Origin of the sequence: Metapseudomonas otitidis (assembly GCF_011397855.1) — a bacterium.
Taxonomy (GTDB): domain Bacteria; phylum Pseudomonadota; class Gammaproteobacteria; order Pseudomonadales; family Pseudomonadaceae; genus Metapseudomonas; species Metapseudomonas otitidis.
In genome coordinates, this window is record NZ_AP022642.1 from 2,617,740 (window position 1) to 2,673,730 (window position 55,991).

Genomic DNA, 55,991 nt, shown 5'->3' on the forward strand with positions numbered 1-55,991 from the left:
TCGTCCAGCAGGTGCCCGGCCTGCTCGGCCAGTTGCACGCTGTTGCTGGCCACGCCGCCGATCTCCTGGGCGGCCACCTGGCTGCGTTCGGCGAGCTTGCGCACCTCGGCGGCGACCACCGCGAAGCCCTTGCCGTGGTCCCCGGCGCGGGCGGCTTCGATGGCGGCGTTGAGGGCCAGCAGGTTGGTCTGGTAGGCGATGTCGTCGATGATGCCGATCTTGTTGGCGATCTGTTTCATCGCCTGAACCATCTCGCCCACCGCCTGGCCACCCTGCACGGCGTCGTTGGCGGCCTTGCCGGCGATGCCGTCGGTGATCTGCGCGCTCTCGGTGTTCTGCGCGATGGAGGCGGACATCTGCTCCACCGAGGCCGTGGTTTCCTCGACGCTGGCGGCCTGTTCGGTGGCGGCCTGGCTGAGGGACTGGGAGGTGGCACTGACTTCCTCGGAGGCCGAGGACAGCGAGTCGGCGGCGCTGCGCACGTCGCTGATGACGGTGCGCAGGCGCTCGGTCATGTGCTGCATGGAGGCCAGCAGGCGGCCGGTCTCGTCGCGGCTGTCCACCTCGATCTCGGTGGACAGGTCACCCTCGGCCAGGTTGTCGGCCACCGCCACCGCGCGATTCAGCGGGCGGGTGATGGAGCGGGTGACGAAGATGCCGATGGCGAAACCGAGCACCGCGGCGATGGCCATCAGGGTGATCAACTGGGTGCGCGAGCCGAGGTAGATCTCGGTGATGGCGTCGTTGGCTTCCTTGGCGCGGGCGTCCTTCTGGTCGACCAGGTCAGTGAGCAGCTTGTCGGCCGCATTGCCGTGCTGGCGCAGCTCGGGCATCAGCGCGGTCAGCTCGGTGGCCTCCGCCAGCGGCGCATTGCGGTTCAGGGCCAGCATGCGCCGCACCACATCCTCGTACTCGTTCAGGCTCGCCTCCATCTGCGCCAGCTTGGCGATGGACTGTTCGCTCTTGAAGCTGTCGCGGGCCTTGTCGAGGTTCTGGTGCAGGCTTTTCAGCGAGCTTTCCACCTGGTCAGCGGTGCGCTGGCGGTCGTCCTGGGTGGTGGCCAGCAGGTTGCTGCGCAAGTGACGGCCTGTGTAGATGAGGTCCATGTTGGCTTTCATCATGGTCTTCAGCGCGCCGACCTCGCCGAGGTACATCTTGTCAGTGAGGTCGTTGACCTTGGACAGGTTGACGATACCCAGCCCACCCACCGCGGCGGTGAGCAGCACCACCAGGGAGAAGCCGGCGATCAGCCGGACCCCGATTTTCATGTTGCGGACGAATTGCATGGTGAGGCTCTCCTACTGGCCCGCGAGATCGGGCCGTGCTGGTACGGGATTGGCGAGGGCGCGCGGTTCTGCGTCCGCGTTCTGTTGCAGGTGCTGGAGCAGGCTGGCGATGTCGAGGATCAGCGCCACCTGGCCGGAGCCGAGGATGGTGGAGCCGCTGATGCCCCGCAGGTGTTCGAAGAGCAGGCCGAGGGGCTTGATCACCGTCTGCAGCTCGCCGTGCAGCTCGTCGACGATCAGACCGGCCTGGCGCCGCCCGAGGCTGACCACCACGATGTTGCGGCGACCGTGGGGGCTGCTCGGCAGATCGAAGTGGGCGGCCAGGTCGATGCAGGGCAGCGGGCGGCCGCGCAGTTCGATGTGGCCGTAGGCACGGCGGCCGAGGCGCGTCTCGTCCAGCTCCAGGCACTCGGTGACCAGGTTCAGCGGCACCACGAAATGCTCGCCGCCCAGGCTCACCAGGAAGCCGTCGATGATGGCCAGGGTCAGCGGCAGGCGGATGCGGAAGACGCAGCCCTGGCCGGGCCGCGAGTCGATCTCGATGCTGCCGCGCAGGGCCTCGATGGCGCTGCGCACCACGTCCATGCCCACACCCCGGCCGGAGAGGTCGGAGACGTTATCGGCGGTGGAGAAGCCGGCGGCGAAGATCAGCCGCTGCACCTCGTGTTCCGGCGGGTTGGCCTGCGGGTCCAGCAGGCCGCGCTCGATGGCCTTCTCGCGGATACGCGCGGTGTTCAGCCCGCGCCCGTCGTCGCTGACCTCGATGACGATCATCCCGGACTCGTGGAAGGCGTTCAGGCCCAGGTGACCCTCGGCGCTCTTGCCGGCGGCCAGGCGCTGTTCGGCGGGTTCGATGCCGTGGTCGATGGCGTTGCGCACCAGGTGGGTAAGGGGATCGGCGAGCTTGTCGATCACCGTCTTGTCCAGCTCGGTATCGGCGCCGCTGATCTCCAGGCGAATGTCCTTGCCCAGTTGCTGGCTGACGTCGCGCACCACCCGGTGGAAGCGGTTGAAGGTGTCGCCGATCTCGATCATGCGCAGCTTCAGCGCTGCCTCGCGGATCTGCTCCACGCGCTGGTTCACCGTCTGGGCGCTCTCCTGGCACAGCGGGTTGCCATGCTCCTGGGCCTGCATGCGGGCGGCGGCGGCGCTGATCACCAGCTCGCCCACCAGGTTGATCAGTTCGTCGAGCTTGTGGGCTGCCACCTTCACCAAGGTGCTTTCGGTATTCGGCGCACGGCGCTCGCCGTCGCGGCGGCTCTTCTGCTGGCGGGCGAGGGCGGCGTCCACCGCCTGGGGCGCCACCAGGCCCTGTTCCACCAGCACCGCGCCCAGGGGCGGTTTCTCCGCCGGGGCGCTGGCCTGGACGGCGAGGCCCTGCTGCAGTTCGTGTTCGGTGAGCAGGCCGGCGGCGACGAGGATGCCGCCGATGCGCTCGTCGGCTTCCGGCAGGGCCTGGATCAGCCGCAGGCAATCGTCCAGGGTGCTGGCCGGCGGCAGCATGCGCAGGGTGCAGAAGTCGCGGATGAACTCGAAGACGTCCTCGATCTCGGCCTTGCTCGCCGGGGTGTCCAGGTCGATCTCCAGGCCCAGGTAGCAGGTTTCCGGGTCCATCTCGGCGAAGGGCGGCAGGCTGTCGTCGAGCACTTCCAGGCTGGTGACCGTGCCCAGGCGCCCCAGGTACTGGATGAACGACATCGGGTCGAAACCATTGCGCAGCAGGTCGCCGTCGAAGCGCAGCGACAGGTGCCAGGCGCCGCTGCCGCGCTCTTCCTGGGCGGCTGCCGGCGCTTCGTGCGTCTCGGGTGCGCTGGCCAGGGGCTCGCCCAGGTGCGCCGCCAGGGCGGCCAGCAGCTCGGCCTGGTGCGCTTCGTCCACCGGCAACTCGCCGGTCTCCGCGTCGATCAGGGCGATCATCGAGACGATCTCGTCGAGGCAGCGCAGCATCAGCGAGACCAGCGACGGCTCCAGGCGGCGCTGGCCGTCGCGCACCGCCATCAGCAGGTTTTCCAGGTGGTGGGTGAAGCTGGCCAGCGGGGTCAGGGAGAACAGCCCGGCCGAGCCCTTGAGGGTGTGCATGGCGCGGAACAGGCCGTTGATGGCTTCGGCGTCGTCGGGCTGCTGGTCCAGCTGCAGCAGGTATTCCTCGGCCTGCTGGCTGAGGTCGCGGGCTTCCTCGATGAACCCCTGCAGCAGCTGGCTCCACTGGTCTCCGTTGAGCATGGCGGTCTCCGCTCAGGCCGTGGGTGTGGCGGCGGCCGGGAGCAGGTGCTCCAGACGCAGCAGGGTGATGAGTTCCAGGGGGCCGCCCTGGATACCTTCCATGACCAGCATGGCGCCGTTGCCGAGCACCTGCCGGCGCAGCGCCAGCAGCAGTTGCAGGCCGGCGCTGTCGAGGTCCTCCAGGGCGTGCAGGTCCAGCCGCCAGGGCTGGTCGGCCGCCTGCTCGGCCAGCCGCGCGGTCAGCTCGGCGTGGGCGTCGGCCACCTCGTAGATGGTCAGGCTGCCCTCCAGTTCGAGGTGCCCCGGGGCTTTCACATGGACCGTGAGCATCTCAACCCACCAGCTTCTCGACGGCGGCCAGCAGCTGTTGCGGCTGGAACGGCTTGACGATCCAGGCGCGGGCGCCGGCGGCCTGGCCTTCGGCCTTCTTCGCCTGCTCGCTCTCGGTGGTGAGCATGACGATGGGGGTGAAGCGGTAGTCCTTGCTGTTCTTGATCTCCTTCACCAGGCTGATGCCGTCCAGGTTGGGCATGTTCACGTCGCTGATGATGAGGTTGATCTTCTGCCCGTTGAGCTTGGTCAGGGCGTCGCGGCCGTCGACGGCTTCGATGACCTGGTGGCCGGCGCCGCCCAGGGTCATCTTCACCAGCTGTCGCATCGAGGATGAGTCGTCGACGATGAGGATGGTCTTGCTCATGTGTGGCTCCCGGATCAGAAAAAGGTGACTTCGTTGTCGGCCGGCTTGGCGCGCCGGCCGGTGCGTTCTTCGTCGGTGGTGAACTGCCGGCGCAGCTCGGCCAGCCAGCGATGGGGCTCGCCGAGGATCGGGTCCTGGCTCTGCACGGCCTGGCGCAGGCGCTCGATGTCGTGCTGCAGGTGGTCGAGCATCTGGTCGGTGCGGTCCTGGAACTGCATGCCGACGATGATCTGCTGGATGTCGCCCTGGGTGGTGCGGGCGTCCTGCTGCAGGGCGATGGCGCTCTCAGCCAGCTCGTCGAGGTTGGCGCCCAGGTCCTTCATGATTTCCCCGGCCACCTGGTCCAGGTAGCGCAGGTTGTTTTCCTCGCTGTTGGACAGCTCGGCGGCGGCGTTGACCGTGCCGCGGATGGCCTGGTTGATCTCGCCGACCTTCTCCACCATGCGCTGGCCGGTCTCGGCGGAGAGGCTGGAGAGCTTGCGCACCTCGTCGGCCACCACCGAGAAGCCACGCCCGTAGTCACCGGCGCGAGCGGCCTCGATGGCGGCGTTGAGGGCCAGCAGGTTGGTCTGGCTGGCGATGTCCTGGACGTGCTTGGACATGCTCTGCAGCTCGGTGGCGTAGCTGTCCAGGTGGCCGATGGTGTTGAGCAGTTCGGTCTTGCGATCGGCGGATTTGTGGAAGGCGGTGGTGACCTCGTCCAGGCGCTGCTGGGCATGGCGCAGGTTGTCGGCGACGCCGGAGCCGCCCACCACGTTCTCCGAGCGTTGCAGCGTCTGGTCCAGGCGCTGGGCGAGGCTGGAGAAGTGCTGGAACAGCTGGCCGATGTTGCTGGACACCAGCTCGCGCACCTGGCCGAGGTTCTGCCCCCAGGCTGGCAGCACGCTGGTCAGCAGCGGCACGCAATCGGCCTGCACCGGCGCGCTCGGCAGGTCATCCAGCTGAGGGGCGCGAGTCGGCGGCGCACTGCGTGGACGCAAGGCAACGGCGGCGACCGCCGCCAGGGCCAGGCCGGCTCCGGTGACCCAGGGCTGGCCGAGTCCGAGGCCGGCGAAGCCGAGGAGGAGGGCGAGGCAGAGGAGGGAGTAGGCCAGCACGGGACACGTCCTGTGAGATGCGGATTGAGCGCAAAGATAGGTCGCGCCTGGGGGGCTCGATATAGGGATTCCCCCTAGGGCCCCTAGGGGTGCTGGCAGGGAGCGGGGCACCCGGTCGCGTACCGACGGGCGCCAGGGGAGGGGCCGTGGAGGTGCGGCGCTTCTGTGTCGGGTTGCGGATTTTGCCAAGCCGGTCAGGCGTTTGCGTTCACACGGCGCTTTGTAACGGCCCCGTGACCATCGACAATCCCTTTGTTACCCAGGGCCTTTCGGGGCGTGTTTAGACTGCTGGTCAGCGCAAGCACCGACTTGCATGACCAATAAGAACAACAAGGTATTGCCCATGAATGCTCTGTCTCGCCTGACTGCTGTCATCTCCCTCGCTTCGTTGTTCCCCCTGTCCGCCCTCGCCGGCGAAGTGGAAGTCCTGCACTGGTGGACCTCCGGCGGCGAAAAGCGCGCGGCCGACACCCTGAAGAAGCTCGTCGAAGAGAAAGGCCACACCTGGAAGGACTTCGCCGTCGCCGGTGGCGGTGGCGAGGCGGCCATGACGGTGCTGAAGACCCGCGCCGTGTCCGGCAACCCGCCCTCGGCGGCGCAGATCAAGGGCCCCGACATCCAGGAATGGGGCGAGCTGGGCCTGCTCACCGAGATGGACGAGGTGGCCGAGGAGGGCAAGTGGGACACGCTGCTGCCCAAGCAGGTGGCCAGCATCATGAAGTACGACGGCCACTACGTGGCGGTGCCGGTGAACGTGCACCGGGTCAACTGGCTGTGGATCAACCCCGAGGTGTTCAAGAAGGCCGGCGCCACGCCGCCCACCACCCTCGACGAGTTCTTCGCCGCCGCGGACAAGCTCAAGGCCGCCGGCTTCATCCCCGTCGCCCACGGCGGCCAGCCCTGGCAGGACGGCACCGTGTTCGAGGACCTGGTGTTCGCCATCCTCGGCCCCGAGGGCTACCACAAGGCCTTCGTCGAGCAGGACAAGGCGACCCTCACCGGCGAGCCCATGGTCCAGGCCTTCGCCGCGCTGAAGAAGCTGCGCGGCTACATCGACGCCGACGCCGCCGGCCGTGACTGGAACAGCGCCACTGGCCTGGTGATCAACGGCAAGGCCGGCATGCAGATCATGGGCGACTGGGCCAAGAGCGAGTGGACTGCCGCCGGCAAGGTGGCGGGCAAGGACTACCAGTGCCTGCCGTTCCCCGGCACCCAGGGCAGCTTCGCCTACAACATCGACTCCCTGGCCATGTTCAAGCTGAGCGATGCGGAGAACCGCAAGGCCCAGAACGACCTGGCGCGGACGGTGATGGAGCCGCAGTTCCAGCAGTTCTTCAACCAGGAGAAGGGCTCGATCCCGGTGCGCCTGGACCAGGACATGTCCAGCTTCGACGCCTGCGCCCAGCAGTCCATGAAGGACTTCAAGGCCGCCGCTGCCGGCAACGGCCTGCAGCCCAGCCTGTCCCACGGCATGGCCGCCTCCAGCTACGTGCAGGGCGCGGTGTTCGACGTGGTGACCAACTTCTTCAACGACCCCGCCGCCGACCCGAAGAAGGCCGCCCAGCAACTGGCTGCCGCGATCCAGGCCGTCCAGTAACCGCCGACTGACCCGCCCACGGCGCAGGCCCCGCTGCCTGCGCTGCAGGCCCGGCCGTGCCGAATTTCCCGCGCCTCAGCGCGCGCCACCTGCCAACCCGGAGCGACCCATGAGTTCGACCGCCGTCTTCGCCAAGGCCTCACCGCTGGATGCGCTACAGCGCTGGCTGCCCAAGCTGGTGCTGGCGCCGAGCATGCTCATCGTGCTGGTGGGCTTCTACGGCTACATCCTCTGGACCTTCGTCCTGTCCTTCACCAACTCGCGCTTCATGCCCAGCTACAACTGGGTGGGCCTGCAGCAGTACCAGCGCCTGTGGGACAACGACCGCTGGTGGGTGGCGAGCCAGAACCTGCTGGTGTACGGCGGGCTGTTCATCACCATCAGCCTGGTGATCGGCGTGTTCCTCGCCGTGCTGCTGGACCAGCGCATCCGCCGCGAAGGCTTCATCCGCACCGTCTACCTGTACCCCATGGCGCTGTCGATGATCGTCACCGGCACCGCCTGGAAGTGGCTGCTCAACCCCGGCCTGGGCCTGGACAAGCTGCTGCGCGACTGGGGCTGGGAAGGCTTCCGCCTCGACTGGCTGGTGGACCCGGAGCGGGTCGTCTACTGCCTGGTGATCGCCGCCGTGTGGCAATCCTCCGGCTTCGTCATGGCGCTGTTCCTCGCCGGCCTGCGCGGGGTCGACCAGTCGATCATCCGTGCCGCCCAGGTGGACGGCGCCAGCCTGCCGACCATCTACCTGCGCATCGTCCTGCCGAGCCTGCGCCCTGTGTTCTTCAGCGCGCTGATGATCCTCGCCCACATCGCCATCAAGAGCTTCGACCTGGTGGCGGCGATGACCGCCGGCGGCCCCGGCTACGCCTCCGACCTGCCGGCGATGTTCATGTACGCCCACACCTTCACCCGTGGGCAGATGGGCCTCGGTGCCGCCAGCGCCATGCTCATGCTCGGCGCCGTGCTGGCGATCATCGTGCCCTACCTGTATTCCGAACTGAGGAACAAGCGCCATGACTAGCCTGGCCGGAAAGTCCCCGCTCAGCGTCAGCCGCCTGGCCATCCATGCCACCCTGATCGTCGCCTGCGCCCTCTACCTGGTGCCGCTGGTGGTGATGCTGCTGACCAGCTTCAAGACCCCCGACGACATCCGCGCCGGCAACCTGCTGTCCCTGCCGGATGCCTTCACCCTGATCGGCTGGACCAAGGCCTGGGCCAGCGTCGGCGGCTATTTCTGGAACTCGGTGATGATCACCGTGCCGGCGGTGCTGATCTCCACGCTGCTCGGTGCGCTCAACGGCTACGTGCTGTCCATGTGGCGCTTCCGCGGTTCGCAGCTGTTCTTCGGTGCGCTGCTGTTCGGCTGCTTCCTGCCGTTCCAGGTGGTGCTGCTGCCGGCCTCCTTCACCCTCGGCAAGCTGGGGCTGGCCAACACCACCGGTGGCCTGGTGCTGGTGCACGTGGTGTACGGCCTGGCCTTCACCACGCTGTTCTTCCGCAACTTCTACGTGAGCATCCCCGATGCCCTGGTGCGGGCGGCGCGGCTCGACGGCGCGGGGTTCTTCACCATCTTCGGGCGCATCCTGCTGCCCATGTCGGTGCCGACCATCATGGTCTGCCTGATCTGGCAGTTCACCCAGATCTGGAACGACTTCCTCTTCGGCGTGGTGTTCGCCAGCGGCGACAGCCAGCCCATCACCGTGGCCCTCAACAACCTGGTGAACACCAGCACCGGGGCCAAGGAATACAACGTCGACATGGCCGCCGCGATGATCGCCGGCCTGCCGACCCTGCTCGTCTACGTATTCGCCGGCAAGTACTTCCTGCGCGGCCTCACGGCCGGTGCGGTGAAGGGCTGAAAAGCGGCTGCGCCCGTTCGCGGCGCTTCTGATTAGTGGAGATCGACATGGCAACCCTCGAACTGCGCAACGTGAACAAACGCTACGGCAGCGGCCTGGCGGACACCCTCCGGGACATCGAACTGTCCATCGACTCGGGGGAGTTCCTGATCCTCGTCGGCCCTTCGGGCTGCGGCAAATCCACCCTGATGAACTGCATCGCCGGGCTTGAAGCCATCAGCGGCGGCGCCATCCTCGTGGACGGCCAGGACATCAGCGGCATGAGCCCCAAGGACCGGGACATCGCCATGGTGTTCCAGTCCTACGCCCTGTACCCGACCATGAGCGTGCGCGAGAACATCGCCTTCGGCCTGAAGATCCGCAAGCTGCCGCCCGCCGAGATCGAGGCGGAGGTGAGCCGCGTGGCCAAGCTGCTGCAGATCGAGCACCTGCTGGAGCGCAAGCCCGGCCAGCTCTCCGGCGGCCAGCAGCAGCGGGTCGCCATGGGCCGGGCCCTGGCGCGGCGGCCGAAGATCTACCTGTTCGACGAGCCGCTCTCCAACCTCGACGCCAAGCTGCGGGTGGAGATGCGCACCGAGATCAAGCTGATGCACCAGCGGCTGAAGACCACCACCGTCTACGTCACCCACGACCAGATCGAGGCCATGACCCTGGGCGACAAGGTGGCGGTGATGAAGGACGGCGTCATCCAGCAGTTCGGCACTCCGCAGCAGATCTACAACGACCCGGCCAACCTCTTCGTCGCCGGCTTCATGGGCTCGCCGCCGATGAACTTCATCCCCCTGCGCCTGCAGCGCCGCGACGGCCAGCTGTGGGCGCTGCTGGACAGCGGCCAGGACCGCTGCGAGCTGCCCCTGGGCGAGCGCGGGGCGGGGTTTGAGGAGCGCGATGTGATCCTCGGGATACGCCCGGAACAGATCCTCGGCGCCGCACCGGACATCCGCAGCACCCCGGGCGTGCGGGTCGAGGTTGAAGTGGTCGAGCCCACCGGCCCGGACACCCTGGTGTTCACCAGCCTCAACCGCACCAAGGTCTGCTGCCGCCTCGGCCCGGATACCGTTCCTCGGCCAGGTGAAACCCTCACGCTGCATATCGATCCGAGCAAGGTGCTGCTGTTCGACGCCAACAGCGGCGAGCGGCTGCGCCCGGCAGGCCCTCCCAGCAGCCCCGGGCTGCCCGCCAACGTGGCGCAGCTGAAGGGGCGTTGAACCATGGCCCGGCGACGCCGGGCCATGGCAGGCAGGGTGCCTCGTCTCAGCCCTGCCGATCGCCCCGTGGTGGGCTGATGCCCACCCCGCGAGGGCACCAAGGGAACGTTCCATCGCTACACAACAATAAGAATGGAGTGGACATGAACACGAAGATCCGAGGTTTGTGGGTACTGCCCTGCACGCTGTTCGCCGCCTCCGGGCTGGCCCAGGCGGTCGAGTTCAGCGGGTACGTGCGCAGCGGCGCCGGCGGTTCCAGCGAAGGGGGCACGCAGTCCTGCTTCCAGTTGCCGGGGGCGCAGTCGAAGTACCGCCTGGGCAACGAGTGCGAGCAGTACATGGAGCTGGACCTGCGCCAGGACCTGCTCAAGCTGGACGACGGCTCGGTGGTCAGCATCGAGGGCATGGCGCAGCTGTACAACCAGTACGGGCACACGCCGAAGTTCACCGGTGACTACGGGTTCGCGCGGATGAACCAGATGTACGCCGAGTGGAGCAACATGCCCGCGCTCAACGGCGGTTCGTTCTGGGCGGGGCGCCGTTTCTACAAACGCAACGACATCCACATCTCCGACTTCTACTACTGGAACCAGAGCGCCACCGGCTTCGGCTTCGACGAAGTGGCCATCGGCGACCTGAAGTACAGCTACGTGTTCTCGCGCAAGGACAACTACGAGCAGAAGCCCTACATCAACCGCCACGACTTCAACGTCGGCGGCTTCCAGACCAACCCCGGCGGCGAGGTGGAGCTGGGCGTCAGCTATATCGACAAGCCCGACAGCACCGGCGCCCACAGCGGTTGGTCGGTCTCGGCGCAGCACAAGCAGCAGGCCTTCCTCGGCGGGGTCAACACCGTGGCCCTGCAATACGGGCGCGGCCCCGGCACGGCGCTGGGCTACACCGGCGACCCGACCCTGGACAACGCCAACAAGAGCTGGCGCCTGGTGGAGTTCTTCGACTGGCAGGTGACGCCGCATTTCGGCGGGCAGTTCGAGGTGGTCTACCAGAAGGACACCCGCCCGGATGGCGACGACCAGAACTGGCTGTCCATCGGCGTGCGCCCGGTCTACGCCTTCACCGACCAGTTCAAGCTGGTGACCGAGCTGGGCCGCGACCAGGTGGAGGCCCCCGGCGGCACCCGCAAGCTCACCAAGTTCACCGTGGCCCCCACCTGGTCGCCGTCCGGGCCTGGGTTCTCCCAGCGTCCGGAGTTCCGCCTCTACTACACCTACGCCAGTTGGAACGAGGCCGCCCAGCGCGCTGCCAGCGAGCTGGCCGCCGGCTCGGCGCTGTCCGACACCGGGGCCTTCGGCGATGCGCTGCACGGCTCCAACTTCGGCGTGCAGGTGGAGTACTGGTGGAAGTGACGGGAGCGGCCCGTGGCGGCTGCTGAGCGCGACGGGGTGCGCCGCGCAGGGCAGGCGGGGGAGGGCGGCGCGCACCCCCTCGACGCCCTGCTGCGGCCGGCCAGCGGGCAGCTGTTCCGCTGGTGCGAACACCAGGGGCGCGAGCTGCTGCTGGTGGAGCATCCCCGCTGCTCGGCGGTGTTCAGCCGCCAGGGTGGGCAGTTGCTGCATTACCAGCCGCGTGGCGAGCGTCCGCTGCTCTGGTGCGCCCGTCACTGGCCGCGCGTGGGCGCCATTCGCGGTGGCGTGCCGGTGTGTTGGCCCTGGTTCGGGCGCCATCCGGTGGAAAGCGGCTGGCCCCACCACGGCTGGGCGCGGCTCTCCGACTGGCGGCTGGTCGGCAAGGACGCCGACGCCCAGGGTGTGCGCCTGGATTGGCGCCTGCAGTTGCACGACTGGCAGGTGGAGTTGCGGGCCTGCCTGGGGGATGCCCTGAGCCTGGAACTGGTGACGACCCACCAAGACAGCGAGCCGTGCGTCCTCAGCCAGGCCCTGCACGCCTATTGGCGGGTGTCAGATGTGGCGCGGGTGGCGCTGCTCGGCCTGGATGGCGCCGACGGGCACGACCTGCTGGCCCGAGAGCCCTGTCGGCAAGCCGGCGAACTGCGGGTCACCGAGGGCGTGCACAGGCGCTTCCAGCGGGGCGGGACGCTGACCCTGCAGGACCCGGGCTGGCAACGGCGGCTGCGCATCGACGGTGGCGACAACCCCCACACCGTGGTCTGGCACCCCGGCAGCCGGCCGCTGCCCGAGGTGAGCTGGTCGGAGAGCCTGGGGTTCCTGTCGGTGCAGGCCGCCGCCTGCGGTGAACCGGGGCGGGGCCTGGCACCGGGGGACGAGGCCAGGTTGGCGCTGAAGGCCTGGATCGCGGGGTAGCCCGGGCATCGCCCGAGGTAATGGAAGGCACGCCGTAGGATGCGGGTGAGCGGTGCGAACCCCATCAGCATCCCGAGGCACGGGGTTACAGCCCAGGCCACCGTGCCACGCCCGTGATGGGCTTCGCGTAGCTCAGCCCATCCTACGAGGGCGGTACACGGGGTAGCCCGGGCTTCAGCCCGGGAACGGTTGGCGCGGATTTCCCGGACTGAAGTCCGGGCTACGTTCCTGAACCTGCCGAGGCACGGGTGTAGCCCATGCCACCGTGTCACGCCCGTGGTGCTACCGCCCGACCATCGGACCCGAATCAATCCCGCTCAGGCGGGTCTGCCCATCAAGAGCGTGGCACACGATGTAGCCCGGGCTTCAGCCCGGGACGAGGTGCGGAATGTCCGTCGTGCCCTATGGGGCGGGGCTCAGGCCGGCTCTTCGTCCGCCGGGTAGCGGCTGGCGTTGAGGCTTTCCTTGATCTTGCGCAGGTGCGGCTGGAAGTCGATGCCCCGGCGCAGGGTCACGCCGGTGGCGAGCACGTCGAGCACGGTGAGCTGGATGATCCGCGAGGTCATCGGCATGTAGATGTCGGTGTCCTCCGGCAACGGGATGTTGAGGCTGATGGTGCTGGCCTTGGCCAGCGGCGAGCCGGCGGCGGTGAGGCCGAGCACCGAGGCGCCGTTCTGCCGGGCCAGGCGCGCCACCTCCACCAGCTCGCGGGTGCGCCCGGTGTAGGAAATGATCACGAACAGGTCCCCGGTGTGGGCCACCGAGGCGAGCATGCGCTGCATCAGCACGTCGGAGTGGGCCGAGACGGCCAGGTTGAAGCGGAAGAACTTGTGCTGGGCATCCAGCGCCACCGAGGCCGAGGCGCCGAGGCCGAAGAAATGGATCTGCCGGGCCTGGATCATCAGGTCCACCGCGCGGCTGATCAGCTGCGGGTCGAGGCTCTGGCAGGCGCTGTCCAGGGAGGCGATGGCGCTGCCGAAGATCTTCCGCGTGTAGGCCTCGGGGCCGTCGTCGGCCGAAACCGACTGGCTGACGTAGGCCGCACCGCTGGCCAGGCTCTGGGCCAGCTGCATCTTCAGCTCCGGGTAGCCGTTGACGCCGAAGGAGCGGCAGAAGCGGTTCACCGTGGGCTCGCTGACCTGGGCGGCCTGGGCGAGGGCGGCGATGCTGAAGCGGGTGGCCTGCTGCGGGTCCTGCAGGATCACCTCGGCGACCTTGCGTTCGGCCTTGTTGAGTTCGTCGAGACGGCCCTGGATCTGCTCCAGGAGATTGCGCATGCGGTCCATGGGGTTCCTTAGCAGGGCCTGCGGAAACGGTGGCCTATCGTACTGAGGGCCACAGTCGCCAGCCAGAGGTAACAGGGGCGTGACTAAATGTTGTGTTTATTACTACATTTTTTCTTGTGTTGCGAATTCTGGCGGTGTAAATCTCTCTCAACCTTGTAGAAGAACAAAACATCATGGCTGCCATCACTGTAGAACCCTGCACCTTTGCCCTGTTCGGCGCCCTTGGCGACCTGGCCCTGCGCAAGCTGTTCCCGGCGCTCTACCAGCTGGACCGCGCGGGGCTGCTGCACCCGCGCACCCGCATCCTCGCCCTGGCCCGTGAAAGCGACGAGAACGGCGCCCGCCAGGCCGCCATCGCCGAGCACCTGGAACGCCACGTGCCCGAGCGCGAGATCGACCCCGACCAGGTGGCGCGCTTCATGGCGCGGCTGGAATACCTGTCGATGGACTTCTTCCTCCACGCCGAGGGCTACCGCGAGCTGGCCGAGCGGGTGGGGGTGGACGAGCCGCTGATCGCCTACTTCGCCACCCCGGCCTCGGTGTACGGCGCCATCTGCGAAGGCCTGGCCCAGGTGGGCCTGGTGCAGAACACTCGGGTGGTGCTGGAGAAACCCATCGGCCATGACCTGGAGTCCTCCCGGCGGATCAACGACGCCGTGGCGGTGCACTTCCCGGAGAGCCGCATCTACCGGATCGACCACTACCTGGGCAAGGAGACGGTGCAGAACCTGATCGCCCTGCGCTTCGCCAACAGCCTGTTCGAGACCCAGTGGAACCAGCACCACATCTCCCACGTGGAGATCACCGTGGCCGAGCAGGTGGGCATCGAAGGGCGCTGGGGCTATTTCGACGAGGCCGGCCAGCTGCGTGACATGGTGCAGAACCACCTGCTGCAGCTGCTCTGCCTGATCGCCATGGACCCGCCCAGCAACCTCTCCGCCGACAGCATCCGCGACGAGAAGGTCAAGGTGCTCAAGGCCCTGGCGCCCATCACCGCCGCCCAGGTGGCGCAGCAGGTGGTGCGCGGCCAGTACATCGCCGGCAGCAGCCAGGGCCGCGCGGTGCCGGGCTATCTGGAGGAAGAGAACGCCAACACCCACAGCGACACCGAGACCTTCGTCGCCCTGCGGGCCGACATCCGCAACTGGCGCTGGAGCGGCGTGCCCTTCTACCTGCGCACCGGCAAGCGCATGCCGCAGAAGCTGTCGCAGATCGTCATCCACTTCAAGGAACCACCGCACTACATCTTCGCCCCCGAGCAGCGGCCGCTGATCAGCAACCGGCTGATCATCCGCCTGCAACCGGACGAAGGCATCTCCCTGCAGGTGATGACCAAGGAGCAGGGCCTGGACAAGGGCATGCAGCTGCGCAGCGGCCCGCTGCAACTGAATTTCTCCGACACCTACCGCAGCGCGCGCATCCCCGATGCCTACGAGCGCCTGTTGCTGGAGGTGATGCAGGGCAACCAGAACCTCTTCGTGCGCAAGGACGAAATCGAATACGCCTGGCAGTGGTGCGACCAGCTCATCGAAGGCTGGAAGCAGCTGGGCGATGCCCCCAAACCCTATGCCGCCGGCACCTGGGGCCCGGTGGCTTCCATCGCACTGATCACTCGAGACGGAAGGAGCTGGTATGGCGATCTCTGACCTCCGATTCCCCCCGGCCGTGGAGCCGATAGCCCTGGTGGATGCCGCCGAACTGGCCGGGCACCTGGCCCAGCGCGTGGCCGAGGGCCTGCGCGAGGCCCTGGCCGCACGCGGCAGCGCCACCCTGGTGGTGTCCGGCGGGCGCAGCCCGGTGGCCTTCTTCGAGCGCCTGGCGCAAGCGCGGCTGGACTGGTCCGCCGTGACCGTCGGCCTGGCCGACGAGCGCTGGGTGCCGGTGAGCCACCCGGACAGCAACGAAGGGCTGGTGCAGCGCCACCTGCTCCAGGGCGAAGCCGCCAAGGCCCGCTTCGTCGGCCTCTACCAGGCCGCCGCCACCCAGGAGGAGGCCGCGCGCCTGGCCGACCAGGCCCTGGAAGCGCTGCCGCAGCCCATCGACGTGCTGGTGCTGGGCATGGGCGAAGACGGCCACACCGCCTCGCTGTTCCCCGGCAGCCCGAACCTGGCCGAGGCCCTGGACCCGGCCTGCCGCGCCCGGTGCCTGGCGACCCGCGCACCCAGCGTGCCCCACCAGCGCCTGACGCTGCCCCTGGCCCTGCTGCAAGGCAGCCGCCTGACCCTGCTGGCCCTGCAAGGGCGCGGCAAGCTGGACACCCTGGCCGCCGCGCTGCAGGGCGAGGACGTGGCGGCCATGCCGATCCGCGCCTTCCTGCGCCGGCCGCTGTCGATCTACTGGTGCCCCTGAGGCTCCATCCGTCTCAAGGGCTCACGCAACGGGAGTAATGCCATGACCACCATCCACAAGCCGCGAACCGCCGTTCGCCGCGTGCCGAGCATGGCCGAGAAGGTGGAGATGATCGACCGCCTCTGCGCCGAGGCGCGCATCCTGCCGGTCATCACCATCGAAGACGAAGCCCACGTCCTGCCGCTGGCCGACGCCCTGGCCGCCGGTGGCCTCAAGGTGCTGGAAGTGACCCTGCGCTCGGCCCATGGCCTGGGCGCCATCCGCCTGCTGCGGGCGCAACGCCCGGACCTGCTGGTGGGCGCCGGCACCGTGCTGGACGAAGCGATGCTGGCCGAGGCCGAGGCCGCCGGTGCCCAATTCCTCGTCAGCCCCGGCTGCACCGCCGAATTGCTCGATGCCGCGTTGCACAGCCCGCTGCCGCTGTTGCCGGGCGTGGGCAGCGCCTCCGAGATCATGCTCGGTCACGCCCGTGGCTACCGGCGCTTCAAGCTGTTCCCGGCGGAGATCTGTGGCGGCGTCGCCGCGCTCAAGGCCTTCGGCGGCCCGTTCCCGGCGGTGCGTTTCTGCCCCACCGGCGGCGTGCGGCCGGACAACCTGGTCCAGTACATGGCCCAACCCAACGTCATGTGCGTGGGCGGCAGCTGGATGCTGGACAGCGCCTGGCAGCGTGCCGGCGACTGGGACCGCATCACCCGCACCACCGCCGAAGCCCTGGCCCTGCTGGCCTGAACCCCTACCCGGAGCGCGCCATGTCCCTGTTCACCGCCGAGACCCTGTTCCCCCACGCCGACCAGATTCCCGAGGCCTGGCGCCTGGGCGAGCCCGTCGAGCAACGCGACTACCTGGTGGATGGCGAACTGCGCCATTGGGCCGGCCCCCTGGCCCCGGTGCGCAGCCCGGTCTACCTCAAGGGCCCGCAGGGCGAGGAGCAGGTGGTGCTCGGCAGCACCCCGCTGCTGGATGCCGAGGCCGCCCTGCAGGCGCTGGACGCCGCCGTGCGTGCCTACGACAAGGGGCAGGGCGCCTGGCCGACCCTGCGGGTGGCCGAGCGCATCGCCCACGTGGAACGCTTCCTGGCGCGCATGCGCGAGCAGCGCCAGGCGGTGGTGAAGCTGCTGATGTGGGAGATCGGCAAGAACCTCAAGGACTCCGAGAAGGAGTTCGACCGCACCTGCGACTACATCGTCGACACCATCGAGGCGCTCAAGGAGCTGGACCGCCGCTCCAGCCGCTTCGAGCTGGTGCAGGGCACCCTCGGGCAGATCCGCCGCGTCCCCCTCGGCGTGGCACTGTGCATGGGGCCGTACAACTACCCGCTGAACGAAACCTTCACCACGCTGATCCCGGCGCTGATCATGGGCAACACCGTGGTCTTCAAGCCGGCCAAGTTCGGCGTGCTGCTGATGCGCCCGCTGCTGGAGGCGTTCCGCGACAGCTTCCCGCCTGGCGTCATCAACATCATCTACGGCAAGGGCCGCGAGACCGTCAGCGCCATCATGGCCAGCGGCAAGGTGGACGTGTTCGCCTTCATCGGCACCCACTCCGGCGCCGCCGACCTGAAGAAGCTGCACCCGCGCCCGCACCGCCTGCGCGCCGCCCTCGGGCTGGACGCGAAGAACCCCGGCATCGTGCTGCCCCAGGTGGACCTGGACAACGCCGTGGAAGAGGCCGTCACCGGCGCGCTGTCGTTCAATGGCCAGCGCTGCACCGCACTGAAGATCCTCTTCGTCCACGAGGACGTGCTGGAACCCTTCCTGACCCGGTTCAGCGCGCGCCTGGCACGCCTGCGCCCCGGCATGCCCTGGGACGACGGCGTGGCCCTGACCCCGCTGCCGGAACCGGGCAAGGTGGACTACCTCGACGGCCTGCTGCGCGATGCCCTGGAGCAGGGCGCACAGGTGGTCAACGAAGGCGGCGGCCGGCGTCACCAGAGCTTCTTCTACCCCGCGCTGCTGTGCCCGGTGACCCCGGCCATGCGGGTCTACCACGAGGAGCAGTTCGGCCCGCTGGTGCCGGTGGTGCCCTACCGCGACCTGCAGACGGTGATCGACTACGTGCTGGATTCCGACTACGGCCAGCAACTGTCGATCTTCGGCAACGACCCCGCCGAAGTGGGGCGGCTGGTGGACACCTTCGCCAACCAGGTGGGGCGCATCAACATCAACGCCCAGTGCCAGCGCGGCCCGGACAGCTTCCCCTTCAACGGCCGCAAGAACTCCGCCGAAGGCACCCTGTCGGTGCATGACGCCCTGCGCACCTTCTCCATCCGCACCCTGGTGGCGACCCGCTTCAACGCGGACAACAAGGCGCTGGTCAGCCGCATCCTCGGCAACCGCGAATCCAGCTTCATCAGCACGGACTACATCTTCTGATGCGTCGCGGCGTGTTGCTGGCGGTGGCGCTGCTGCCGCTGCTGGCGTGGGGCGAGGAGCCGGGGTGCGGCGACTACCTGGCGGCTCTCGGCGTCAGCGCGCCCGGGTTGCAGTTCGACGGCTGCCGCCTGGAGGAGGGCGGCCAGCTGCGCCAGCGGGTGGCCGAGTACAGCATCCCCGGACGCGACGCCCGAGCGCTCGAAGCCCGGCTGGAACAGCGCTTCGGCATGCAGCCGCTGCGCTTCGTCTGCTGCGGCTGGGAGGCCCCGTCCGTCTACGCCCCCCATCCCGCCGGCCGGCCCTACGGCTACGAGATCGGCATGGGCTCCGGCGAAACCCTGGAAAAGGACTGGACCCGCATCGACCGCTTCCACGTCCGCGTCACCCTCTTCCTCGAAGAACCCTGACCGTCCGTAGCCTGGCTTCAGCCCAGGGTGCGGAGGTCGGGCGTTCCCGGACTGAAGTCCGGGCTACCCCGTGCTCGAACCCGCAGTCGTTTACCAGCACCCGTAGCCTGGGCTTCAGCCCAGGGCGTGGAGGTTGGGGCATTCCCCGGACTGAAGTCCGGGCGACCTGTCAGCCGTTACGCCGCACATGCAATTGCCGTGGGACGGCCGTGACGCCGGGCTGGTAGTCCCCGGCGATGGCTCGCAGGGCCTGGGCCAGGACGGCATCGGCGATCAGTTCGTGCTGCTGGCGCATGGCATTCACCGGCAGGGGCAGGAAGTCCAGCAACTGGGTGTCGCCGAAGGTGCCGACACGCAACGCCCGGGGCCAGGCGCCGCGTTCGCGCAGCACGTCCAGCACCCCGGCCAGCAGCACATAGGCGGTGGTCACCAGGGCGTCTGGCAGGTGGGCCTGTTCGTCCAGCAGGGACTCCATCATCTGGCGCCCGCATTCGCGGCTGAACTGCGCGCCCTGCATCACCCGCACCTCACCCGCGAACCCCTCCAGCGCCAGGCGGAAGCCCGCCTCCCGTTCGCGGCTGATGTTCAGCTCCGGACGCGCGCCCAGCAGCGCCACCTGGCGCAGGCCGGGCGCCAGCAGGCTGTGGGTGAGCTGCTGGCTGGCCGGGCGGTCGTCGCTGACCACCGAGCCGAAGCGCGCCGGGTCCAGCACCCGGTCGACACCGATCACCGGCAGCCCTTCGGCCAGCAGGTCGGCCAGGGTCGGGTCCTCGGGTGGCAGGCAACTGGCGACCACCAGCGCGTCGCAGCGGCGGGCGGCGAACAGCTCCAGCAACTGGCGCTCGCTGGCCGGGTCGTCGTCCGAGCTGGCGATCAGCACCTGGTAGCCCTGGGCTCGCGCCCGCTGCTCCAGCAGCTTGGCCAGGCGCGCATAGCTGGGGTTTTCCAGGTCCGGGAGGATGAACCCCAGGGTGCGCGTCTGCCCCCGGCGCAAGCCGGCGGCCTGGGGGTCGGGGCGGAAGCCGTGGGCCTCCACCACCGCCTGCACCCGCGCCACCGTGGCGGGGGAGATGCGCTTCTGCTCGGCCTTGCCGTTGACCACGTAGCTGGCAGTGGTGAGGGAGACGCCGGCCAGGCGGGCGATGTCGCTGAGTTTCACGTTCGGGGTCCTCACTGGGGCGCGGCGGGCGGATGCACATTTCGTCCGCCGGGCACTTCAAGCGGCGAAGGATATCGGTTACCGTGCCGCCCACGCTTAGTGAAACGATTCAGCAAGGCTCTTGTCCAGATGTTTCCACGTCCTGCCTGGCGTGGTCACGGACCGCACGCACCTGCCCGGCGTGACGGAAGGCAGCACCTAAGCTGATGCAGATGGCACAACGACAAGAGGGCCCCGAGGCCCGTTTGGAGGCACGCATGCTCGAACTGACCCCCGGACAGGTGTCCATGGGCCTGGCCGCGTCGGACAAAGCCGACGCCTTGCGCCAGGTGGCGCAGCGGCTGGTGGCGGACGGCCTGGCCGCCGACGGCTACCTGGCCGCGCTGGAGGCCCGCGAAGCGCAGGGCTCCACCTGCCTCGGCCAGGGCATCGCGATTCCCCACGGCACCCCCGAGACCCGCCACCTGGTGCACGCCACGGGCGTGCGCCTGCTGCATTTCCCCGGCGGCGTGGAGTGGGGCGATGGCCAGCGCGTGTACCTGGCCATCGGCATCGCCGCCAAGTCCGATGAGCACCTGCGCCTGCTGCAACTGCTGACCCGTGCTCTCGGCGAAGGCGAGTTGGGCGAGGCCCTGCGCGCGGCCGAGAGCCCCGAGGCCATCCTCCAGCTGCTCCAGGGCGCCCCCCGTGACCTGGCGCTGGACGACCAGTTGATCGCCCTCGGCAGCGAGGCCGAAGACCTCGACGAACTGGCCCTGCAAGGCGCCCGCCTGCTGCGCCGCGCCGGGTGCGTCGACAAGGGCTTTGCGGCGGCCCTGCTGCAGCGCGAGCCGCTGCCCCTGGGCGACGGCCTCTGGTGGCTGGACACCGACCAGGCCGTGGAGCGGCCAGGCCTGGCCTTCGTCGCCCCGGCGGCGGCCCTGCAGTACCAGGGCCAGCCCCTGGCCGGCCTGTTCTGCCTGGCGAGCCTGGGGGATGCCCACCAGGCGCTGCTGGAGCGCCTGTGCAGCCTGCTGGTGGAAGGGCGCGGTGGCGAGATCGTGCATGCCGTCTCCAGCCGTGCGCTGCTGGAAACCCTCGGCGGTGACTCCATCGCCGACTGGCCGAGCCTGCGCGTGCCCCTGGCCAACACCCACGGCCTGCATGCCCGCCCTGCCAAGGAGCTGGCCCAGGCGGCCAAGGCCTTTGCCGGGGAGATCCGCATCCGTGTCGCCGACAGCGGCCAGCCCGCCGTCAGCGCCCGCAGCCTGAGCAAACTGCTGGCGCTGGGCGTGCGCCGAGGGCAGGTGCTGGAGCTGCTGGCCGAACCGGCGATCGCCGACGAGGCCCTGCCGGCCCTGCGCGACGCCATCCTGGCCGGCCTCGGCGAAACCGTGGAGCCGCTGGACGCAGCGCGACCCGAGGCGCCCTCGGAAGCGCCTGAGGCGCCCGTCGCCGCGCCCACCGCACCGCAGCCCGGCGAGGTGCTGGCGGCCGTGTCGGCGTCCCCCGGCATCGCCATCGGCCCGGCCCATGTCCGCGTGGCGCGGGCCTTCGACTACCCGGCCCGGGGCGAGTCCCCGGCGCAGGAGCGCCAGCGCCTGGAGCAGGCCCTGGCCCAGGTGCGGGGCGAGATCGAGGCGCTGGTGGCGCGCAGCGAGGTCAAGGCCATCCGCGAGATCTTCGTTACCCATCTGGAAATGCTCGCCGACCCCTCCCTGGTGGAGGACGTGGACGCGCGCCTGGCCCGTGGCGAGAGTGCCGCCGCCGCCTGGAATGCGGTCATCGGCGAGGCGGCCCGCCAGCAGGAAGCCCTGCAGGATGCCTTGCTGGCCGAGCGTGCCGCCGACCTGCGCGACGTCGGCCGGCGCGTGCTGGCCCAGTTGTGCGGCGTGGAGGAGGTGCCCGAGCCCCGCGAGCCGTACGTGCTGGTGCTCGACGAAATGGCCCCATCGGACGTGGCCCGCCTGGACCGCGAGCGGGTCGCCGGCATCCTCACCGCCCGGGGTGGCGCCACCTCCCACAGCGCCATCGTCGCGCGGGCGCTGGGCATCCCGGCGCTGGTGGGCGCGGGCGCGCGGGTGCTGGCCCTGGCGCCGGGCGCCATGCTGCTGCTGGACGGCGGGCGAGGGCGCCTGGTGGTGGAACCCGAGGCGGCGCTGCTGGAGCGTGCCCGCCAGGAGCGCAGCGAACGCGAGCGCCTGCTGCGCGAGGCCGAGGCCCACAAGCTGGAGCCGGCGGTGACCCGCGACGGCCATGCAGTGGAGGTCTGCGCCAACCTGGGTGACGCCCAGGGCGCCGCGGCGGCCGTGGCCCAGGGGGCCGAGGGCATCGGCCTGCTGCGCACCGAATTCATCTTCATGGCCCACGCCCAGGCCCCCGACCTGGCCACCCAGGAGGCCGACTACCGCCGCGTGTTCGACGCCCTGGAGGGGCGCCCGCTGGTGGCGCGGACCCTCGACGTGGGCGGCGACAAGCCCTTGCCCTACTGGCCCATCCCCACCGAGGAGAACCCCTTCCTCGGCCTGCGCGGCGTGCGCCTGACCCTGCAGCGCCCGCAGGTGATGCGCACCCAGCTGCGCGCGCTGCTGCAGGCCGCCGAGGGCCGGCCGCTGCGCATCATGTTCCCCATGGTCGGCAGCGTCGGCGAGTGGCGCCAGGCGCGGGACATGGCCCGTGAGCTGCTGGGCGAGCTGCCCCATGCCGACGTGCAGCTGGGGATCATGGTGGAAGTGCCGTCCGCCGCCCTGCTGGCGCCGGTACTGGCCCGCGAGGTGGACTTCTTCAGCATCGGCACCAACGACCTGACCCAGTACGCCCTGGCCATCGACCGTGGCCACCCGACCCTGTCCGCCCAGGCCGATGGGCTGCACCCGGCGGTGCTGCAGCTGATCGACATGACCGTGCGCGCCGCCCATGCCCACGGCAAGTGGGTCGGCGTGTGTGGCGAACTGGCCTCCGATCCGCTGGCGGTGCCGCTGCTGGTGGGGCTGGGGGTGGACGAGCTGAGCGTGTCCGCGCGCAGCATTGCGGAAATCAAGGCGCGCATCCGCGCCATGAGCCAGGCGGCCGCCCAGGAGCTGGCCGCCGTGGCCCTGCAGGCCGAAAGCGCCGAAGCCGTGCGCGAACTGGCGGAGCGATTCTGATGGCACGCATCCTCACCCTGACCCTCAACCCCGCGCTGGACCTCACCCTGCGCCTGCGCCAGCTGGTGCCGGGCGCAGTGAACCGGGGCGATGCCCTGGTGGCCCATGCCGCCGGCAAGGGCCTCAACGTGGCCCAGGTGCTGGCCGACCTCGGCCACAGCCTGTCGGTGGCCGGTTTTCTCGGTGCCGACAACGCCCAGCCGTTCGAGGCGCTGTTCGCCCGGCGCGGCTTCCACGATGCCTTCGTCCGCGTCGACGGGGAGACCCGCAGCAACCTCAAGCTGGCCGAGGACGACGGCCGCATCACCGACATCAACGGCCCCGGCCCCGAGGTCGACGCGGCCGCCAGGGCCGCGCTGCTGGAGCGACTGGACAGCCTGGTGCCGGGCCACGACCTGGTGGTGGTGGCCGGCAGCCTGCCCCGGGGCGTGGACCCGGACTGGCTGCGGACGCTGCTGCAGCGCCTGCGCGGGCTGGGTGTCCGGGTGGCGCTGGACACCAGCGGCGCGGCGCTGCGTGCCGGGCTCGACTGCGCGCCCTGGCTGGTGAAGCCGAACCAGGAGGAGCTGGCGGACGCCTGCGGCCACCCCCTGGATGACGCCGCCGCCCAGGCCCTGGAGGCCCAGCGCCTGCACGCGATGGGCATCGAGCACCTGGTGCTGTCCCTCGGCGCCGACGGGGTGCGCTGGTTCAACCCGGGCGGTGTGCTGGCGTCCCGTCCGCCCAGGGTGCAGGTGGTGAGCACCGTCGGCGCCGGGGATTCGCTGCTGGCCGGCATGCTGCACGGCCTGCTCAGCGGCTGGTCGCCGCAGCAGACCCTGCGCCACGCCACCGCCATTGCCGCCCAGGCCGTCACCCAGATCGGTTTCGGCATTCACGACCGGGCCCAGCTGGCCGCGCTGGAAGGCGCCGTCACCCTGGTCGATGCCCCCGCACAGCACGAGGTCTCCCGATGAAACTCGCCCTAGTCACGGCGTGCCCCAACGGGGCCGTCACCAGCCTGATCAGCGCCCGCCTGCTGGACGCCGCCGCCCGCCGCCTGGGTTGGAGCACCTGCGTGGAGATGCCCGGCGGGGCGCCTCTGTCCGCCACCGAGCTGGCCGCCGCCGATTGGGTGCTGGTGGTGGCCACCGGCGAGGTGGACCTGTCGCGCTTCAGCGGCAAGCGGGTGTTCCTCTCCAGCCCGGTGGAGGCGCTGCAGGCACCCGAGCACTTCCTGCGCCGTGCCGAGGCCCGTGCGGCCCTGCGCGAGCCCTCCGAGGTCGGCGCCCGCGTCCAGCGCCCGCGCCTGGTGGCGGTGACCGCCTGTCCGACCGGGGTGGCGCACACCTTCATGGCTGCCGAGGCCCTCAAGCAGGCCGCCCAGCGCCTGGGCTACGACCTGCTGGTGGAAACCCAGGGGTCGGTGGGCGCCCGCGATCCGCTGCCGGCGGACGCCATCGCCCGCGCCGACGTGGTGCTGCTGGCCACCGACATCGAGGTGGACCTGGCGCGCTTCGCCGGCAAGCGGGTCTACCGCTGCGGCACCGGCGTGGCCCTCAAACAGGCCGAGGCGACCCTGGAGCGCGCCCTGGCCGAGGCCCGCGAGCTGCAGGCGGAGGCCTCCTCCGGCCCTGCACCGCGTGCGGCGGAGAAGGGCGGCGAGGCCAAGGGCCTGTACAAGCACCTGCTCACCGGCGTGTCCTTCATGCTGCCGATGGTGGTGGCGGGGGGCCTGCTGATCGCCCTGTCCTTCGTCTTCGGCATCGAGGCGTTCAAGGAGCAGGGCACCCTGGCCGCTGCGCTGATGCAGATCGGCGGCGACACCGCCTTCAAGCTGATGGTGCCGCTGCTGGCCGGCTACATCGCCTATTCCATCGCCGACCGGCCGGGCCTGGCGCCGGGGATGATCGGCGGCCTGCTGGCCGGCACCCTGGGGGCGGGCTTCATCGGCGGCATCGTCGCCGGCTTCATCGCCGGCTATTGCGCCCGCGCCATCAACCGCTGGCTGCACCTGCCGCAGAGCCTGGAGGCGCTGAAGCCGATCCTGATCATCCCGCTGCTGGCGAGCCTGGTGACCGGGCTGGTGATGATCTACGTGGTGGGCACGCCGGTGGCCGGCATGCTCGCCGCGCTGACCCGCTTCCTCGACGGCATGGGCGCCACCAACGCCATCCTCCTCGGCGTGCTGCTGGGCGGGATGATGTGCGTGGACCTGGGTGGGCCGATCAACAAGGCCGCCTACGCCTTCTCGGTGGGCCTGCTGGCCTCCCAGAGCTACGCACCGATGGCCGCCACCATGGCTGCCGGCATGGTGCCGCCCATCGGCCTGGGCCTGGCCTGCCTGCTGGCGCGGCGCAAGTTCGCCCAGAGCGAGCGGGAGGCGGGCAAGGCGGCGCTGGTGCTGGGGCTGTGCTTCATCTCCGAGGGGGCGATTCCCTTCGCGGCCAAGGACCCGCTGCGGGTCATCCCGGCCAGCATCGCCGGCGGTGCGCTCACCGGGGCGCTGTCCATGTACTTCGGCTGCAAGCTGATGGCGCCCCACGGCGGGCTGTTCGTGCTGCTCATCCCCAACGCCATCAACCACGTGCTGCCGTACCTGCTGGCCATCGTCGCCGGCAGCCTGCTCACCGCTGTGCTCTACGCCCTGCTCAAGCCCGCCGCCGCGCCGGACCTGGTGCTGGAGAAGGCAGGCGCCTGAGCCCGTCGCCCGCGCCGCTCAACCGGCGCGGGCGCGAATCCCGGCCAGCTCCACCTCGTCGGCCTGCAGCGCGTCAGGCAGGGTCTCGCGCAGGTAGGTCACCCAGGTCTTGATCTTCGCGTCCAGGTACTGGCGCGAGGGGTAGAGCGCGTAGATGTTCAGGCACTGCAGGCGGTAGTGGGGCAGCACCGGCACCAGGGAGCCGTCGCGCAGCCCGTCCATGGCCGAGTACAGCGGCAGGACGCCGATGCCCATGCCGGAGCGGATGGCCTCGGTCATGGCGTCGCCCACGTTCACCTGGAAGCTGGGGTTGCCGAGGGTGATCATCTGTTCGCCGTCGGGGCCGACGAAGTGCCAGCGGTCGAAGGGCATCACCGGGCTGATCAGTAGCAGGCATTCGTGCTGGGCCAGGTCCGCCGGGGTGCGTGGGGCGCCACGCTCGGCGATGTAGCCGGGGGAGGCGCAGAGGATGCTGTAGGTGGCGCCGATGCGCTGGGACACCAGCCCCGAGTCGGGCAGCTCGGTGGCGACCACGATGGCCACGTCCAGCCCTTCGTCCAGCAGGTCCGGCACCCGGTTGGCCAGGGTCAGGTCGAAGCTCACGTCGGGGTATTGCTGGCGGTAGCCGGCCATGGCGCGGATCACGTAGTGCTGGCCGATGCCGGTCATGGAATGCACCCGCAGCCGCCCGGCCGGGCGCGCATGGGCGTCGCCGGCCTCCGCTTCGGCTTCTTCCACGTAGGCGAGGATCTGCTGGCAGCGCAGCAGGTAGCGCTGGCCGGCCTCGGTCAGGGCGATGCGCCGGGTGGTGCGGTTGAGCAGGCGCGCCTTCAGGTGGCCTTCCAGGTGGGCCACGGCACGGGAGATGTTGGCGGTGGTGGTGCCCAGCTGCTGGGCGGCGGCGGTGAAGCTGCCGGTGTCGGCGACGCAGCTGAAGGCGCGCATGGTCTGCAGGGTGTCCATGGGGCGGCTCGGGGTGAGGGCTGGGGGCGCCATTATCACGCGGCCGGGCCGGCGGATTGTTACTGATCCGGTAATAGTCATTCACCGAATGCCCCGCTTATGCCGGTGCGGGCCGATCCCTAGAATCTGCTCCACCGGGCCCCCGTCGGTGCCTGCTCTCCGCTCCAATCCAGCCACACCATCCCAGGACACCCCACCGTGCCGCGTCGTCTCGCCAGAGGACTGAGGTCCGCCAGCGCCGTTGTCATTTTTTCAACAATGGCCGGTTGCCTTTCCACCCAGGGTATCGCCCCCTCCGAACAACGCCTGGCCCCTGACCACCTGCAGCTGGATGCCGCCATCGCCCAGGCCGGGCAGGATGCCGGCTGGCCCCGGCAGCGCTGGTGGCAGGCCTTCGGCGACCCGCAGCTGGACGCCTGGATCGACCAGGCCCTGGCCGGCAGCCCGAGCCTGGCCGAGGCCCGCGCGCGGGTGCGCATGGCCGCCTCCCTGGCCGGCGCCGCCGAGGCGGTGGAGTCGCCCCAGGTCGACGCCAAGGCGTCCCTCAGCCGCCACCGCTGGCCCACGGACTATTTCTACGGCCCGGGCGAGCTGGCCCGCACCACCACCTGGAACAACGATGCCGCCCTGGGGCTGAGCTACGCCTTCGACTTCTGGGGGCGCGAGTCCAGCATCGCCGAGCACTACCAGGACCTCGCCCGCATGAGCGCCGCCCAGGCGCGCATGGCCCAGCTGGAACTGGAGGGCAACGTGGTGCGCGCCTACGTGCAGCTGTCCCTGCAGTACGCCGAGCGGGACATCGCCCAGGCGCTGCTGGACCAGCAGCAGGCCATTCTCGACCTGGCCCGGCGGCGCCTGGGCGGGGGCCTCGGCACCCAGTTCGAGGTGAGCCAGGCCGAGGTGCCCCTGCCGGAGACCCGCCGCCGCCTGGAAGCGGTGGAGGAGGCCATCGCCCTCAGCCGCAACCAGCTGGCCGCCCTGGCCGGCAAGGGCCCGGGTGCGGCGGCCGCACTGCGCCGCCCGAGCCTGTCCCTGGCGGCCCAGCCGGGCCTGCCGGCGCGCCTGCCGGTGGAGCTGCTGGGGCACCGCCCGGACCTGGTGGCCAGCCGCTGGCAGGTGGCTGCCGAAGCCCGCGGGGTGGACGCGGCGGAGGCCGACTTCTACCCCAACGTCGACCTGGTGGCGAGCGTCGGCTACAACGCCGTGGGCGGCGGCATGCTGGAGTTCCTCCGGGGGCAGAAATTCAACTACGGCATCGGCCCGGCGCTGTCCTTGCCGATCTTCGACGGTGGCCGGCGCCGAGCCCTGCTGGGCGAAGCCTCGGCGTCCTACGACGCGGCCGTGGCGCGCTACAACGGCACCCTGGTGCAGGCCCTGCGGGACGTGTCCGACCAACTGATCCGCGTGCGCAGCCTGGCCCGCCAGCAGCAGCTGGCCGATGACTCGGTGGCCGCCGCGCAGCACACCTACGAACTGGCCACCCAGGCCTACCAGGGTGGGTTGACCGACTACCTCAACGTGCTCAACGCCCAGACCCGCCTGTTCCAGCAGCAGGAGGTGGCGCAGCAGGTCCACGCCGGTCGCCTGGCGGCCCACGCCGGCCTGGTGATCGCCCTCGGCGGCGGCCTGGGCGAGCCGGACCAGGCCCCGGACGATGCCCACCTGCTGCCCGAGCGGGTGCCGCTGCGCACCCCGGAGGCACGCTGATGGCCGCCTCCCACGGCGGCCTGCGCCTGCCGGATGCCGAGGCCTGGCGCCGGGCCTTCTTCGAGTGGGCGCGCAGCGACGGCGTCACCTGGGTCTACATCGGCAAGGTGCTGCTGGCGGCGCTGGTCACCCTGTGGCTGGCGATGCGCCTGGAGCTGCCGCAGCCGAGCACGGCGACCATCACGGTGTTCATCGTCATGCAGCCGCAGAGCGGCCAGGTGTTGGCGAAGGGCTTCTACCGCATCCTCGGCAGCCTGGTGGGGCTGACGGTGATGGTGGCGTTGATCGCGCTGTTCGCCCAGGAGCGGGTGCTGTTTTTGCTGGTGTCCTCGCTGTGGATCGGCCTGTGCACCGTGGGCGCGACCCGCTACCGCGACTTCCGCTCTTACGCCTGCGTGCTGGCCGGCTACACCGCCACCCTCATCGGCCTGCCCGCCACCACCCACCCGGAAGCGGCATTCATGCAGGCACTGTGGCGCATTCTGGAGATCGCCCTGGGCATCGGCTGCGCCAGCCTAGTGAGTGCGCTGATCCTCCCGCAGACCTCCAGCGCGGCCATGCGCAACGCCCTCTACCAGCGCTTCGGCGCCTTCGCCGCGTTCGTCCTGGAGCACCTGGACGGCGGCGACCGCCAGCGTTTCGAGGCGTCCAACGTGGCCTTCGCCAGCCAGGCGGTGGGGCTGGAGGCGCTGCGCAGCGCCACCGGCTTCGAGGACCCGCACATGCGCCTGCGCAGCGGCCGGCTGTCACGCCTGAACAGCGAGTTCATGGCCCTGACCACCCGCTACCACGCCCTGCATCAGCTGCTCGCACGGCTGCGGGCCCAGGGCGACGGCACGGTGCTGCAGGCCCTGGAGCCCTGCCTGGCCGGCGTGCGCGAGGTGCTCGGGCCCTGGCGCGAGCGCCCGCTCACCGACCAGGACGCCCTGGCCCTGGCCGAGCGCCTGGAAGACCGCCGCCAGCAGCTCAAGCAGCGCATCCGCGATGCCCGCGCCCGGCTGCTCGCCGCCGGTGCCGACGAGGCCCAGCGGCTGGACTTCGACACCGCCGCCGAACTGCTCTACCGCTTCGCCGATGAGCTGCAGGGCTACACCCGCACCCATGCATCCCTGGCGTCCCACCGCCACGAGCGGGAGAACTGGAAACCGTCCTTCGCCGCCAAGGCCAGCTCCCTGGCGGCGCTGGTGGCCGGGGCGCGCACCGCGCTGATGGTGCTGGTGTTCGGCCTGTTCTGGATCGAGACCGCCTGGCCCAGCGGCAGCAGCTTCGTGCTCAACGCCGCCGCCGTGGCGGCACTGGTGTCGGCGGCGCCCAATCCGGCGCGGATGGCGATGCAGATGGCCATGGGCACGGTGCTGGCGGCCATCCTCGGCTTCACCGTGACCTTCTTCGTGCTGCCGCACCTGGACGGCTTCCCGCTGCTGGCCCTGGCGGTGGCGCCGGTGTTCGCCTTCGGCGCCTTCCTCTCGGTGCGCCCGCAGTGGGCGGGCTACGGCCTGGGGCTGCTGGTGTTCTTCAGCTTCGGCGCGATCCCGGCCAACCTCACGGTCTACGACCCGGGGCGCATGCTCAACGAGTACCTGGCGCTGATCCTCGCCCAGGCCCTGGCGGCGGTGGTCACGGCGGTGATCCTGCCGCCCACCAGTGCCTGGCTCTGGCGGCGCCTGGAGCGCGACCTGCGCCAGCGCGTGGTGCTGGCCACCAGTGAGCGCGGCGAGCTGCTGCCGGCGGCGTTCGACAGCGGCACGCGGGACCTGCTCAACCAGGCCTACGGTGTCGCCAGCGGGCGGCCCGAGGTGCAGCGCGGCCTGCTGCGCTGGACCTTCCAGGTGCTGGAGGTGGGCCACGCGGTGCTGGAGCTGCGCCGCGAGCAGGCGCTGCTGCCGGCGGCGCCGTGCTACGCCGAGGACCAGCCCTGGCGCCAGGCCGTGCGGGCCATGGGCCGGGCCCTGGCGCGGCTGTTCATGAAGCCGGGGGCGGGCAACCTGGAGCGGGCCCGGCTGGCGGTGGAACAGGCCATCGACGCCGTGCGCGCCACCGAGGAGCCCGGCGGCGCCGACTTCGAGCAGTCCCGCCTGCGCCGTGTACTCAGCTACCTGCACTTCATCCGTACCTCCCTGCTGGACCCGCAGTCGCCCCTGCGCGGGTCCGCCCCTGCCGGAGCGCCTGCCCATGCTGCCTGACAGCCTGCCCCGCGAGATCGCCTTCCACGGCGTCTACATGCCGACCCTGACCCTGCTGTTCATCGCCACCGCGCTGGCCTGCTGGGCCCTGGACCGGGTGCTGGCCGCCGCCGGCCTGTACCGCTTCGCCTGGCACCCGGTGCTGTTCCGGGTGAGCCTGTTCGCCTGCCTGTTCGGCGGGCTTTCGTTGTTCGTCTACCGTTGATCGAGCCCACCATGACCCTCAAATCCGTCTTCAGCCTGCTGGCGACCCTTCTCGTCCTGCTCCTGGCCGTGTTCATCGGCCGCACCCTCTGGGTGAACTACATGGACAGCCCCTGGACCCGTGACGGCCGCGTGCGCGCCGACATCATCAACGTCGCGGCGGATGTGTCCGGCGTGGTGGTGGAGGTGCCGGTGGCCGACAACCAGCGGGTGAAGAAGGGCGACCTGCTGATGCGCATCGACCCCGAGCACTACCGCCTGGCAGTGAAGCAGGCCGAAGCCCAGGTGAACGCCCGCAAGGCGGTGCTGGACATGCGCCGGCTCAGCGCCCACCGCCGCGCGGCGATGGACGAGCAGGTGGTCTCCCGCGAGAGCCTGGACGACGCCAGCAACACCGCGCTGGCCGCCGAGGCGGACTACCAGCAGGCCCAGGCCAACCTGGAGGCGGCCCGGCTGAACCTGGCCCGTACCGACGTGCGCGCACCGGTGGACGGCTACGTGACCAACCTGACCGTGCACGCCGGCGACTACGCGCGCATCGGCGAGGCCAAGCTGGCGGTGGTGGACGAGGCGTCCTACTGGGTCTACGGCTACTTCGAGGAAACCAAGCTGCCGCACATCGCCGTGGGCGACCCGGCGGAGCTGCAGCTGATGAGCGGCGAGCGCCTGGAAGGGCACGTGCAGAGCATCGCCCGCGCCATCTACGACCGCGACAACCCCCAGAGCCGCGAGCTGGTGGCCGACGTGAACCCCACCTTCAACTGGGTGCGCCTGGCCCAGCGGGTACCGGTGCGCATCCACATCGACAAGGTGCCCGAGGGCGTGCTCCTCGCCGCCGGCATCACCGCCACGGTGATCGTGCACCCGGCCAATGGCGCAAACCCGTAGGGGCGAATTCATCCGCCCAGAGGCGTGGGCGTGGTCGGCCGTAGCCCGGGCTTCAGCCCGGGGAGGGCGGTAGCCAGTGCATCACTTGGGCATTTCACCGGGAATGTCGGCGTGGCCCTGGGTTTGAAGCCCAGGCTACGAGGGCTGCGACCGAGACGGAAAGGTAAGCAATTTGTGAGCGCACGCTGCACTGTTGCCTGACTCCGAATGGCGGGGCGGGGCCAGTGCCCCTTCAGGAGGTCGAGTGGAATCGTCGTGGAAGGGGTTGAGCGACATGGATGTCGCGAGAGCGCTGCCGGGCCATGGATGGCCCGTCAGCGCGGGCCCCTGGAACGGCGATGTAGCGAGGGGACCCGACGCAGTCGGGCCGGATGCAGGGGCAAGTTTTTTGGTTCCTTTTCAACGATTGGAAAAGGGACTCGCCTGGGAAGGCGAAACAGAAAACACCCGCAAAACTCGATAACTGGCTTGGCACTTCGCCGGGGGCATCGGTGCGGCCCTGGGCTGAAGCCCAGGCTACGGGGGCTCCTGGCCGCACGCCCGTGATCGGCTTCAGCCCGGGGAGAGGTGGTCGAGCCGGCGCATCACTCGTCCTCGTCTTCCACCAGCAGTTCCCTGGGCACTTCGCTGCGCAGCATCAGCTGGCATTGCTGGCTGTCGGGGTCGAAGAGGATGACCGCCTGCTTCTTCTCCAGGGCCTTGCGCACGCGGGCGACGCGGGTGTCGAGCGGGGTCTCGTCGCCGTTGTCGGTGCCGTCGCGGGTGACGAAGTCCTCGATCAGCCGGGTCAGGGTCTCGGGTTCCAGCAGGTGGTGGGGGATGAGCATGGGCGGGCCTCGTGGAGCGGGGGCGCGATCGTAGCACCTGCGGCCGTTCAGCTCTCGTCTTCCACGCGCTGGCGCGCCAGGTGGCGGTCCAGGGTGGTGTAGAGCTGGTGGGCATCGAGGGGCTTGCCGAGGAAGTCATCCATGCCGGCGGCGGCGCCGGCTTCGCGGTGTTCGTCGAAGATGTGCGCGGTGAGGGCGACGATGGGCACCGGGGCCAGGTGGCGGTTGCGCTCCAGCACGCGGATGCGGCGGGTGGCCTCGAAGCCGTCCATCTCCGGCATTTCGCAGTCCATCAGGATCAGCGAGATGCCCTGCGGGTCGCGCTCGTACTCGGCCACGGCGGCCACGCCGTTGGCCACGGTGCGCACCCGGTAGCCCTGGCGCTTGAGGAAGCCCTGGACCACCAGCTGGTTCACCGGGTTGTCCTCGGCCACCATCACGCAGGGCGCGCGGTCCGCCTCGGGGTGCTGCGGTGCCGGTGTGGGCGCCGGCGTGGCCGGTTGCTCGCGGTACAGGTCGAGCAGGGCCTGGCGCAGCGGCAGTACCGCCAGCGGCTGGGCCATGGCCAGCAGGTGCAGGCCCTCGCTGGGGGGCAGGTTCTGGCACTGTTCGGGCGGGCACAGCAGCAGCACGCGCTGGCCCTTGGCGAGGCTGGGTCGCAGGCTGTCGAGCCAATGGGTGACGCTGCCTGGCCAGGGCGCCATGAGCACCAGCAGCGGCGGCACGGCAAAGTCTTCCAGGTAGTCCCGCAGGCGCTCCGGGTCCTGGCAGCGCTCGGTGCGCATGCCCCAGCGGCCCAGCAGGCGGCCGAGGGTGTCCAGGCCGAGGCCGTCGAGGGAGGTGAGCAGGGCGGTGCGGCCGTTCAGCAAGGCCGGCAGCTCGTCGGTTTCCTCTAGGGCCTGCAGGGGCAGGTCGAAGGAGAACCGAGTGCCCTGGCCGGGGGTGCTCTGCACTTCGATGCGGCCGCCCATCATCTCCACCAGCTCCTTGCTGATGGCCAGGCCCAGGCCGCTGCCGCCGTAGCGGCGGGTGGTGCTGGAGTCACCCTGGGCGAAGGAGTCGAACAGGTGGGAGAGGGATTCGGTGCGGATGCCGATGCCGCTGTCGCTGATGGCGAACACCAGGCGCGGCTCACCCAGGCTGTTGTTGCGGCGGCTGACGTTGAGGGCGACGTGGCCTTCGGCGGTGAACTTGAGGGCGTTGCTCAGCAGGTTCATGAGGATCTGCTTGAGCCGCGTGGGGTCGCCCTGGACGCGCCGGGGCACGCCGTTCTCCAGGCTGACGTAGAGGCGCAGGCGCTTGTCCAGGGCCTGGGCGGTGAACAGGCTGAGGGCGTCGGAGACCAGTTGCTCCAGGTCGAACTCGATGTGCTCCAGGGTCAGCTTGCCGGACTCGATGCGGGCGTAGTCGAGGATGTCGTTGATCACGGCCATGAGCGCGGTCCCCGAGCTGGAGATGGTGTCGACGTAGAAGCGCTGGGTACGGTCCAGCGAGGTTTCCTTGAGCAGGTGCAGCATGCCCAGCACGCCGTTGAGCGGGGTGCGGATCTCGTGGCTCATCTTGGCCAGGAAGCGGCTCTTGGCGCGGCTCTCGACGTGGGCCTGCTCGGCGGCCTGGCGCGAGCGGTAGCCTTCTTCCTTGAGGGTGTTGATGCGGTCGGCGAGGCCGATGGAGAGGGTGATCAGCTCGATGGTGACGCCGATCTTCACTGCGGTGGCGCCGAAGATGCCCAGCACCTCCACGCCCAGGGAACCGGTGGTGGCCTGGATGAAGGCGAACAGCATGATCCCCCAGGCCAGGGTGTAGTAAGAGCCGTAGCGCACGCCGCGCCGCCAGACGTAGACGCCGGTGGCCAGCAGCAGCAGGGACACCGCCGAGACGGTGAGGCTGGCGAGGATGTTCCAGGCCGCCAGGCCCACCAGCGGGGCGGAGGCGAAGGCCAGCAGGGTGAGCAGCATGGCGCCGCGCAGGCAGTTGTCCAGGCGCGGGAAGTAGGCGCGGGCGTGGAGGAAGTGGCGGCTGAACTGCACGGCCGTGAGGCAGTGCAGGTACATGAGGATGTAGATGCTCACCGATTGCAGCGCGACGTGTTCGGGCAGCAGCTTGAACAGCATGCCGTCGAAGCAGGCGGCGAGCAGGCCGACGTTGAGGTTGTAGGCCAGGTACCAGAGGTAGGCGGACTCGCGCAGCGAGAGGTAGAGGAACAGGTTGTAGAAGAACATGGCGAACAGCACGCCGTAGAAGGCGCCGTTGAACCCCATGAAGTTCTCCTGGGCGGCGGCGCTGGCGCCGTAGGTGCTGAAGAACAGCGGCAGGAACAGCGTGCTGGTGCTCTCCACCCGCAGCAGCACGGTGCTGACCCCCGGCTGTACCTCCAGGGGGAACCAGAAGTTGCGCACCTGCACCGGGCGCTGGGCGAAGGCGAAGCTGTCGCCGGTTTCCTGCTCGCTGACGCGGCCGTCGGGGCCGTAGGCGTAGAGGCGGATGTGGTCCAGCAGCGGGTAGTTGACTTCCAGGTAGCCGGCCACCGGGTGGGGGCGGCTGTTGACCAGGCGGACCTTGAACCACCACACCGAGGCGTTCTTGCCCAGGTTGGCGTGCTCGCCGTGGACGGGGGTGAAGGCCTCGTCGGGCAGCTGGCGCACCCGCTCGGCGCCGAGGCTGTCGTCGGGGTCCTCGACATAGGCGGCGAAGGGGCTCAGGGACAGGCGTAGTTCATCACGGTCGAGGGGGGCGCCCTGCAGCGCCCAGACCGGTCCGATGACGCACAGGAGCAGAAGCGCCAGACAGAGGCGAGGCATCCGTTGACCTCGTAGTTGTTATCGCCTGTGGCCTGGCACTTTGCCCGTATGCGCGATGGCCTTCAAGCGTCGTTTTCGCCCTTGCCGAGGAGGCTGCCGACCGTCGGTACGCGAGTGTCGTTCTCCATCTGCGCACTGTGCTCCAGCTGGTGGCTGAACGGCTCCAGGGAGTGCTGGGCGGTGTTGGCGTCGCTGGCGAACACCGGCGGGCTCATGAGGTAGGCGCCGAGCAGGCGGGCCATGGCCTCCAGGCTGTCGATGTGGGTGCGCTCGTAGCCGTGGGTGGCATCGCAGCCGAAGGCCAGGAGGGCGGCACGGGTGTCGTGGCCGGCGGCGATCGCTGACTGCGCGTCGCTGTGGTAGTAGCGGAACAGGTCGCGACGAACTGCCACGGCGTTCTGCTCGGCCAGCTTCAGCAGGTGCCGGGAGAGGTGGTAGTCGTAGGGGCCGGAGGAGTCCTGCATGGCGACGCTGACAGCGTGTTCGCTGGAGTGCTGGCCGGGTGCGACGGGGGCGATGTCGATGCCGACGAATTCGCTGACGTCCCAGGGCAGGGCACCGGCGGACCCGGAGCCGATCTCCTCGGTGATGGTGAACAGCGGGTGGCAGTCGATGGGCGGCACCAGCCGCGCCTCGCGGATGCCCTTGAGGGCGGTGAGCAGGGCGGCGACGCCGGCCTTGTCGTCCAGGTGGCGGGCGCTGATGTGGCCGCTCTCGGTGAACTCCGGCAGCGGGTCGAAGGCGACGAAATCACCGATGGACACGCCCAGTGACTCGCAGTCGGCGCGGGTCGAGCTGTAGGCGTCCAGGCGCAGTTCCACGTGGTCCCAGCTGATGGGCATGCTGTCCACTTCGGTGTTGAAGGCGTGGCCGGAGGCCAGTAGCGGCAGCACGCTGCCGCGGATCACCCCGGTTTCGGTGAACACGCTGACGCGGCTGCCCTCGGCGAAGCGGCTGGACCAGCAGCCCACCGGGGCGAGGGCCAGGCGGCCGTTGTCCTTCACCTGGCGGACGATGGCGCCGATGGTGTCCAGGTGCGCGGCCACGGCGCGGTCGGGGCTGTTCTGGCGGCCGGCGAGGGTGGCGCGGATGGTGCCCCGGCGGGTCAGTTCGAAGGGGATGCCCAGCTCATCCAGGCGTTCGGCGACGTAGCGCACGATGGTGTCGGTGAAGCCGGTGGGGCTGGGGATGGCGAGCATCTCCAGCAGCACCTTCTGCAGGTAGGCGAGGTCGGGATCGGGAAGGGTCTGGCTCATGGTGGCTCCTCTGTGGGGCATGCGGGCCGGGGCGCCGGTGGGGGTCGGCGCCCGGCACGATCAGGGGGTGCCCGGTTGGCGGCTGAGCGGGAACAGCAGGTCGACGAAGCGTTCGGCGGTGGGTTGCGGCTGGTGGTTGGCCAGGCCGACCCGTTCGTTGGCTTCGATGAAGACGTAGTCGGGCTGGTCGGCGGCGGGCACCAGCAGGTCCAGCCCCACCACGGGGATGTCCAGCGCGCGGGCAGCGCGCAGGGCGGCATCGGCCAGGGTCGGGTGGAGCACGCCGGTGACGTCCTCCAGGGTGCCGCCAGTGTGCAGGTTGGCGGTGCGGCGCACGGCCAGGCGCTGGCCGGCGGGCAGCACGTCGTCGTAGCCGTGCCCGGCGTCGCGCAGGGTGCGCTCGGTCTCCGCGTCCAGCGGGATGCGGCTCTCGCCGCCGGTGGCGGCCTGGCGTCGGCGGCTCTGGGCCTGGATCAGGGCGCGGATGCTGCGCTGGCCATCGCCGACCACCTCGGCCGGGCGGCGCAGGGCGGCGGCCACCACCTCGAAGCCGATCACCACGATGCGCAGGTCCATCCCTTCGTGACAGCTTTCCAGCAGCACGCGGCTGTCGTAGCGACGGGCTTCGGCGATGGCGGCTTCGACGTCCTCGATGCGGCGCAGGCCGACGGCGACGCCCTGGCCCTGTTCGCCATCCACCGGCTTGATCACCAGGGTGCCGTGCTCGGCGAGGAACGCGGCGTTCTCCTCGCGGCTGCCGGCCAGGCGCTGGGCGGGGAGGTTGAGGCCGGCGCGGGCGAGGGCACGGTGGGTGAGGGTCTTGTCCTGGCAGAGGGTCATGCTCACGGCGCTGGTCAGGTCCGACAGCGACTCGCGGCAACGCACGTTGCGGCCACCCTGGCTGAGGGTGAAGAGGCCGGCGGCGGCATCGTCCACGCGCACTTCGATGCCGCGCCGGTGGGCCTCGTCGACGATGATGCGGGCGTAGGGGTTGAGGGTCTGCTCCGGGCCGGGGCCGAGGAACAGCGGCTGGTTGATGCCGTTCTTGCGCTTGATGGCGAAGGTGGGCAGGTCACGGAAGCCGAGCTTGGCGTAGAGCGCCTTGGCCTGGCGGTTGTCGTGCAGCACCGAGAGATCCAGGTAGGCCAGGCCCCGGCTCATGAAGTGCTCCACCAGGTGCCGCACCAGCGCTTCGCCCACGCCGGGGCGGGCGCATTGCGGGTCCACGGCCAGGCACCAGAGGCTGGAGCCGCCTTCCGGGTCGTGGAAGGCCTTGCGGTGGTTGAGGCCCATCACGCTGCCCACCACCTGGCCGCTGGCGGAGTCCTCCGCCAGCCAGTAGACCGGACCGCCCAGGTGGCGCGGGGTGATGGCCGCCGGGTCCACGGGGAGCATGCCGCGGCTGCGGTAGAGCTGGTTGATGGCCTGCCAGTCCTCGTCGCTGTGGGCCCGGCGGATGCGGAAGCCACGGAAGGCGCGGCGCGCCGGGCGGTAGTCGGTGAACCACAGGCGCAGGGTGTCGGAGGGGTCGAGGAACAGCTGCTGCGGTGCCTGGGCCAGCACCTGCTGGGGCGCGGCGACGTAGAGGGCGATGTCGCGCTCGCCGGGGCTTTCGGCCAGCAGCTCGCGGGCCAGGCTGGCCGGGTCGGCATAGGTGTGGCCGAGCAGCAGGCGGCCCCAGCCGCAGTGCAGCATCTGCACCGGGTCTTCCGGGGGCGTCTGGTGTTCTTCCGCCAGGCGTGCCTGCAGGCGCTCGTAGGAGGGGGCCTGGCCGCGCATCAGGCGCTGGCTGTGCAGGTAGGGCTGGCCGGTGTGGGCTTTCATGTCGTTCAGATTCCCTGTTCGTTGAGCCAGAGGTTGAGGGCCGCCAGTTGCCACAGGCGCGAGCCGCGCAGCGGGGTGAGGTCCTCCTCGGGGTGGGCCAGCAGCCGTTCCAGGCTGGCACGGTTGAACAGCCCGCGGTCGTTGCCGCCTTCCAGCAGCAGTTCGCGCACCCAGTCGCGGGTGCGGCCCTGCAGGTGCTTGAGGCCGGGCACCGGGAAGTAGCCCTTGGGCCGGTCGATCACGGCGTGGGGGATGACCTGGCGGGCCACCTCCTTGAGCACCTGCTTGCCGCCGTCGCCCAGCTTGAAGCGCGACGGGATGCGCGCCGACAGCTCGGCCACGCGGTAGTCGAGGAACGGCACGCGGGCTTCCAGGCCCCAGGCCATGGTCATGTTGTCGACCCGCTTCACCGGGTCGTCCACCAGCATCACGGTGCTGTCCAGGCGCAGGGCCTTGTCCACCGGGTCGTCGGCGCCGGGGCGGGCGAAGTGCTCGCGGACGAAGTCGCCGGCCAGGTCGCCGGTCTGCCAGGCGGGCATCACCGTGTCGCGGTACTCGGCGTGGCTGCGGTCGAAGAAGGCGTTGCGGTAGGTGGCGAACGGGTCGCGGCTGTCCACCAGCGGTGGGTACCAGTGGTAGCCGCCGAACAGCTCATCCGCGCCCTGGCCGCTCTGCACCACCTTGCAGTGCCGGGACACCTCGCGGGAGAGCAGGTAGAAGGCGATGCAGTCGTGGCTGACCATCGGCTCGCTCATGGCGCGGAAGGCGGCCGGCAATTGCTCGATGATCTCGTGCTCGCCGATGCGCAACTGGTGGTGGCGGGTGCCGTAGTGGCGGGCGATGAGGTCGGAGTACTCGAACTCGTCGCCGCGCTCGCCCCCGGCGTCCTGGAAGCCGATGGAGAAGGTCAGCAGGTCCTTCACGCCGGCTTCGGCCAGCAGGCCCACCAGCAGGCTGGAATCCACCCCGCCGGAGAGCAGCACGCCGACGTCGCGGGCGGCGCGCTGGCGGATGGACACGGCCTCGCGCAGGCTCGCCAGCAGGCGGTCGCGCCAGTCCGCCAGTTCCAGCCCGGCCTCGTCGGCATCGTGGCCGTAGGCGAGGTTCCACCAGGTGGCCTGGTCGCGGTTGCCCTGGGCGTCGACCATCAGCCAGGTGGCGGGCGGCAGCTTCTCGATGCCCTTGACCAGGGTGCGCGGCGCCGGCACCACGGCGTGGAAGCTGAGGTAGTGGTTCAGCGCCTCGGGGTCGAGGCTGCCGTCGATGTCACTGCCCTTGAGCAGGGCCGGGAGGCTGGAGGCGAAGCGCAGGCGCTCGCCGGTGCAGGACAGGTACAGCGGCTTGATGCCGAGGCGGTCGCGGGCGAGGAACAGGCGCTGGCTGCCGGGCTCCCAGATCGCCAGGGCGAACATGCCGTTGAGGCGCGGCAGCATGTCCTTGCCCCAGGCATGCCAGGCCTTGGCCAGCACCTCGGTGTCGCCGCTGGAGCGGAAGTGATAGCCCAGCGCCTGCAGCTCTTCGCGCAGCTCGGGGAAGTTGTAGATCGCGCCGTTGAAGCTGATGGCCAGCCCCAGGTCGGGCTCGACCATGGGTTGGGCGGAGCCGTCGGACAGGTCCATGATCTTCAGCCGACGGTGGCCGAGGGCGACCGGTCCCTGGCTGTGGAAGCCCCAGGCATCCGGCCCGCGCGGGGCCATGTGGTGGGTGATGCGTTCGACCGCAGCCAGGTCGGCGGGTCGGTTATCGAAACGTAGTTCTCCAGAAATGCCGCACATAGTTCCTTACCGGTGTGTCCGTTGGGGAGGGTGCACCGCGAGGGTGCATAGAGGTCCGACAGGGGTGTGTGCGATCGGTTCAGATCGATTGGTTATAAACGGGCAGGCACGAACCCTCGCGCCGATGGCCGTGGCGGCGCATCGGGGCGAAGGCGGAACGGGAGGGGTGGGAAAGCGGGGGCGTCACTGCCCCCTGATCAACCGGCGCAGCAGGAAGCGGTTGGGGTGGCAGGCTTCGGCGACGTCGCGGGGGAGGGGCAGGGGTTCGTCGTCGAGCCAGGCGGCGAGCAGTTCGCCGGCCAGGGGGGCGGTGATCAGGCCGCGGGAGCCGTGGCCGCTGTTGAGGTAGAGCCCGTCGAGCCAGGGGGCGGGGGTGTCGGGCACCTGGCGGGCGTCGCGGGCGAGGACCGCGTAGGCCTCGGCGAAGGCGTCGGCGTCGCACAGGGGGCCCACCAGGGGCAGGTAGTCCGGCGTGGTGCAGCGGAAGGCGGCGCGGCCCTGGAGCTGCTCCGGGTCCAGTTGGTCGGCGTGCAGGCGGGTGCCAAGGTCGGTGGAGATTTCCCGCAGCAGGTCGAGGTTGCCGGCGTGTTCGGCGGCGGTGGGGGCCAGGTCCTGGCTGTGGAAGTCGAAGCTGGCGCCGAGGGTGTGCTCGCCGTGGCGCACCGGGGCGACATAGCCCTCGGCGCAGACCACCGTGGCCAGCGCGGCGCTGGCGGGGGTGGCGGGCAGGCGGGTGATCTGCCCGCGGATGCGCTTGAGCGGCATGCCGGTGGTCTGCGGGAAGCGCAGCACCTCGGCAGCGCCGGCCAGCACCACCACGGGCGCCTCGGCCAGCACGGCGGCGCCGGCACGGGCCTGCCAGGTGCCGTCCTGGCGCACCAGCTCCAGGGCTTCCCGGTGCAGGGCGTGTTCGATGCCCGGTTGGGCGGCGAGCCAGCGGCACAGGGCTGGCGGGTGGACCCAGCCGGCCTCGGGGTAGAACAGGCCGCCAGCGGGGAGGGCGATGCCGGCCAGGGCTTGTGCCTCGGCCTGGTCCAGCGCGCGCAGCAGGCCGCTGGGGAAGGCCCGGGCGAGGGCGGCCTGGCGTTCGCGCTCCTTGTCTTCGAAGGCCAGCTGCAGCACGCCGCAGGCTTGCCAGTCCTCATTGGCCTGCAGGTGTTCCAGCAGGCGCCGGGTGTGTCCGAAACCGCTGATGATGAGCCGTGACAGGGCGGTGCCGTGGGCCGACAGCTTGAGGTAGAGCACGCCTTGTGGGTTGCCGGAGGCTTCTTCGGCCAGGCCGGCGTGGCGCTCCAGCAGGGTGACCTGCCAGCCGCGCGCGGCCAGGCTGGCCGCACTGGCGCAGCCGGCCAGTCCGCCGCCGATCACCAGCGCCCGGCGCGGCCCCTGGTGGGCCGGCGGGCGGGCGTACCAGGGGCGTTCGGCGGCGACCGGTGCGGCGTTGTAGCGGCCCCGGGTCATGTGCCACTTCTTGCCGAAGCCGGGGGTGCGCTTGATGTCGAAACCCACCGCCTGGAGGCCGCGACGGACGAAGCCGGCGCTGGTGAAGGTGGCCAGGGTGGCGCCGGGTGCGCTGAGGCGGGCGAGCTGGGTGAACAGGTCGGGCGACCACATCTGCGGGTTTTTGGCTGGTGCGAAGCCGTCGAGGAACCAGGCGTCGATGCGCGCGTCCAGCTGTGGCAGGCATTCCAGGGCGTCGCCCACCAGCAGGGTCAGCACCACGCGGCCGCCGTCCAGCAGCAGGCGCTGGAAGCCGGGGTTGATGGCGCGGTACTGCTGCAGCAGTTCATCGCCGAGTGGGGCGAGGGACGGCCACAGCGCCAGGGCGCGGGCCAGGTCGGCATGGGCGAGGGGGAATTTCTCCACGCTGACGAAGTGCAGGCGGGCGCTGGCCGGGGCCTGCTCGCGGAACAACTGCCAGGCGCAGAGGAAGTTCAGGCCGGTGCCGAAGCCGGTCTCGCCGATGACCAGGCGACCGCCCTCGGGCAGCGCGGTGAAGCGCTCCGGCAGCTGGTTGCCGTCGAGGAAGACGTGGCGGGTCTCGGCCATGCCGGACTCGGGGGAGAAGTAGACGTCGCCGAACTCGCGGGACAGTGGCTGACCCTGCTCGTCCCAGTCGAGCAGGGCGTGATGGAAGTCGGACATGGGGCGCCCCGGTTGTAACGAAGCGCGCATGGTAGCCGATCGCATCGGCGCGGTGCGCTGCGGCAGGTCGACGCCTGCCTCGATATCACTCCGGGGCGAACAGCTGCTGCACCACGGAGAAGTCCTGGCGGCCCTTGCCCTGCTTGAGCAGCAGGCGGTAGAGCTGCAGCGCCAGGGCGCCCATGGGGGTGCTGCTGGCGCTGCGGCCTGCGGCCTCCTGGGCCAGGCCGAGGTCCTTGGCCATCAGTTCGGCCATGAAGCCGCCCTGGTAGCCGTTGCTGGCGGGGGCGTTGGGCATCACCCCCGGCCAGGGGTTGTAGCGCTCCAGCACCCAGTTGCCGCCGGAGCTCTGTCGCATGATCTCGGCCAGCACGGCGGGGTCGAGCTGGTTGGCGACGCCGAGGGCCATGGCTTCGGCGGTGGCGATCATCTGCACGGCGAGCACCTGGTTGTTGCACACCTTGGCCACCTGGCCGGCGCCGGCCGGGCCGGCGTGGAACAGGTTGCGCCCCATCAGCGCCAGCAGCGGCCGGGCCCGCTCCAGGGCCTCGGCCTCGCCGCCGATCATGAAGGTGAGGGTGCCGGCGGTGGCGCCGGCGGTGCCGCCGGAGACCGGCGCATCGAGCAGGGCGATGCCCCGTTCACGGGCGGCGGCATGCACGCGCCGGGCGGCCTCGGGGGCGATGGTGGAGCACTCCAGCACCAGGGTGCCGGCGGGCAGCCTGGCCAGCAGGCCGTCGTCGCCCAGGTAGAGGCCTTCGACGTGGTGGCTGGCGGGCAGCATGCTGACCACCACCTCGGCGCCCTGGACGGCATCCCGGGCATCGACGGCGGCCTTGGCCCCTTCGGCCACCAGTTGATCCATGGCGGCGCGGACCAGGTCGAAGACCTGCAGCGCATGGCCGCCCTTGATGAGGTTGCGGGCCATGGGCAGGCCCATGTTGCCGAGACCGATGAAGGCGATTGTTGTCATTGTCGTGCTCCTTGGGTCGCGTGGGAGGGGGTTAGAGGTCCGCCAGGGGGTGATCGCCCTCCCAGGTGGGCTCGAAGTGGGCTTCGATCACGTTGCGCGGCACGCTGTCCACGCTCGGCCAGTGCCAGCGCGGGGCGTTGTCCTTGTCGATCAGGCGGGCGCGCACGCCTTCGGGGAATTCCGGGTGGCGGCAGCAGTTCAGGCTCATGGCGTATTCCATGCGGAACACCTCGGCCAGGGAGCGGTGGCGGGCGCGGCGGATCTGCTCCCAGACCAGGTGCCCGGTGAGCGGGCAGCCGGCGACCAGGGTGCGGGCGGCGCGGGCCAGCAGGGCGTCCTCGTCGTGCTGCAGGGCGGCGATGGCGTGCCAGGCGGCGGGCAGTTCGGCCACGTCCAGCAGGTCATCGAGGCGGGCCCGGCGCGGCAGCCACTGGGCCTCGGGCAGCTGCGGGCGGGCGCTGGCTTCCAGGGCTCGCAGCAGGCTGGTGAGCTGGGCGCCGCTGTGCTCGCGCCAGTTGAGCTGGGCGAGGCCGTCCAGCAGGGCCTCCTGCTGGTCGTCCAGCAGGAAGCGGTCGGCCAGGCCCAGGTCCAGCGCGTCACGGGCGTTGATGCCGCTGGCGGTGAGGCCGAGGAACAGGCCCAGGCGCCCGGGCAGGCGGGCGAGGAACCAGCTGCCGCCGACGTCGGGGTAGAGGCCGATGTTGACCTCCGGCATGCCCAGCCGGCTGGAGGGGGTGACGATGCGGATCGCCGCGCCCTGCATCAGGCCCATGCCGCCGCCCAGCACGTGGCCGTGGGCCCAGCAGATGAGCGGCTTGGGGTAGGTGTGCAGGCGGTGGTCGAGGCGGTACTCGTCGGCGAAGAAGCGCGCCGCCAGCGGCGGCACTTCGCCGGGGTGCTCGCGGCAGGCTTCCGCCAGCCGGCGCACGTCGCCGCCGGCGCAGAAGGCCTTGGGCCCGCTGCCGCGCAGCAGCACGCAGACCAGGTCCGGGTCGCTGGCCCAGGCGTCGAGGCGGGCCTCCAGCGCTTCGATCATCGGCAGGCTGAGGGCGTTGAGGCTGGCCTCGGCGTCCAGGGTGGCGATGCCGATGCGCGCGCCGTCGCGGCCGTGGCGCTCTTCGAATTTCACGTTCATGGCATCGCTCTCACTGGTTGCGCCACTTGGGTTCGCGCTTTTCGAGGAAGGCGTTGACGCCTTCGCGGGTGTCCTCGGCGTCGAACAGGTCGACGAAGCGCTCGCGCTCCTCTGGCAGCCAGGTGTTCGGGGCGCGTTCGCGGGCGCCCTGGATCAGCGGCTTGATGGTGCGCACCGCCACCGGACTCTGGCGGGCGACCTTGGCCGCCAGCAGCAGGGCGGTGCCACGGGCTTCGCCGCTGTCCACCACCTGCTCCACCAGGCCGATGCGCTGGGCGGTGTCGGCGTCGATGCGCTCGCCGCAGAGGATCATGCGCTTGGCCCAGCCTTCGCCCACCAGCCAGGACAGTGCCTGGGTGCCGCCGGCGCAGGGCAGCAGGCCGACGGTGGCCTCGGGCAGGGCCATCTGCGCATGGCGCTCGGCGATGCGGATGTCGCAGGCCAGGGCGCACTCCAGGCCGCCGCCCATGGCGTAGCCGTTGATGGCGGCGATGGACACGCCACGGAAGTCGCGCAGGGCTTCGAAGGCTTCGCCGAAGCGCCGGGCCATTTCCCGGGCGCGGGCCTTGTCGCCATCGGCGAACATGTTGAGGTCGGCGCCGGCGCTGAAGAACTTGGGCCCCTGGCCGGTCACCACCAGGGCGTAGATGGCGTCGTCGCGGTTGAGGTGCTCCACCAGTTGCTTGAGGCCGATGAGGGATTCGCGGTCCCAGGTGTTGGCCGGCGGGTTGTTGATGGTGAGCAGGGCGGTGTGGCCGTGCTTCTCCACGGTGAGCTTGTGGGTGAGGTCGAAGACGCCGGTCTTGTAGGGTTCGACTGCGGTGCTCATGTGCATCTCCTTAACGCATTCGTCATAGCAGGCGGTCGAGTGTGCCGCCCTGTTCCAGTAAACGGCGCGCCGTGATGACGCGCATGATCTCGTTGGTGCCTTCGAGGATCTGGTGCACGCGGGTGTCGCGCACCCAGCGCTCCAGAGGGTAGTCGTTCAGATAGCCGTAGCCGCCATGAAGTTGCAGGGCCTGGTTGCACACCTCGAAGCACTGGTCGGTGGCGAAGCGCTTGGCCATGGCGCAGTAGAGGCTGGCCTCGGGGTGGCGCTGGTCCAGGCGGTGGGCGGCCAGGCGCACCATCTGCCGGCTGGCGGTGAGGTCGGTGAGCATGTCGGCGAGCTTGAACTGCAGGGCCTGGAAGCTGGCCAGGGGCTTGCCGAACTGCCGGCGCTCCTCGACGTAGCGCAGGCTCTGTTCCAGCGCGGCCTGGGCGGCACCGAGGGAGCAGCTGGCGATGTTCAGGCGGCCGCCGTCGAGGCCCTTCATGGCGTAGACGAACCCTTCGCCCTCGGGGCCGATGCGGTGGCTGGCGGGGATGCGCACGCCGTCGAAGGCGATGGTGCGGGTGGGCTGGGCGCGCCAGCCCATCTTGTCTTCGTTGCGGCCGTAGCGGATGCCTTCGGCGTCGGCCGGCACCAGGAAGCAGGATATGCCCTTGGCGCCGTCTTCGCCGGTACGCGCCATGACGATCAGCACCTGGGTGCTGCCGGCGCCGGAGATGAAGCATTTGCTGCCGTCCAGCACGTAGTGCTCGCCGTCGCGCCGGGCGCGGGTGCGCAGGTGGGCGGCGTCGGAGCCTGCGTCAGGCTCGGTGAGGCAGTAGGAGGCCAGCAGCCGGCCGTCCAGCAGGCCCGGCAGCCACTGGGCCTTGAGCGCGGCGTCGCCGAAGGAGGCGAGCATCCAGGTGGCCATGTTGTGGATGGTGAGGTAGGCGGTGGTGGCCACGCAGCCGGCGGCCAGCTGCTCGAAGATCAGCGCGGCGGAGAGCCGCGAGAGCCCGAGGCCGCCGTCGTCCTCGGCGATGTACAGCCCCAGGTAGCCCTGTTCGGCGGCCCGGCGGATGACCTCCACCGGGAAGTGGTGCTCGCGGTCCCAGTCGGCGGCGTGGGGGGCCAGCTCCCGCGCGGCGAAGGCGCGGGCGCTGTCGGTCAGCAGGCGTTGTTCATCGCTGAGGTCGAAATCCATGGCGTCTCACTGCAGGGTCAGGGGTTTGCCGGCGGCCCGCCGTTCGGCCTGCCAGTCGGCTTCGCTGGGAAGCGCGGTGCTGGCGTCGAGGCGGTCGACGATCTCGAAATAGTCCTGCTTGAGCGGGTCCTTGAACACCTCGTCGCGGTGCTTGACCCGGACGGCGTACACCGTCTGCAGGTTCTGGTGGTCGAAGGCGCGCCACTGCTGCTCGTCCTTGAGGAGGCTGTAGCGGTGGCCTTCGAGGGCCTTGATCAGGGCCTCGCTGTCGAGGCTGTTGCTGCGGCGCGCGGCATCGGCCCATTGCTGGACGATGCTGTAGGCCGAGGCGGCGGAGCTGGAGGGGTACATGCCGTAGCGGGTCTTGAACGCTTCGACGAAGGCCTGGCCGCGTTCGGACTTCTCCAGGGCGGGGACGCGCCAGGTCCAGGGTTCGGTGCCGATCACACCCTGCATGAGGTCGGGGCCGGCCTGCTCGACGATGCTCTGGGTGAGGTTGGGCGCGACGATCTGCATGCGCTCGGTCAGGCCCAGGTCGCGGGCGATGCGCATGGCGCGCACCAGGTCTTCGCCGAACAGCACCAGGGCCAGCACCTGGGCGTCGCTGGCGGCGGCCTGGGCGAGGGCGTCGCGGTAGTCACTGAGGCGGGCGCCGGGGAAGGGCACGCGCACGCCGGGGTGGCCGGCGCTGTCCTGGCTGCCGGTGGCCTTGCGCAGCGAGGCTTCGGTGGTCTGCCCCCAGGTGTAGTCGGCGGTGACGTAGAAGTAGCGTTTGCCGGGCAGGGTCTTGCTCAGGTACTGGCCCAGCACGCCGGCGCTCATCCAGGCGTTGTTGCACTCGCGGAACATGTAGCGGTGGCCGTTCTTGCCGGTGGTGTCGTTGGAGTAGGTGAGGGTGCCGAAGTACAGCAGGCCGCGCTCGCGGGCCCGTTCGCCGGAGGCGATGGCCACCGCGCTGGAGGCGCCGCCGAAGAGCATGGCGGCGCCTTCGTCGGCGAGCTTGTCGACGTTCTTCACGGCCTTTTCCTGGCGTGAGGCGGTGTCCTTGGCGGACAGCCGCAGGGTGCGGCCGAGCACGCCGCCCGCTGCGTTGATCTCGTCGATGGCCAGCAACGCGCCTCGCATCTGGGCCAGTCCCTCTTCCTTGTACGAGCCGGTGCGCGGGTAGTTGAGGCCGAGGGTGATGGGCTCGGCAGCCTGCGCACAGGCGGTGATCCCGGCCCAGAGGGCCAGGGTGGCAGTCAAACGGCGCATGGGGGTTCCTCCTTGTTGTTGTGGAGGAACCTTTTACGCCGGTCCCGGGTGGGTTGAGATTCTCTTTTCGTCTAACAGAGCCCCGTCCGAGTCACTTGAGCTGGATGGTCATGTTCGGGCCGCTCACCGGGCTGTCGTCGAACCAGCGGGTGGTGACGGTCTTGGTCTCGGTGTAGAAGCGCACCGCCTGCTTGCCGTAGGCGTGCAGGTCGCCGTAGAAGGAGCCCTTCCAGCCGGTGAAGGAGAAGAACGGCAGCGGTACCGGGATAGGCACGTTGATGCCCACCTGGCCCACTTCCACGGCGTGCTGGAAGTGCCGCGCGGCGCCGCCGGAGCGGGTGAACAGGCTGGTGCCGTTGCCGTAGGGGCTGGCGTTGACCAGGGCGATGGCCTCGTCGAGGGTGTCCACCTCCACGCAGGCCAGCACCGGGCCGAAGATTTCCTCGCGGTACAGGCCCATGCGCGGGGTGACGCCGCGGAACAGAGTGGGGCCGAGCCAGTTGCCGTCGGGGTAGCCGGGCACTTCGCAGTGGGAGCCGTCGAGCAGGCATTCGGCGCCTTCGGCCTTGCCCTCGGCGATCAGCCGCAGCACGCGCTGGCGGGCCTGCTGGCTGATCAGCGGGCCGTAGGCGGCCTGGGGGTCGCTCCAGTGGCCGGGGCGCAGCTGGGCCATCTGCTCGGCCAGTTCGCCGATCCACTCCCGCGCCTGGCCGACGAAGACGGCGACGCTGATGGCCATGCAGCGCTGGCCGGCGGCGCCGCAGCTGGCGCCGATGAGGTTGCTCAGGGTCTGTTCCTTGTTGGCGTCGGGGAGGATCACCATGTGGTTCTTGGCCCCGGCGAAGGCCTGCACGCGCTTCATGTGCGCGGTGCCGGTGCGGTACACGTGCTGGCCGACCGGCACCGAGCCGACGAAGGAGATGGCGCGCACCTCGGGGTGGGTGAGCAGGGCATCCACCTGTTCGCGGCCGCCGTGCAGCACCTGCAGCACGCCCTTGGGCGCGCCGGCTTCGAGGAACAGTTCGGCGAGGCGGTTGGGGGTCAGCGGGTCCTGCTCGGAGGGCTTGAGGATGAAGGTGTTGCCGCAGGCGATGGCCAGGGGAAACATCCACAGCGGGATCATCGCCGGGAAGTTGAAGGGGGTGATGCCGACGCACACGCCCAGGGGCTGGATCCAGCTGGCGGTGTCGATCTCGCGGGCGACGTTCTCCACCGTCTCGCCCATCATCAGGCTGGCCACGTTGGCCGCGTGCTCGGCCACTTCGATGCCGCGCCAGACGTCGCCCTTGGCGTCGGCGAAGGTCTTGCCGGTTTCGCTGGCCAGCAGCTCGGCCAGTTCGTCGTGGTGCTCCTTGAGCAGGTGCTGATAGCGCAGCATCAGGCGGGCACGTTCCGGGACGGGGACTTCGCGCCAGGTGAGGAAGGCGTCGCGGGCGCTGGCCACGGCGGCTTCGATCTCCTCGGCGGTGGCGCGGGGCGCCAGGGCCAGCACGGCCTGGGTGGCGGGATCGGTGACTTCGATCAGCTCGCGGGCGCGGCTTTCGCGCCATTGGCCATCGATCAGCTGGGGAATCGTCCTGCTCATGCTTGCCTCCGCCCGTCCTCGGGCCCTTTGTTGTTCTGTGTGCCGTTTATAGCGGGGCGCCGGGCGCTTGTGGATTGACGATCTTGGCGCCGGGATGGACGATCTTGGCATTGCTGGCCACCACAAGAACAACCATGAGCCGCTCCGTGGAAACCTCCAACTGGCCGCTGCCGGCCGACGGCATCCGCCTGATCACACCGCCCCGCCTGCGTCGCTTGCTGGCCCGCCACCCCTTGGCAGCCGGCTGCTACCCGCTGGCGCTGGGCTATTACCCGGACGCCGCGGGGCACCGCATGCTGCGCCTGGCCCCGGACGACCACCTGCTGATTTACTGCCGTGCCGGGCAAGGCTGGCTGGAGACCGGGGATGGACGATTCGACGTGGCAGGCGGGGACCTGCTGGTGCTGCCCAAGGGCCGCATGCACGCCTATGGCGCCGACCTGCAGCGTCCGTGGAGCATCTACTGGGTGCACTTCGAGGGGGAGCTGGCGGCGGATTTCCTGCGCTTTCTCGGCGAACCGGGCCTGCGTCGCATCGGTGCCCAGCCGCGCCTGCTGGCGGACTTCGACGGGCTGCTGGGGCTGCGCAAGCAGGGCCTGAACCCCAGGCACCATGTGCATGCGGCCCACCAGTTGCAGGCGCTGCTGACGTCGCTGGCGGTGCTGCCGGCGCGGGGTTTTCTCAAGTCCGGGCGGGTGCTGGACGTGGACGCGGTGCAGGCGGTGATGCGTGCGCACCTGCACGAGCAGCTGAACCTCGACCAGTTGGCGGCGCAGTTCAAGCTTTCGCGCTTCCACTTCGCCAAGACCTACCGTGCCCTGACCGGCCACGCGCCGATCCAGGATTTCATCCAGCTGAAGATGGCCCACGCCTGCCGCCTGCTGGACGAGGGCGGCCTGGGGGTGCGGCAGATCGCCGAGCAACTGGGCTACGAGGACGCCTATTACTTCTCCCGCCTGTTCCGCAAGGTGGTGGGCATGGCGCCCAGCCATTACCGGGCGCTGCACCTGGGGTGACGGGCCCTGGGTGTGGCCCGGTGCCTGAAACCGGGCAGGCGGCGCGGCATAATGCGCGTCCCGGCCCCGGACCCTTCCCATGCGCAAACCGCTTTCCCTCTATCACCCCTGGCTCTACGCGTTGCGCGTCTGGCAGCGGCGCCTGGCGCGTGGGCTCTACTGGCGCCTGTCGTCCCGGCGCTTGGGGCGGGTGGCGGATGCGCGCCTGCCGTACCGCTACATCCGCCACACCTCCAAGCTGATCCGCCGGCTGGGCGACAGCGACCTGGCGCTGCAGCACAACAAGGTGATCAACCTGCGCCTGGCGGTGGCGTGCATGGACGGGGTGGTGATCGGCCCGGGGGAGTATTTCTCCTTCTGCCAGTTGCTCGGCCGTCCCACGGCACGGCGCGGGTTCGTCGAGGGCATGGAGCTGTCGTTCGGCGAGGCGCGTTCCGGCATTGGCGGCGGGGTGTGCCAGTTGAGCAACCTGATCCACTGGATGGCGCTGCACTCGCCGCTGCGGGTGGTGGAGCGGGCCAACCACAGTTTCGACCCCTTCCCGGACGAGGGGCGGGTGCTGCCGTTCGGCTCCGGGGCGGCGATCTTCTACAACTACATCGACCTGGTGCTGCACAACCCCACCGACCAGGCCTTCCAGCTGTCGCTGAAGGTGGCCGAGCACCAGTTGGAGGGGCTGCTGCTGTGCTCGGCGCCCCGGCCGTTCCGCTACCACGTCTACCAGCGCGGGCACCGCTTCATCCGCGAAGGGGGCGAGGTGCTGCGCCTCAACGAGATCTGGCGGGACGTGCGCGAGAAGGGCCAGGAGGGACGGCTGGTGGCCAGCGAGTGCCTCTATCGCAACCGCGTACGGGTGAAGTACGCGGTGGACGAGGCACTGCTGGAGCCCGGCTAGGGGCGGGCGCCCAGGGTTTCGGCGCGGCGCAGCCAGGCCTGGCGCTGCTCCTCGGTGGAGGTGCGCACCGGGGCGAACTCTGCCAGGTGGCGGGTGCGGATGCCGCAGAAGCCGAGGATGGTGCGCTTCATCTGCCGGTGCCCGGGGGCGCCGTAGACCCAGCGGAAATACCAGGGCGGCGTGTCGAGGGTCACCAGCAGGTCGGCGGTGCGGCCCTGCAGCAGCTTGTCCCAGCTGCGCGGGCCCCGGTAGCGAAAGGCGAAGCCGGGCAGCAGCACGCGGTCGAGGAAGCCCTTGAGCAGGGCCGGCACGCCGCCCCACCAGACCGGGTAGACGAACACCAGGTGCTGGGCCCAGTGGATCTGCCGCTGGGCTTCGAGCAGGTCCGGCTCCAGGGGCTGGTTCTGGTCGTAGCCCTGGCGCAGCACCGGGTCGAAGGCCATCTCGCTGAGCTTCAGCACCCGCACCACATGGCCTTCGCCACGGGCACCCTGGGCATAGGCGTCGCCCAGGGCGCCGCACAGGCTGTTGTCCTTGGGCGAGCCGAGGATCATCAGGATGCGCTTGCCGTCGCCTTCCAGCGGGGTGGCACCGTGCTTGGCGGAGTCAACCATGCTGGCCGGCCTCCAGCATGGTTTCCGGACGCACCCAGACGTCGAAGTCGGCCTCGCTCACCAGCCCGAGGGCCAGCGCCGCTTCACGCAGGGTGGTGCCTTCGGCGTAGGCCTTCTTGGCGATCTGCGCGGCCTTGTCGTAGCCGATGTGCGGATTGAGGGCGGTCACCAGCATCAGGCCGCGCTCCAGGTGCTCGGCCATGCGCGCAGCGTCGGGCTCCATGCCGGCCACGCAGTGGCGCTGGAAGTTGCGTGAGCCATCGGCCAGCAGGCGGATGGACTGCAGGATGTTGTGGGCGATCACCGGCTTGAACACGTTGAGCTGCAGGTGCCCGTGGCTGGCGGCGAGGCTGATGGTGGTGTCGTTGCCGATCACCTGGCAGGCGAGCATGGAGAGCGCTTCGCACTGGGTCGGGTTGACCTTGCCGGGCATGATCGAGCTGCCCGGCTCGTTGGCCGGCAGCCTGACTTCCGCCAGGCCGCCCCGGGGGCCGGAGCCCAGCAGGCGCAGGTCGTTGGCGATCTTCATCAGGGCCACGGCGAGGGTCTTGAGCGCGCCGGAGAGGGTCACCAGCGGCTCATGCCCGGCGAGGGCGGCGAATTTGTTGGGCGCGGAGACGAAGGGCAGCCCGGCCAGCGCCGCCAGTTCCGCCGCCATGGCTTCGGCGAAACCGTGGGGGGCATTGAGCCCGGTGCCGACGGCGGTGCCGCCCTGGGCCAGTTGGTAGACCGCTGGCAGGGCATTGCGGATGGCGCGCTCGGCGTAGTCCAGCTGGGCGACGAAGGCGGATAGCTCCTGGCCGAAGGTGATGGGTGTGGCGTCCATCAGGTGGGTGCGCCCGGTCTTCACCAGGCGGGCATGACGCGCGGCCTGCTCGGCCAGGCCGCCGGTCAGCTCGGCCAGCGCCGGCAGCAGGTCGCGGTGGATGGCCTGGGCCACGGCGATGTGCATGGCGGTGGGGAAGCTGTCGTTGGAACTCTGGGCGTGGTTGACGTGGTCGTTGGGGTGCACCGGGCTCTTGCCGCCCCGTGGGCCGCCGGCCAGTTCGTTGGCGCGGCCGGCGATCACTTCATTGACGTTCATGTTGCTCTGGGTGCCGCTGCCGGTCTGCCAGACCACCAGGGGGAACTGGTCGTCGTGCTGGTGGGCGAGGACTTCGTCGGCGGCCTGTTCGATCAGGCGGGCGATGTCCGGGCTGATGCCGCCATTGCGGCCGTTGACCCGGGCGGCGGCCTTCTTCACCAGGGCCAGGGCATGCACCACGGGAAGGGGCATGCGTTCCTCGCCGATGGCGAAGTTTTCCAGCGAGCGCTGGGTCTGGGCGCCCCAGTAGGCGTCTTCGGCGACGCTGACGGGGCCCAGGCTGTCGGTTTCGGTTCGGCTCATTGCGCGGCTCCAGGTTCGGTTTTTCCGCAGTTTAGGCCGCGCCGGAGCCCTTGGGTTCAACGCCTGGGGGATGGATTACCAGCGCGCGCGGGTATGGCCTACCCAGCCCAGGGCGTTGTCTACGGGCACGCGCTCGCCCGTGGGGCTGAGCAGGACCCCGTCGAAGCGCCCGAACCACTGGCGTGTGTCGGCGTAGAGTGGGCCCAGGCGCGGATTGGCCTGGTGCAGCTGGCGCGGGGTGAAGGTGAGGCGCACACGCTCGCAGTCGCTGCTCAGCTGCCAGGGGGACAGGCCGTTCTCCGGGCCTTGCCTGAGGTGCACCGGGCCGTTGAGGCGCGACAGTTCGCCACCGAACCACAGGGCGTTCTCCGTCTCGCCGCTGGCGTCCGTCCAGCCCGCACCGAAGTTGCCGGCGATACCGCCGACGGTGGCGAAGGCGGCGCGGGTCCAGTGGCTGTTCAGCGGCCAGACGCCCCGGCCGAAGTCGAGGGCGGCGAAGCTGTGCCCCGGCATGCACGGGTACTGCCGGCGACCCAGGCGCAGGCTGCCGGTGACCGGCAGGCCGAGTTGGCGGGTGCTGGCGTGGAAGCCGCCGTTGGCGAAGGGGGCGACCAGGTTGACCGAGTCCAGGTGCGCCGGGCGCTGCACGTCGAGGGTCGCCTGCAGTGGCTGGCCGCCGATGTCCGGCACGGCGACGCTGATGCGGGCGCGGCCGGGGAGTTCATCCACCTGCAGGTGCAGGCGCGGGTGCTCGAAGCCGTGGCTGGCCACCGGCACATCGGGCAGGTGGCAGCCGTGGGCGAGGGCGCGCAGCTGGGAGTGGGTCACGGCGCGGCCGGTTTCCAGGTCGAGGAAGTAGGCGGCGCAGTAGCCGATGTAGTCGAGGTCGGCGAGGGTGACGGAGAGCATCCAGCCGGGGGTGGTGATGCACCAGTGGTTCCAGCGCTTGCGCCGGCCGAAGTGCCCGGGGATGGCGCAATCCAGCTGCGGTCGCTCGGACCAGCCAATGGCCGATGGCTCCAGGCGGCCACGGGCGTCGCACAGGGGCTGTCGTTCGGCGGGGGCCGGGATGGGGCGGGTCATTCAGGGTCCCTGTGGGCAGCTGTCTTCCGTGGGGCGGGGAACATTACGCGCACACGGCGGCCCAAGCTGGGGTGCCGTTCACGGTGTTGTCATCGGTGGGGCGCAAGGATGCCCAGCGCACTGGCAGCCGGCAAGTGCCCGCGCCGGACCCTGGACGGACGGCACCCCCAACCCGCGTTTGGCCGTGATGCACGGCCGCATCCATGGCTTGAGCCCCCACCGGGCTTGAGCGCAGAATGGCCCGCCCACGGGCACGGCCCGTACCGCTCATACCAAGGAACCCCAATGACCAAGCTCCGTCTCGTTTGCTCCGCCATCGTGCTGGCCTGTGCCAGTGGCCAGGTGTTCGCCGATGCCGCCAGCCATGCCGCCAATGCCGAGCGCTTCCTCAAGCTCGCCCATGCCGACAAGCTGACCGTGCCGGTGTACGCCCAGGTGCAGCAGATGTTTGCCCAGAACTTCCAGAAGGCCAACGCGCCGGCCGACAAGAAGGCCACCCTGGAGCGCTACCAGGCCAAGGCCAATGCTGCCCTGGACAAGGCCGTGGGCTGGGACAAGCTGAAGCCGGAGCTGGTGAAGATCTACACCACCAACTTCAGCGAATCCGAGCTGAAGGACCTGATCGCCTTCTACGAATCGCCCCTGGGCAAGAAGGTGCTGGAGAAGATGCCGTCCCTGACCGCGCAATCCGCCGAACTGACCCAGTCCCGCCTGGAATCCGCCGTGCCGGAAGTGAACAAGCTGCTGTCGGACATGAACGACGAGCTGGCACCCAAGGATCAGAAGAAGAAGTGATCGGAGCCCGCCATGAGCATGCGTGACCGTATCCTGGCCGCCTTCGCGGCCCTCGAGCCCCAGCACCTCGACGTGCTGGACGAGAGCCACATGCACAGCCGTGGCCAGGAAACCCACTACAAGGCGGTGATCGTCAGCCCGGTGTTCGCCGGGTTGAATGCGGTGCGCCGCCACCAGAAGGCCTATGCGGCCCTGGGCGAGCTGATGGGGCAGTTCCACGCCCTGGCCCTGCACACCTACACCCCCGAGGAGTGGGCGCAGCAGGGCGCGGCCCCGGATTCGCCGACCTGCCGTGGCGGCAGCAAGCACGACCACTGACGGTCGTCGCAACGAGGCCGGAGGTTTCCCGGAGCGATCCGCGGGGCTTCCGGCCTTTTCATTTGGGCGTCGCCCCGGCCCCACAGGGGCGGTGCTTCAGGGCGCGGCGCCCTGGCTTCACTCGAAACAGGAGGCTTCATGGCCCGAATCCTCAGCAAGGACACCCGGCTGTGCATGTCGTTGTCCGGCCGCCCCGGCAACTTCGGCACGCGCTTCCACAACGCGCTCTACGACCTGCTGGAGCTGGACTACGTCTACAAGGCCTTCACCACCAATGACCTGCCGGCGGCCATCGGCGGCGTGCGGGCACTGGGCATCCGGGGCTGTGCGGTGTCGATGCCCTTCAAGGAGGCCTGCATCGCCTATCTGGATGCCCTGGACCCATCGGCGGCGGTCATCGGCTCGGTGAATACCATCGTCAACGACGAGGGCCACCTGACGGGCTACAACACCGACTACCTGGCCGTGGCCAGCCTGGTGCGCAGCCATGCCGTGGACCCGACCTCGACGCTGCTGCTGCGGGGCAGTGGTGGGATGGGCAAGGCCGTGGCCGTCGCCCTGCGCGACAGCGGCTTCGCCCGGGGCACCCTGGCGGCTCGCAACACGTTGGCCGGGCAGGGATTGGCACAGGCCTGTGGCTACGACTGGGTGCCCTCGGCGGAGGGCCATGTGGCGCAGGTATTGGTGAACGTCACGCCGCTGGGCATGGACGGCGGGCCGGAGG

At 70.1% G+C, this 55,991-nt stretch carries 46 protein-coding genes (2 of these 46 cut by a window edge); 23 read left to right on the forward strand and 23 right to left on the reverse strand.

The window, feature by feature from the left end; genetic code table 11:
* The 5 genes in view from PotMrB4_RS12140 to PotMrB4_RS12160 are tightly spaced (at most 14 nt apart) and all read right to left on the reverse strand, a layout consistent with a single transcriptional unit that may run on beyond the window.
* Positions 1–1,286: the 5' portion of a methyl-accepting chemotaxis protein gene (locus tag PotMrB4_RS12140; protein ID WP_172433405.1), read on the reverse strand. 364 nt of this gene lie to the left of the window's left edge; only the first 1,286 of its 1,650 coding nucleotides appear in the window; it begins with the start codon at positions 1,284–1,286; its stop codon lies beyond the left edge, outside the window.
* A 12-nt stretch (positions 1,287–1,298) separates the two neighbouring features.
* Positions 1,299–3,509 carry a chemotaxis protein CheA gene (locus PotMrB4_RS12145; RefSeq protein WP_172433406.1) on the reverse strand — a complete coding sequence of 737 codons (2,211 nt, stop codon included), beginning with the start codon at positions 3,507–3,509 and terminating at the stop codon, positions 1,299–1,301.
* A gap of 12 nt (positions 3,510–3,521) precedes the next feature.
* Positions 3,522–3,839: an STAS domain-containing protein gene (locus PotMrB4_RS12150; protein WP_172433407.1), complete on the reverse strand. Its 318-nt coding sequence runs from the start codon at positions 3,837–3,839 to the stop codon at positions 3,522–3,524.
* 1 nt (position 3,840) lies between these two features.
* Complete coding sequence (locus PotMrB4_RS12155) at positions 3,841–4,206, reverse strand: response regulator (RefSeq protein ID WP_044406509.1); 366 nt, start codon at positions 4,204–4,206, stop codon at positions 3,841–3,843.
* Between the two features lie 14 nt (positions 4,207–4,220).
* Positions 4,221–5,303, reverse strand: a complete 1,083-nt coding sequence (locus PotMrB4_RS12160; protein ID WP_172433408.1) for a methyl-accepting chemotaxis protein — start codon at positions 5,301–5,303, stop codon at positions 4,221–4,223.
* A gap of 343 nt (positions 5,304–5,646) precedes the next feature.
* On the opposite strand from PotMrB4_RS12160, the gene PotMrB4_RS12165 reads away from it, so the two are divergent.
* From PotMrB4_RS12165 to PotMrB4_RS12190, 6 genes are all read left to right on the forward strand, one after another.
* Positions 5,647–6,900 carry an ABC transporter substrate-binding protein gene (locus PotMrB4_RS12165; protein ID WP_172433409.1) on the forward strand — a complete coding sequence of 418 codons (1,254 nt, stop codon included), beginning with the start codon at positions 5,647–5,649 and terminating at the stop codon, positions 6,898–6,900.
* 109 nt (positions 6,901–7,009) lie between these two features.
* Positions 7,010–7,918, forward strand: a complete 909-nt coding sequence (locus tag PotMrB4_RS12170; protein ID WP_172433410.1) for a carbohydrate ABC transporter permease — start codon at positions 7,010–7,012, stop codon at positions 7,916–7,918.
* Positions 7,911–8,756, forward strand: coding sequence for a carbohydrate ABC transporter permease (locus PotMrB4_RS12175; RefSeq protein ID WP_044406521.1), 846 nt, complete (start codon positions 7,911–7,913; stop codon positions 8,754–8,756). Before PotMrB4_RS12170 ends, PotMrB4_RS12175 begins: the two co-directional genes overlap by 8 nt.
* A gap of 47 nt (positions 8,757–8,803) precedes the next feature.
* Positions 8,804–9,964: an ABC transporter ATP-binding protein gene (locus PotMrB4_RS12180; protein ID WP_172433411.1), complete on the forward strand. Its 1,161-nt coding sequence runs from the start codon at positions 8,804–8,806 to the stop codon at positions 9,962–9,964.
* 143 nt (positions 9,965–10,107) lie between these two features.
* Positions 10,108–11,331 (forward strand): maltoporin, encoded by a 1,224-nt coding sequence (locus PotMrB4_RS12185; RefSeq protein WP_044406526.1) that lies wholly within the window; start codon positions 10,108–10,110, stop codon positions 11,329–11,331.
* Between the two features lie 12 nt (positions 11,332–11,343).
* A complete protein-coding gene (locus PotMrB4_RS12190) occupies positions 11,344–12,246 on the forward strand; it encodes a D-hexose-6-phosphate mutarotase (RefSeq protein WP_172433412.1) in 903 nt (300 codons plus the stop codon).
* Positions 12,247–12,662: 416 nt separating this feature from the next.
* Here the strand turns inward: PotMrB4_RS12190 and PotMrB4_RS12195 are convergent, their stop codons facing one another.
* Positions 12,663–13,532, reverse strand: coding sequence for a MurR/RpiR family transcriptional regulator (locus tag PotMrB4_RS12195; protein ID WP_044406529.1), 870 nt, complete (start codon positions 13,530–13,532; stop codon positions 12,663–12,665).
* Positions 13,533–13,705: 173 nt separating this feature from the next.
* Between PotMrB4_RS12195 and zwf the strand changes: the two genes are divergently transcribed.
* From zwf to PotMrB4_RS12220, 5 genes are read left to right on the forward strand one after another with little or no spacing between them, the layout of a single operon-like run.
* Positions 13,706–15,178, forward strand: coding sequence for a glucose-6-phosphate dehydrogenase (zwf, locus tag PotMrB4_RS12200; protein ID WP_172433413.1), 1,473 nt, complete (start codon positions 13,706–13,708; stop codon positions 15,176–15,178).
* Positions 15,165–15,881: a 6-phosphogluconolactonase gene (gene pgl / locus PotMrB4_RS12205; protein WP_172433414.1), complete on the forward strand. Its 717-nt coding sequence runs from the start codon at positions 15,165–15,167 to the stop codon at positions 15,879–15,881. The genes zwf and pgl overlap by 14 nt, the downstream gene beginning before the upstream one ends.
* 42 nt (positions 15,882–15,923) lie before the next feature.
* Entirely contained in the window at positions 15,924–16,610 is a 687-nt protein-coding gene (locus PotMrB4_RS12210) for a bifunctional 4-hydroxy-2-oxoglutarate aldolase/2-dehydro-3-deoxy-phosphogluconate aldolase (protein ID WP_172433415.1), read from the forward strand.
* A 20-nt stretch (positions 16,611–16,630) separates the two neighbouring features.
* The gene (locus PotMrB4_RS12215; RefSeq protein ID WP_044406538.1) at positions 16,631–18,253 is read left to right on the forward strand and encodes an NADP-dependent glyceraldehyde-3-phosphate dehydrogenase; all 1,623 of its coding nucleotides are present in this window, start codon (positions 16,631–16,633) and stop codon (positions 18,251–18,253) included.
* Positions 18,253–18,660: a DUF4952 domain-containing protein gene (locus PotMrB4_RS12220; protein WP_074972688.1), complete on the forward strand. Its 408-nt coding sequence runs from the start codon at positions 18,253–18,255 to the stop codon at positions 18,658–18,660. The genes PotMrB4_RS12215 and PotMrB4_RS12220 overlap by 1 nt, the downstream gene beginning before the upstream one ends.
* Before the next feature lie 169 nt (positions 18,661–18,829).
* On the opposite strand, the gene cra is transcribed toward PotMrB4_RS12220, so the two are convergent.
* Positions 18,830–19,819: a catabolite repressor/activator gene (gene cra, locus PotMrB4_RS12225; RefSeq protein WP_172433416.1), complete on the reverse strand. Its 990-nt coding sequence runs from the start codon at positions 19,817–19,819 to the stop codon at positions 18,830–18,832.
* 257 nt (positions 19,820–20,076) lie between these two features.
* Between cra and ptsP the strand changes: the two genes are divergently transcribed.
* From ptsP to PotMrB4_RS12240, 3 genes are read left to right on the forward strand one after another with little or no spacing between them, the layout of a single operon-like run.
* Entirely contained in the window at positions 20,077–22,944 is a 2,868-nt protein-coding gene (ptsP, locus tag PotMrB4_RS12230; protein WP_172433417.1) for a phosphoenolpyruvate--protein phosphotransferase, read from the forward strand.
* The gene (gene pfkB, locus PotMrB4_RS12235; RefSeq protein ID WP_172433418.1) at positions 22,944–23,900 is read left to right on the forward strand and encodes a 1-phosphofructokinase; all 957 of its coding nucleotides are present in this window, start codon (positions 22,944–22,946) and stop codon (positions 23,898–23,900) included. Before ptsP ends, pfkB begins: the two co-directional genes overlap by 1 nt.
* Positions 23,897–25,624: a fructose-specific PTS transporter subunit EIIC gene (locus tag PotMrB4_RS12240; protein ID WP_172433419.1), complete on the forward strand. Its 1,728-nt coding sequence runs from the start codon at positions 23,897–23,899 to the stop codon at positions 25,622–25,624. Before pfkB ends, PotMrB4_RS12240 begins: the two co-directional genes overlap by 4 nt.
* Positions 25,625–25,642: 18 nt before the next feature.
* Here PotMrB4_RS12240 and PotMrB4_RS12245 read toward each other — a convergent pair whose 3' ends face one another.
* Positions 25,643–26,587 (reverse strand): LysR family transcriptional regulator, encoded by a 945-nt coding sequence (locus PotMrB4_RS12245; protein WP_044406553.1) that lies wholly within the window; start codon positions 26,585–26,587, stop codon positions 25,643–25,645.
* Positions 26,588–26,845: 258 nt separating this feature from the next.
* Between PotMrB4_RS12245 and PotMrB4_RS12250 the strand changes: the two genes are divergently transcribed.
* From PotMrB4_RS12250 to PotMrB4_RS12265, 4 genes are read left to right on the forward strand one after another with little or no spacing between them, the layout of a single operon-like run.
* A complete protein-coding gene (locus PotMrB4_RS12250) occupies positions 26,846–28,294 on the forward strand; it encodes an efflux transporter outer membrane subunit (RefSeq protein WP_172433420.1) in 1,449 nt (482 codons plus the stop codon).
* Complete coding sequence (locus PotMrB4_RS12255) at positions 28,294–30,477, forward strand: FUSC family protein (protein WP_142009896.1); 2,184 nt, start codon at positions 28,294–28,296, stop codon at positions 30,475–30,477. The genes PotMrB4_RS12250 and PotMrB4_RS12255 overlap by 1 nt, the downstream gene beginning before the upstream one ends.
* 4 nt (positions 30,478–30,481) lie before the next feature.
* Positions 30,482–30,682: a DUF1656 domain-containing protein gene (locus PotMrB4_RS12260; protein WP_044406645.1), complete on the forward strand. Its 201-nt coding sequence runs from the start codon at positions 30,482–30,484 to the stop codon at positions 30,680–30,682.
* A gap of 11 nt (positions 30,683–30,693) precedes the next feature.
* Positions 30,694–31,569, forward strand: a complete 876-nt coding sequence (locus PotMrB4_RS12265) for an efflux RND transporter periplasmic adaptor subunit (protein WP_044406561.1) — start codon at positions 30,694–30,696, stop codon at positions 31,567–31,569.
* Between the two features lie 584 nt (positions 31,570–32,153).
* Here PotMrB4_RS12265 and PotMrB4_RS12270 read toward each other — a convergent pair.
* The 12 genes from PotMrB4_RS12270 to PotMrB4_RS12325 all read right to left on the reverse strand — a co-directional run bounded on the left by PotMrB4_RS12270 (position 32,154) and on the right by PotMrB4_RS12325 (position 49,159).
* Positions 32,154–32,396, reverse strand: a complete 243-nt coding sequence (locus PotMrB4_RS12270; RefSeq protein ID WP_044406564.1) for a YheU family protein — start codon at positions 32,394–32,396, stop codon at positions 32,154–32,156.
* Positions 32,397–32,443: 47 nt separating this feature from the next.
* The gene (locus PotMrB4_RS12275) at positions 32,444–35,197 is read right to left on the reverse strand and encodes a hybrid sensor histidine kinase/response regulator (RefSeq protein ID WP_172433421.1); all 2,754 of its coding nucleotides are present in this window, start codon (positions 35,195–35,197) and stop codon (positions 32,444–32,446) included.
* A gap of 62 nt (positions 35,198–35,259) precedes the next feature.
* A complete protein-coding gene (locus PotMrB4_RS12280; RefSeq protein ID WP_044406570.1) occupies positions 35,260–36,453 on the reverse strand; it encodes an osmoprotectant NAGGN system M42 family peptidase in 1,194 nt (397 codons plus the stop codon).
* Positions 36,454–36,513: 60 nt separating this feature from the next.
* Complete coding sequence (gene ngg / locus PotMrB4_RS12285; RefSeq protein WP_172433422.1) at positions 36,514–38,277, reverse strand: N-acetylglutaminylglutamine synthetase; 1,764 nt, start codon at positions 38,275–38,277, stop codon at positions 36,514–36,516.
* Between the two features lie 5 nt (positions 38,278–38,282).
* Complete coding sequence (locus tag PotMrB4_RS12290; protein ID WP_172433423.1) at positions 38,283–40,052, reverse strand: N-acetylglutaminylglutamine amidotransferase; 1,770 nt, start codon at positions 40,050–40,052, stop codon at positions 38,283–38,285.
* Positions 40,053–40,235: 183 nt separating this feature from the next.
* Positions 40,236–42,197, reverse strand: a complete 1,962-nt coding sequence (gene mnmC / locus PotMrB4_RS12295) for a bifunctional tRNA (5-methylaminomethyl-2-thiouridine)(34)-methyltransferase MnmD/FAD-dependent 5-carboxymethylaminomethyl-2-thiouridine(34) oxidoreductase MnmC (RefSeq protein ID WP_172433424.1) — start codon at positions 42,195–42,197, stop codon at positions 40,236–40,238.
* Between the two features lie 85 nt (positions 42,198–42,282).
* On the reverse strand, positions 42,283–43,170 hold the full coding sequence (gene mmsB, locus PotMrB4_RS12300; RefSeq protein WP_172433425.1) for a 3-hydroxyisobutyrate dehydrogenase: 888 nt from the start codon (positions 43,168–43,170) through the stop codon (positions 42,283–42,285).
* A 31-nt stretch (positions 43,171–43,201) separates the two neighbouring features.
* Entirely contained in the window at positions 43,202–44,305 is a 1,104-nt protein-coding gene (locus PotMrB4_RS12305; RefSeq protein WP_172433426.1) for an enoyl-CoA hydratase/isomerase family protein, read from the reverse strand.
* A 10-nt stretch (positions 44,306–44,315) separates the two neighbouring features.
* Positions 44,316–45,134, reverse strand: coding sequence for an enoyl-CoA hydratase (locus PotMrB4_RS12310; protein ID WP_044406587.1), 819 nt, complete (start codon positions 45,132–45,134; stop codon positions 44,316–44,318).
* Positions 45,135–45,156: 22 nt separating this feature from the next.
* Positions 45,157–46,320 carry an isobutyryl-CoA dehydrogenase gene (locus PotMrB4_RS12315; RefSeq protein WP_044406590.1) on the reverse strand — a complete coding sequence of 388 codons (1,164 nt, stop codon included), beginning with the start codon at positions 46,318–46,320 and terminating at the stop codon, positions 45,157–45,159.
* Between the two features lie 6 nt (positions 46,321–46,326).
* Positions 46,327–47,574 (reverse strand): ABC transporter substrate-binding protein, encoded by a 1,248-nt coding sequence (locus PotMrB4_RS12320; RefSeq protein ID WP_172433427.1) that lies wholly within the window; start codon positions 47,572–47,574, stop codon positions 46,327–46,329.
* A gap of 91 nt (positions 47,575–47,665) precedes the next feature.
* Entirely contained in the window at positions 47,666–49,159 is a 1,494-nt protein-coding gene (locus PotMrB4_RS12325; RefSeq protein ID WP_044406594.1) for a CoA-acylating methylmalonate-semialdehyde dehydrogenase, read from the reverse strand.
* Between the two features lie 134 nt (positions 49,160–49,293).
* Between PotMrB4_RS12325 and PotMrB4_RS12330 the strand changes: the two genes are divergently transcribed.
* Both PotMrB4_RS12330 and PotMrB4_RS12335 read left to right on the forward strand, forming a co-directional pair.
* The gene (locus PotMrB4_RS12330) at positions 49,294–50,175 is read left to right on the forward strand and encodes an AraC family transcriptional regulator (protein ID WP_172433428.1); all 882 of its coding nucleotides are present in this window, start codon (positions 49,294–49,296) and stop codon (positions 50,173–50,175) included.
* Between the two features lie 79 nt (positions 50,176–50,254).
* The gene (locus tag PotMrB4_RS12335) at positions 50,255–51,070 is read left to right on the forward strand and encodes a VanW family protein (RefSeq protein ID WP_165678376.1); all 816 of its coding nucleotides are present in this window, start codon (positions 50,255–50,257) and stop codon (positions 51,068–51,070) included.
* Here PotMrB4_RS12335 and PotMrB4_RS12340 read toward each other — a convergent pair.
* From PotMrB4_RS12340 to PotMrB4_RS12350, 3 genes are all read right to left on the reverse strand, one after another.
* Entirely contained in the window at positions 51,067–51,684 is a 618-nt protein-coding gene (locus PotMrB4_RS12340; RefSeq protein WP_044406603.1) for an NAD(P)H-dependent oxidoreductase, read from the reverse strand. The genes PotMrB4_RS12335 and PotMrB4_RS12340 overlap by 4 nt on opposite strands.
* Entirely contained in the window at positions 51,677–53,071 is a 1,395-nt protein-coding gene (locus PotMrB4_RS12345; protein ID WP_172433429.1) for a class II fumarate hydratase, read from the reverse strand. Before PotMrB4_RS12345 ends, PotMrB4_RS12340 begins: the two co-directional genes overlap by 8 nt.
* A gap of 75 nt (positions 53,072–53,146) precedes the next feature.
* Positions 53,147–54,154: a DUF2804 domain-containing protein gene (locus tag PotMrB4_RS12350; protein ID WP_142009855.1), complete on the reverse strand. Its 1,008-nt coding sequence runs from the start codon at positions 54,152–54,154 to the stop codon at positions 53,147–53,149.
* A 285-nt stretch (positions 54,155–54,439) separates the two neighbouring features.
* On the opposite strand from PotMrB4_RS12350, the gene PotMrB4_RS12355 reads away from it, so the two are divergent.
* The 3 genes from PotMrB4_RS12355 to PotMrB4_RS12365 form a co-directional block, all read left to right on the forward strand.
* Entirely contained in the window at positions 54,440–54,949 is a 510-nt protein-coding gene (locus PotMrB4_RS12355; protein WP_044406612.1) for a DUF2059 domain-containing protein, read from the forward strand.
* Between the two features lie 12 nt (positions 54,950–54,961).
* The gene (locus PotMrB4_RS12360; RefSeq protein WP_044406615.1) at positions 54,962–55,267 is read left to right on the forward strand and encodes a BolA family protein; all 306 of its coding nucleotides are present in this window, start codon (positions 54,962–54,964) and stop codon (positions 55,265–55,267) included.
* 138 nt (positions 55,268–55,405) lie between these two features.
* A protein-coding gene (locus PotMrB4_RS12365) for a shikimate 5-dehydrogenase (protein ID WP_172433430.1) crosses the window boundary here: on the forward strand, positions 55,406–55,991 show its 5' portion. Its footprint extends 233 nt past the window's final position; the window shows 586 of its 819 coding nt (coding positions 1–586); its start codon is at positions 55,406–55,408; its stop codon lies beyond the right edge, outside the window.

Bases quoted from the DNA above. Each gene is read 5' to 3' on its own strand.
- PotMrB4_RS12145 (WP_172433406.1), bottom strand. From the start codon at position 3,509: ATGCTCAACGGAGACCAGTGGAGCCAGCTGCTGCAGGGGTTCATCGAG.
- PotMrB4_RS12150 (WP_172433407.1), bottom strand. From the start codon at position 3,839: ATGCTCACGGTCCATGTGAAAGCCCCGGGGCACCTCGAACTGGAGGGC.
- PotMrB4_RS12155 (WP_044406509.1), bottom strand. From the start codon at position 4,206: ATGAGCAAGACCATCCTCATCGTCGACGACTCATCCTCGATGCGACAG.
- PotMrB4_RS12165 (WP_172433409.1), top strand. From the start codon at position 5,647: ATGAATGCTCTGTCTCGCCTGACTGCTGTCATCTCCCTCGCTTCGTTG.
- PotMrB4_RS12170 (WP_172433410.1), top strand. From the start codon at position 7,010: ATGAGTTCGACCGCCGTCTTCGCCAAGGCCTCACCGCTGGATGCGCTA.
- PotMrB4_RS12175 (WP_044406521.1), top strand. From the start codon at position 7,911: ATGACTAGCCTGGCCGGAAAGTCCCCGCTCAGCGTCAGCCGCCTGGCC.
- PotMrB4_RS12180 (WP_172433411.1), top strand. From the start codon at position 8,804: ATGGCAACCCTCGAACTGCGCAACGTGAACAAACGCTACGGCAGCGGC.
- PotMrB4_RS12185 (WP_044406526.1), top strand. From the start codon at position 10,108: ATGAACACGAAGATCCGAGGTTTGTGGGTACTGCCCTGCACGCTGTTC.
- PotMrB4_RS12195 (WP_044406529.1), bottom strand. From the start codon at position 13,532: ATGGACCGCATGCGCAATCTCCTGGAGCAGATCCAGGGCCGTCTCGAC.
- zwf (WP_172433413.1), top strand. From the start codon at position 13,706: ATGGCTGCCATCACTGTAGAACCCTGCACCTTTGCCCTGTTCGGCGCC.
- pgl (WP_172433414.1), top strand. From the start codon at position 15,165: ATGGCGATCTCTGACCTCCGATTCCCCCCGGCCGTGGAGCCGATAGCC.
- PotMrB4_RS12210 (WP_172433415.1), top strand. From the start codon at position 15,924: ATGACCACCATCCACAAGCCGCGAACCGCCGTTCGCCGCGTGCCGAGC.
- PotMrB4_RS12215 (WP_044406538.1), top strand. From the start codon at position 16,631: ATGTCCCTGTTCACCGCCGAGACCCTGTTCCCCCACGCCGACCAGATT.
- PotMrB4_RS12220 (WP_074972688.1), top strand. From the start codon at position 18,253: ATGCGTCGCGGCGTGTTGCTGGCGGTGGCGCTGCTGCCGCTGCTGGCG.
- ptsP (WP_172433417.1), top strand. From the start codon at position 20,077: ATGCTCGAACTGACCCCCGGACAGGTGTCCATGGGCCTGGCCGCGTCG.
- pfkB (WP_172433418.1), top strand. From the start codon at position 22,944: ATGGCACGCATCCTCACCCTGACCCTCAACCCCGCGCTGGACCTCACC.
- PotMrB4_RS12240 (WP_172433419.1), top strand. From the start codon at position 23,897: ATGAAACTCGCCCTAGTCACGGCGTGCCCCAACGGGGCCGTCACCAGC.
- PotMrB4_RS12245 (WP_044406553.1), bottom strand. From the start codon at position 26,587: ATGGACACCCTGCAGACCATGCGCGCCTTCAGCTGCGTCGCCGACACC.
- PotMrB4_RS12250 (WP_172433420.1), top strand. From the start codon at position 26,846: ATGGCCGGTTGCCTTTCCACCCAGGGTATCGCCCCCTCCGAACAACGC.
- PotMrB4_RS12255 (WP_142009896.1), top strand. From the start codon at position 28,294: ATGGCCGCCTCCCACGGCGGCCTGCGCCTGCCGGATGCCGAGGCCTGG.
- PotMrB4_RS12265 (WP_044406561.1), top strand. From the start codon at position 30,694: ATGACCCTCAAATCCGTCTTCAGCCTGCTGGCGACCCTTCTCGTCCTG.
- PotMrB4_RS12270 (WP_044406564.1), bottom strand. From the start codon at position 32,396: ATGCTCATCCCCCACCACCTGCTGGAACCCGAGACCCTGACCCGGCTG.
- PotMrB4_RS12275 (WP_172433421.1), bottom strand. From the start codon at position 35,197: ATGCCTCGCCTCTGTCTGGCGCTTCTGCTCCTGTGCGTCATCGGACCG.
- PotMrB4_RS12280 (WP_044406570.1), bottom strand. From the start codon at position 36,453: ATGAGCCAGACCCTTCCCGATCCCGACCTCGCCTACCTGCAGAAGGTG.
- ngg (WP_172433422.1), bottom strand. From the start codon at position 38,277: ATGAAAGCCCACACCGGCCAGCCCTACCTGCACAGCCAGCGCCTGATG.
- PotMrB4_RS12290 (WP_172433423.1), bottom strand. From the start codon at position 40,052: ATGTGCGGCATTTCTGGAGAACTACGTTTCGATAACCGACCCGCCGAC.
- mnmC (WP_172433424.1), bottom strand. From the start codon at position 42,197: ATGTCCGACTTCCATCACGCCCTGCTCGACTGGGACGAGCAGGGTCAG.
- mmsB (WP_172433425.1), bottom strand. From the start codon at position 43,170: ATGACAACAATCGCCTTCATCGGTCTCGGCAACATGGGCCTGCCCATG.
- PotMrB4_RS12305 (WP_172433426.1), bottom strand. From the start codon at position 44,305: ATGAACGTGAAATTCGAAGAGCGCCACGGCCGCGACGGCGCGCGCATC.
- PotMrB4_RS12310 (WP_044406587.1), bottom strand. From the start codon at position 45,134: ATGAGCACCGCAGTCGAACCCTACAAGACCGGCGTCTTCGACCTCACC.
- PotMrB4_RS12315 (WP_044406590.1), bottom strand. From the start codon at position 46,320: ATGGATTTCGACCTCAGCGATGAACAACGCCTGCTGACCGACAGCGCC.
- PotMrB4_RS12320 (WP_172433427.1), bottom strand. From the start codon at position 47,574: ATGCGCCGTTTGACTGCCACCCTGGCCCTCTGGGCCGGGATCACCGCC.
- PotMrB4_RS12325 (WP_044406594.1), bottom strand. From the start codon at position 49,159: ATGAGCAGGACGATTCCCCAGCTGATCGATGGCCAATGGCGCGAAAGC.
- PotMrB4_RS12330 (WP_172433428.1), top strand. From the start codon at position 49,294: ATGAGCCGCTCCGTGGAAACCTCCAACTGGCCGCTGCCGGCCGACGGC.
- PotMrB4_RS12335 (WP_165678376.1), top strand. From the start codon at position 50,255: ATGCGCAAACCGCTTTCCCTCTATCACCCCTGGCTCTACGCGTTGCGC.
- PotMrB4_RS12340 (WP_044406603.1), bottom strand. From the start codon at position 51,684: ATGGTTGACTCCGCCAAGCACGGTGCCACCCCGCTGGAAGGCGACGGC.
- PotMrB4_RS12345 (WP_172433429.1), bottom strand. From the start codon at position 53,071: ATGAGCCGAACCGAAACCGACAGCCTGGGCCCCGTCAGCGTCGCCGAA.
- PotMrB4_RS12350 (WP_142009855.1), bottom strand. From the start codon at position 54,154: ATGACCCGCCCCATCCCGGCCCCCGCCGAACGACAGCCCCTGTGCGAC.
- PotMrB4_RS12355 (WP_044406612.1), top strand. From the start codon at position 54,440: ATGACCAAGCTCCGTCTCGTTTGCTCCGCCATCGTGCTGGCCTGTGCC.
- PotMrB4_RS12360 (WP_044406615.1), top strand. From the start codon at position 54,962: ATGAGCATGCGTGACCGTATCCTGGCCGCCTTCGCGGCCCTCGAGCCC.